Below are 57167 nucleotides of genomic sequence, written 5' to 3'. Positions count from 1 at the left end.
CCTCCCGACGCTTCGCGTCGGGAGACGGAAGCGAGTCGCTTCGCTCCCCGCCAGGGAGCCGCTGCGCGGCTCGCAGTGGGTCGAGTGCCGTTGCCGTCGATCGAGTCGCTTCGCTCCTCTGAATTCCGAATCTTGGTTCTCACCAATCGAATTCATCGCAACGCCTGAACCCGTACCCGACACCCGAACGAGGCTGGGGAGGAGGGGAAGGAACACGAAAAGCGCCCCGTCTCGCGTCCACTGCCTCGTCATCATCATGCTCCCAATCATACACTCACACCCACCAAACCGCAAAACAACCCGAAACACCGAAAACTACACCACCACAACAATATTCAAAGCTACCGAAACCACAGCTGTGCACAAACCACGAAATTTGCTCTACACCAACCAAATACCGAAACATATTTACACACAACAACATTCAAAACTCAAGTCTAAAATCATGTCGATCGAACGCCCCCACAAAACACGCCCGGAACGGCGAGCGGGAACGTTCTCTTGGTAGGGCGAGACAGTCGAGAATCCGCTAGGTTCTTAGTCATGGGGCGGGTAGACGGGATATGGGGCGCCGAGCCCGGCGCGTTCCGCTCGACGGACCCGCTCCCGACAACCTCCGGGCAGGTGTTGAGGGCGATGCTAGGCGCTCAACGTCAAGCAGTGCTGGCGGGCGCACTGTGCGGGATCGGGTGGATGGGCTCGCTGGCGGCGGCCCCGGTCGTGCTCGGGGCCGTGATCAATCAAGCCCTCTCCGGTGGCGCGGCATCACTCGCTGCCTGGCTCGGCGTCCTCGCCGTGGTCGGTGGGGCACAAGTCGCCACAGAGTCGGCACGGCACTGGATGTCCACCCGGCTCCTGGCTGGCACAAAACTGGCGGTAGTCGAGTTGGTGACCCACCGCGTGTTGGACCCGCGTGGCTCGACCCGGGCCACGGCTCCAGGCGAGCTGGTTTCTCGGGCGACTGCGGACGCCACACGTCTCGGCGGCATCGCGGACTTATGCTGTCGGGGTGCCGGCGCGGTAGTGACCTTCGCGGTAGTCGCGGTAGGAATGCTGATTTTCCAACCGCTGCTCGGGCTGGTAATACTCGCCGGTCTGGTGCCCATGCTGGCTTTGTTGGGACCAATGTGGCGGCCACTGGAGCGTCGCGCCCGGGCCGAGCAGGCTCGGATCGCCGACGCCAGCGCGGTCGCAGCGGACTTCGTCGCCGGGCTTCGCATCCTCAAGGGCCTGCGCGCGGAACCCGTCGCGGTAGCGACTTTCCAGGGCCGGACCGAGGCGGTCCGGCAATCCGCACTGCGGGTGGCGCGCCTCGACGGAGGTTTTGAAGTCGTAGAGGTCTTGATCCCCGGGCTATTCCTCGCCCTGGTCACAGCGGTCGGCGGACACCTCGCGCTGGACGGTGAACTCACCATCGGCGAGCTCGTGGCCTATCTCGGGCTCGCGCAATTCCTGCGCATCCCGCTGGGCACCTTCGCCGAGCTCGGCTCGGTCTGGTCACAGGGTTTGGCTGCTGCCGGGCGAATAGCCGGACAGCTCGCAGAGCCAGTCGCTGTCGAGGACGGCCCCGATGTCACTCCATGCGGGATGGACCTCAAGCTGGTGGACGTCCACCTCGACGGAGTGCTACGCGGTCTAAACCTCGAACTTCGATCCGGCGAGACCGTGGGGTTTGTCGCAGCCGATCCCCGAGTACCGGCTGCGATGAGTACGCTGCTGGCTCGTGTCCGCGACCCTGATGCCGGAATAGTCCTCCTTGGCGGTGTCGAACTGCGCGCCATGGCGCTGACCGACCTGTTCGCCACGATGCTGGTGGCAGAGTACGACCCCTTTCTGTTCGCAGCGACCCTGGCACAAAACGTCGCTGTCGATCGAATGTTCGGTCCTGTCCACCTCGAGGCTGCTCGCACCGCCGCGGTCGCGGAGATCACCGAGCGGCTCCCCGACGGATGGGACACGGATCTCGAGGAACGGGGCCGCACCCTATCCGGCGGGCAGCGACAACGCGTCGGGCTCGCGCGGGTTCTCGCCGCGGACACGCCGATCCTGGTGCTCCTCGACCCGACCTCCGCGGTCGACGCGCACACCGAAGCCATGATCGTTTCCGCCGCACTCCCCCGAGGAATGAACCGGACGACCTTGCTGATCACCACCAGTCCCGCACTACTCGTGGCCACCAACCGGGTGGTGTATATCGAAGACGGGCGGGTGGCGGGTTCCGGCCGGCACCCTGATCTACTCGCCGCGTCCCCCGGTTACCGCGATGCTGTCGATCTAGGTGGCACACCGACATGACAGACTCCACTCTGCCCACAGCTGACCTGAGACAGACTCGGCGTGAGGCAATGCGCCTGCTGCTGTCCCGGCGCGGGGCGGTAGTCGGGGTCGTGATGCTCTTCGCCCTCGGCACCGCGGTCACTCTGATCGGACCCCGCCTAATCGGACTGGTAGCCGACGAGGTCGCCGAGGGAGGCGATCGCGCGATGATCAACGCCGCCGTCGGTGGGTTCGTCGCTGTTACCCTGGTCGGCGCGATCCTGGCCTACCTAGGCGCAATCCGCGCCGCAGCAGTCGGGGAGGACGTGCTTGCCGACCTGCGCCGAGACCTCTTCACTGCTGCACTGGCGATCCCACAGGCCACCATCGAGCGCGCCGGCACGGGCGATCTGCTCGCCCGCGTAACCGGCGACATAGCCACGCTCACCATTGCAGTACGGCGGGCCGTTCCCGCGATGACCCTCGCGATGGTCGAGGTCGGGCTGACCGCGGTCGCAATGCTGGTGCTCTCCCCGATTCTCTCCGCTGCCGCACTCATCGGGGTTCCGATCGCGGTCGCGGTCAGTCGCCGGTATCTGCGCCAATCCGGTCCGACTTACCGCACCCTCCAAGAACGGTCTGCAGAGGTGACCACCGAGCTGCACGAGGCCTTCTCCGGTACCGCAGCGCTTCGCGCACACCGCCTCGGACTGTCTCGGGCCGCGCGGATCCGCGACGCCAGTGCTGGACGGTTCCGTGCTTCCATGGCCGGCGCAGCCCTGCGCAACTGGCTGCGCGGTGGCATCAACCTCGCCCAAATCCTGTCCCTCGCCGCGGTCCTCGCCATCGGCGCCGCATTGGTCTCCGCAGACCAAACCAACATCGGCACCGTCACTGCCGCCGCGTTCTACGTCCAACGCCTCGCCGGGCCCACCGACGTCATCATGGAGACCATCGATTCGCTGCAGACCGCGCAGGCCGCACTCGCCCGGATCGTGGGGGTCACCGGCCTCGCTCCCGCCGCTCCGGTGACAGAAACAACCGACATCTCCTCCCCTACCTCACCGGCGATCCAAATTCGCGACGTGCGGTTCGGCTACCGCCCCGGCCAAGATGTGCTCCACGGCGTCAGCCTCGACGTCCCCGCCGGGCAGCGCCTTGCCCTCGTTGGTCCCTCCGGAGCCGGCAAGTCAACTCTCGCCGCGCTCATCGCGGGCATCCACCCTGCGCGCAGCGGCCGCCTCGACGTCTCCGGTCCGGTCGCACTGCTCACCCAGGAAGGTCACACCTTCCTGGGCACGCTCGCCTCAAACTTGCGTCTGGTACGCCCCGGCGCTACCGACACTGAACTGCGTGCTGTGCTCGCCGTTGTCGGCGCCACTGACTGGGTCGATGCGCTCCCCCTCGGCCTGGATACCCGCGTCGGTGCGGACGGTCACCGCCTCGCCACCGCCCAGCACCAGCAGCTCGGACTCGCGCGCCTTGTCCTCGCCGATCCTGCTGTAGTCGTCCTCGACGAAGCCACCGCCGACTTCGGCTCGGGTGCCGTCCGCACCGTCGAACGCGCTCTCGACGCTGCTTTGACCGGCCGCACTGTCGTCACCATTGCGCACCGGTTACATGCCGCCCGCACGGCCGATCGCATCGCCGTGCTCCGCGACGGGCGTCTGACCGAACTCGGCACCCATGAAGAACTCCTCGCCGCAGCAGGCGACTACGCCGCCCTTTGGGCTCATTGGGACCTCCATCGCACCGCGGTTCCAAGGGCGTGAGGTCGGAGCCCGGACTGCGCGCTCAGCCGTCGGGGCTCCGTTCGCGGGCAGAGAATCTGTCGTCGACAGATCAGCGACGATCCAAGATTCGCGATCGGACGGAACTCTGCACTCGCAACGTGTTAGAGGAAATCGTTCATTCCCAGTCCACCTCGTGCCTTGAAATCTCTATTCAAGGTAAATAGCGGTCGACCGACTGACACGAAAAATCACGGTACTGCGGCAATACCTCATGCACCGAATTGTCGGTTGAATAAGCTCGCTCGCGCAGAGCAGAAGTGGCATCCGATAATAACGTGTTTCGATTCTCCAATAGGCCAGCTCGTTCCCACCACCAGTCAGTGCCACTCGCGTCAATCACACATGGACCGGAAGCGCTATACATCTCAGAAACAGCACCAAGGACACGATATAATTCCCAGAGATCAAGAACTGCTTCACTCGTGTCATTCCACGGGCGGCCACACTTCGTTCGGAGAAGCTCCTGCAGAAGGATATGCAGGTCAGACCGGTCGATTGTCACACTGTTACATTGAACTCGCAGTTTGCTTGCCAATGAGCAGATCTGATCTGATACATCCTCTCTGGGGCCAGCCCGTAGAGCGGCCGTTAGCGCCGCTGATCCGAGAAGCCTCCCGCCTTCCCTTACGACATCCGCCGGCTCATCCGCAGTATGAACATAGTTTTCGAGAGGGTGCGCACTCGAAAGGAAGGATCGGAGCTCCCATCCCTGTCTGTCAACTTTCATACCACGCCCCTTCAGGTCAGTCATTACGACTGAGCACGGTAAGGAAGCTAGTGGCGATTGCATTTCGAAGAGGACCAGAATAGAATCGCATGCCCCGAAGAGTAGGTCGATTAGCTGCAACCGTTCACCTGACGCAATATTTAGCACGTATCTCCAGAGTTCACGTGCCGAATCTGGGGTAATCCCGACAGGCGTGAACATGAACGGCATTAGTCCAGCCGCGGAAAAATAATCGAGCGCACTCCGCACTTTGTCATGCGCGATGGCATCAGGGCGAAATAGGCAGAGCCCGACATTACGTATTTCGTTTCCTAGTTCTTCATCAGATCCACGCCTCGACAATGCGAGACTGTAGAGCGATTCTCGGAAGCCCGGTTCATACGCGAAGAGCGTAGCCTTCACATCTTGACCCGTTAGATTTTCACGTGCAAATTCCTGGGAGCGCTCCCAGTTGAAGAAGTTTCTCGCTTTGCCCTGAATCATGTCACCCGATTCTCACTCGATAGCATGCAGGATAGTTACGGCAGAACTAAGTCACTGTGCATCACGAACCGAGACTGCGAGGTTCGGAATATTACCTCGCCCTCCTGACCGGTCTCATTCACGTACTGAGCTCATCAAAATGGAGATGTAGGCGTCCAACCGATCTTCCACACCACGTGCGGTGAGGTCCGTCCTTCCTGCTTCGCGCCATGGTTGTGCCCACAACTGCACTTCCTCTGAGCACGCCAGTGCGTCCCGCACTCGCCAGTACCGTCGATCTCTTGCTGTCGAAGCCAGCGCCCCGCCGGCCTCCTCGTACGCCGCTGCGAAACGCAGGCCCCATTCTGGACCGTGCAGCAGCGCAAGATTGGTCGCACAATGCGCTACATCGAGGTCCGCCGGACCCCAGGAAGTCCCGGCCCAGTCGACAACGCCGGTTATTCGAGAAACTGCCGATCCTGAAGACGGCACGTCGAACAGTACGTTTCCAGGCTGAAAGTCCCGGTGCAGTATTCGACCTTCATAGGGCGGCGCTGGCGCTCGGATCACATCGATTGCCGCAGCCCAGGCCTCTGCGTGAGCCCTCTCGGGAATAACGACTGTTTCGGCAGTCGTCAACGACTGATATTCCCGGGGCCGGTGGGTTGTTCTCAGCGCATGGACCGCCACGAGAGCACGAGCAAGCAGGACGATTCGCGTCGCCAATCCTTCATCGACAAGAACCGTACTGCCCGGCAGATGGGTCATCAGGAGCGATGGATACTCACATTGCATTGCAGTTGGATCAACCGCGATCAGACCAGGAGCTGGCACACCGGTTCCCACTAGCAGTTTCAGCGCGCCAGTCTCCCTGTCCAGCCAGTCTTCTGCGTGCCGCAATGGGAACGGGTCGACATAACTCCTAAGTACCAGGAAGCGCGTAGCTCCTCCACGTGTGGCGATGGTCAGCTTCCGCATTTCTGCCGTGATACCGCCGTGTAGCGCCTCCTCCCCAATGATCCGTTCGCCGGTCTCCAGATGCCGACTGACCCAACTCATGGTCATCGGTCGCACAGTCATCGCCTCATCTCATTTGGTCACTGGAATGCCGAAAAATGCGGTTCCTCTACAGGACAGGCACGTTCGAGCTAAACCACTCGATTGTTCGGCGCAACCCTTCACCGAGGTCGATGGTCGGGAACCATCCGAGCTCCCGCTCGGCCAACGAGATATCTGGGCATCGCCGCTTCGGGTCTTCCTCAGCTCCGTCCACGTAGCGCAATAACGACCGACTGCCGGTGATCTCAATAATGCGCAGTGCCAATTCCCGCACACTGATCTCATATGGGTTTCCGATATTAATTGGGCCCCGGCAATCGCTTGACGCCATTGCAAGAACACCACGTACAAGGTCGTCCACATAACATAGAGACCGTGTCTGTTCACCGGTTCCCATCACCGTCAACGACTCCCCAGCCAATGCCTGGCGAATGAAATTTGGTACCGCTCGGCCATCGTACGAACGCAGACGTGGACCGTATGTATTGAAGATACGCACAATACCCACGTCAACGCCCTCCGTTTTACCGAACGCCACCGTTGATGCCTCAGCAAATCGTTTGGCTTCGTCGTACATCGACCGAGGACCGACGGGATTGACATTGCCCCAGTAGTCCTCCCGTTGGGGGTGCTGAAGCGGATCTCCGTAGATTTCCGATGTCGAAGCCATCACGAACCGTGCTTTACGGGTACGTGCCAACTGCAACGCGTTGAACGTGCCTGCACTTCCGACGCGCAATGTCTCTAAGGGCAGCGCCGCATATTGCGGCGGCGAAGCGGGCGAAGCGAAGTGGAGGACGAGGTCCACCGGACCATCGATGGTCAGCTTGTCGCTAATATCCTGCCTGACCAGGCTAAACAGTGGGTGGTCCTGCATATGCGCCACGGCCTCCGGTGAACCGGTACAAAAGTTGTCTACACAGATCACCTCCGTATTCGCATTGACGAGAGCCTCACATAAGTGGGAACCGATGAATCCTGCGCCGCCCGTCACAACAGCACGGCCGAACGGTCTACTCAGACCGCTGGATTTCAGGTCCATTACAACACCAACCTTTGGTCCGCTGACCTCGGCTTGCTCACCTTCTGCGACGCGAATTCGAACAATGATTCCAGCGCTCGTAGGTCAGATGCGCCATGTCGCTCCGGCGCCGGGCCCAAGATGGGCCGGACGCGAACAAAGAACGCATCAAATATCACTCGCACGCAAAGGCGGGCGATATCGCCCAGTGGTTTCCGATTGATCAACACGACCGCCGACTACCTTTCTTGATTCTCCAGTCAGCTCGTGTTCTATGTCAATGACATCCGAGAATACGAACGAGTTAGGCGTTGATCGCCGAGATAAAGCACATCGACGTCAGTCTCAGCGAGAAATTGCCGTGCATCGTCCGGCGTGTCGACCATGGTCTGGCCAGCAATGTTCATCGATGTGTTGAGAAGCATCGGCACCTCACCGCGCTCCTCTAGGGCTGACAGCACGGTGTGAAGGAAAGGGTGCTGCCCCGGAGTAATCGTCTGAACCCGGCTTGTCCCGTCAGCGTGCACAATGGCTGGGGCACGCTCCGCTGTCTCGGCCTTGGCGAGGTATGCGTAAGTCATATACGGGGACAGCTGTTTGCCATCAAAAAAACGATTCAGATCTTCGGCCCGGATTATCGGGGCGATCGGCCTGTACGCTTCACGACGCTTGATGTGCTCACTCACCCGTAGCCGGATCTCTTCATTGCGCGGGATAGCCAGGATAGACCTGTTGCCTAACGCCCTGGGGCCCGATTCCGATCGACCGGTGTAAAGCGCGACCACGCGGCCAGCGCTCAGGTCGTCGACCATTGTGGTGGCTGATTTCTTGGTCGCGCAAAGGCCATAATCACGGCCCAAATATGGACTTGACGTGACTGTATCGGGATAACGGTCCCATACGGCGCCCAACGACTGGCCCGCGTCGGATGGCATGGGAGGAATGAACACTTCGCTATAGATGCCGCTGTTCGCCAACCGGCCGTTCGCAACCACGTTCATCGCGCAACCACCCACCAGAGCCAGACGAGGCGACAACGGCCGGAAACGGGCAGCGACCTCCAACAACTCTTCCTCCCATTCCTTCTGCACGGTGGCAGCGAAATGGCGTCGCTTTTCGTCGGGGTTCGAGGAATAGACATCGCTGATGCCATACCGTCGCCGGAGATGATCCACACCTTCAAGGTTTGCGCGGTTGAAATCGTCGACGTCTGTGCGTATGCGTGCAGCGAGTTCAGGGTCATGTCGACCGTATGCCGACAACCCCAGCATCTTTCCGGAGTCGGAAGAATTGGCAATCATATAGTCGGGCTGAACCGTGATCTGAGTGGCTGTCCCGTACACCCTCCCAGTCAAGAAGGTGCGCTCAAGAACAGCGACGCGGTCAACTCTGCCCTGGTCATAGAGGTACATGGAGGTGGCTCCGTCTTCAGACCAACCGTCGGCGCACAGCACCAGGCATTGGTCGAACCCAGAGGGAAGAGCCGTCCCGATGTGGTTGAGGTGGTGTCCGGTGATCGTCGGAATGAACTCCCGCCGGCCGAGGCTGATTGGATATGCGAGGTCGTACTTCGCGCTCCATTTTGCTACCAGTACCTCGTCGACAGCCTCCTCGTCGGCATCGAGATAGTGCAGGGCCGTCTCAACCACTTCGTCCATCTGCTCGGCGCTGGCGGCGAGGTGTTTGATCCCGAGGACACGCTCGGCTTCGAGGTGGAGCAACACCCTGTCGCGGGAAGCGATGGTCACGTTTGAATCGTGATCACCGAAGAAGATCGATAAGACAAGTCGATCATGCTGACTGTTCATTCGAAAATCCTTAACTGTGGGCTAATGGATTCGGAAATGCGTACCCTTGGACGACTAATTCCTGAACGAGATATAGCGGTAAGTGATATTCATCCATAGAAGGGCAAGCCATAATTTCAACCGTATCGGAATTTTCCGTGTCGATACAGAACTCTTGACGCCCACGATGCGGATCGTCGATTCTCAGATTCTGCCCGGAAAAGCTCACCCATGGAGCGAGGATGTAAGATTCCCCTTCCTCGAAAATTAGCGGCTCATCCATACCGTACGCTTCAAAAAAAGCTTGTGCCGCGGTGTCGCCATAATCTGAATATATCTTTCGAGCACCGCCGAACATAGCCCTTCGTTCATCGAGATGCCGCAGCACCGGCGACTTTGTCAGCGACACAGCTGGCCCGTCGAGCGTATCGATTAATTGGTACGTTCGTGCCGCCACGGCGCTGTCCGAGAACTCGGCGCGCGCCCGGTTGAGGGAGGTGTTCTCCGCAACCACTGTCACCGAACTTTCGATTGACCTCAGGATGGCGTCTGCGAGCGAATAGGGCTCCACAACTGGCCCTTTGGTCGATTTTCGGACAGGGACAAGCGTCAATTGGCCGGGGAACCACTCTCGCCAGTCGCGGGGGCCACCCCACTCTGTTGACACCACCTGGTGGCCATTGGCCAATGACGCGAGTGCGGATGATCCAAAGTTCTCATCGGAAAGCAGCGTCGGATGAACGAATATGTACGGCTCCATATGCACGTTATAGAATAGCCAATCGCGCGGCTTCATTCCGTGCCATGTAACCGCATCAGCCACACCCAACGACTCGGCCAGTTCTCGAAGATAAGAACTATAGTTATCATATGCGAGGCCCATCATTGGGCTACCAGGACTGCTTTCGCCGCCAAATATATCTAGCGTTATCCCCGGAACAGGGTTACGCCCATTACGTAATATCCACAGAGCAAATAGCAGGGTATGCAAATTTTTCTGCTCAGCGATTCGACCGACGTAGGCTAACCGTACAACTTTGAGTCGATTATCGCGATTCTCGCCGTTTAACTTGTATTGACTCACCAGCGGAAATGGAATGACCTTGATTTGAGCCTCAGGGAAGCAAAGACGGGTAGCGTTCGCTTCAGATTCGGAAGCTACCACGAAAACGTCTTGTTCGGTCAGTACGCTTGAAAGTTCTCCGAAAGCCTCAAACCCCTCGGTCGAATCTCCGTGTACGTAGATGATCATCGGCACGTCGACTTGCATCCGAGACCGCAGGAGCAACGCAATCTCGACAATCTGAGGCGTCACGGCAGCCAGGACCACGAACTTCAACGTGGAAGTGGAAGTTTCTACATACTGCTTGATCTCCGGTAGCAGTGGAAGGCACAACACACGGACGTTCTCCGGCTTGCAGCGACCGATGCTGGTCCAGACGCGTTCAATTGCCGGAAATATTTCTTGCATGCTCCACCACCAGTCTTTTTCCCTGGTAGTCAGCACTAAAACGTCATCTTTATCCGACATTTCACTGCTCCATCATTCAGTGTCGTTACCGCTCGGCTCAGGCTTACCCGACGAGAGCGACTTAAAGTCCACGTAAGTTACTGCGGCACAAGGGCGATCGTCGTGGGCATTGTGAGAGACGGCAGCAGCTTTGCAACGTACCCGGTCGGCCCACAGGGGGTGCAAGGCGACGGCGTGCACGGAGCCTGGCTAGTGTGTTGCTACGTCGTTGTCGTCAGCCCGCAGACACCCGCGCGAGACCTCTGGCGCCAGTTGATGTCTCATGACGATGCTCCTGTTGCCCAAAGCAACGCGGCCGCCGCCGCGGACGCCTTGTGATAAACCTGCCGCTGCACGAGCGAGGTCACGCTGATACCGTCCAGGACGTCGGACGTTACTTCTTGGCCACGAACCGCAGGCAGATCGTGCATGAACACCGCTTCACGGGGCCCGCTGAACCGCTTGATCAAATCCTTTGTGACAGCGAATTGCTCAAATCGAGACAACCATTCCGGATCCTGACGTGCCGCGGTCATCGAATGCCACCGCGCCGTGTAGACCACGTCGACAGCGTCAGGCGATGCAGGCAATTCGTCGTGCTGGCGAACGGCGTTTCGGCCGCACAGAGCATTCAGCGAGTCGACCTCTTCCGAGGAGAAGCCGGAACCAACGGGGCTGTATACGTCGAAGCTATGGAACGGAAGCTTGCAGACAAGAAAAGCCAACGCCCTAGCTGTGTTGTTCACCTCGCCTAGATAGGCCAGGCGCAACCCCTCAATGTCACCGAAATGCTCTCTCATTGCGCAAAGGTCCGCGATTGCCTGGGTGGGATGCTCTTCCAAAGTCAGAGCATCAATCGTCGCCGGTACGTGCACCGCCAGTTCAGCTAGGTGGCTTTGCGGGCCATTGGTGCGGACGACGACGACGTCGAGGTAGTTAGCCAGCACCGCTCCTGTGTCACTCCAAGTTTCACCGGTCGAAATCTGCACATCGGCATGGCCGAGGTGCAATACGTCGCAGCCCAGACCCCGCGCCGCTGCCCAAAACGAGATCCGGGTTCTGGTCGACGGCGCGGTAAACAACAGACCTACCTTCGTGCCGGCCAACCGCCCCGCGAACGCCTCCGGCTCCAGGCCGTACCGAGATGCGATATTGCCAATATCCGTGATGTCGTTCGTGCTGAGGGCCGCTAGGCTCAACAGCGGTCGTCGGTTTGAAACATCAGAAGTCACTGAAAATCACCCGTTCCTCTGGTTAGTCTAAATAGCATTCGAGTCCGCCCTCGCGCACCGTATCCAATGTGACGCAGTGGAATCCGCCGCCGAGGACGCGTGAGTGCCGCAGCTGGCGCGGCAAGACCGTGATACCTCTGGACTCCAGCAACCGGATCAGATTCGGTTGGTTTCGATCGACGATGGCCAATTCCGGGTTGACCACCAAGAGGTTCATCCCCACCCAGGGCGTGCTGAGGGTACGAGGCAGCAGTGGGGCAACTGGTTCGTCAATCGGCGGGCACCAGATCACGTCCCACCCCCGTAGCACCTCAGGGATGGCGTCTGGCTTGACACGCTCCGGATTAAGCAACACCAGACCAGGCCGCAGAAAGCAGATCGTGCTGTCGATGTGCGTGCCTTGGTAGAGACCGCGCAATGGGTGCACTCGGATATCACCCAGCAACTTCAACGTCGACTGCAACCAGCGTAGCCCCATCTCGTTTCCGCTCCGAGATACCTGATAGAAGACGTCCCGCCCGAGGCGTAAGACGTTCGCGGCCTCGAACGCCGGCTCGACTTCGCCCAGCGTTGGGCTGCCTGTTTCATCGGTGAGGAATAACTCGTCCTGCAGCTGCGGCCGCGGAGCACTCAGCCATCCCGCACCTCGCACTAAGTAGTCCTGAAATAGCTCCCGCAGATTCGACAACTCGAAGTACCGGCCACGCGACGGACTCGGCGTTTCGATGATCGTCGAACCAATGACCAGAGCCAAGTCGCGGGGGCAATACGAGTGACGACCCCGAGTACGCCAGCCAGGGCCGCCGAACTCCTGCTCGTGGTCGGACGCGGGCGGCTGATGAACAGTTACGCCCAACTCGCGCAGTGTAGTCACGAGATCGGCGAGGTCTTCGTTCGTTTCCTCAATGACTTGGGCTGGGAACCGCCCGCCTACCCGCTTTCGTTCGGATGGCGACAGCTCGGGATAGTCATTGAGCCAGGCAGAAGAATCGGTCTGCGCTGGAACTCCCGCGTGTGTGGCGTCGCCAACAACGACCTCCCGCAAGGGAGTGAACTCGTCCCAGGAGTTCACTGCATTTGGCAGACTATTTTGGGGCACATTTCGTTCTAGCTCAAGGCTTGATGTTGACTGCGTGCCGGGCAATACTGTCATATTGGTCCCCTGTGAGTTCTGGATGATTCTGCAGTGCCTACTCCGGCACTCGGGTTCCCCAACGGCGGAACGTCAGGGCAGATCCACAGACCATAGTTCGCATTAACCAACGGTCTGTTCCGTCAAAGCGCGCGGCGAATGGCGTGCGAGCGTGAACAACGCGCTTATTGTCAAATATCAGTAGATCCCCCCTCTCCATTACATGACGTAGGGCGACATTGTCCAGAGCTGCGCCTAGCGCGCGAAGAGCTTCTGCAGCTTCCGAATCGGATTCGTCGGCGGGTTCAATATGGTGCGTGTCGTAAGCAATTTCCGGAGCTGAATCCGGCCCTGAGAGGATTGCAATACGTCGCATAGAAATCTCACCTGAAAGTTCGTGTGCCGGGTCTGGTCGCACTTTGAATCGCCGCTCACGCAAAACCGCCATTAACTCACGTGAAATCTCAACGTCCTTTGCCTGCGCATACATCGATGCGCCTGATGGATCACCCCGGAGGCAAAGCAGACCTGCGTAATCGCATCGATCATCACGAAAGCTGTCCTCACAGTGCCAATCGAGCATCCCGGTGCTGCTCTGGCTGGTCTGGGTGAACTCCATAGTTCGCACAGGGACCATGCTTTGGACAATTCGGCCGTTGTAGAGGGTCGAGTAGTTGAATGGTTCCCCGAGCATCACCGTCACACTGGCGAGTAGTAGTGCCGCACTCTGTGCTGTGTCCGCCAGCGGCGCCCACGGCGCCTTTACTGTGTCCGGAAAGATCGCGCTGTCGGGTAGGAGTCCACGCAAAATCAGTACGTCTCCAGCCGGCGCATAGCGCCTGTACTCGATGACGCGGCGACGCACTTCGGCCGGTAGAAGGTGAGTAGCTTCTACCGCCAGATCGACGAACTGATCAGGCTTTAAAGTCTCGAGATCTCGGTTTCTGACCAGTCGCTCGATCGCTTCCCACAGATCTTCAGCTTCATGTGGACTTAGCCTTATCTCCGCTGTAGGGGCACTAACCGAACGGTTCATTCTGATCTCCTCGTCCTGGTATTCTCGACGTCTATCCGTATTTTTCCGCTGGGCCGCCCAGTGCGGGGAACAAGCATTCTCCCGAACCGGAGTCAGTCAACCTCTCACATTTCGAGTAATCGAAATCAGAAGAGTCGAGTCAATTCGAGCAATCAGATCACGTAATGGACGTTGTCGCTGCACTCCCCACCGACCTCGAACTGTCCTCACTGCGGCGATCACAGAACTATCAGGGTGGTATTAATTTCTCTAACATACAACGCAAAATACTGTTCAAATTCGGTCGTAACTTCACTTTATGCGGCATTAGAGCACAATGCGGAGAGGGGCGAGGGTGGCGCTTGTATTTCCGTCGCGGTCCGTCCGCGCCAAGCCGACAAATATTGTCACATGCTCACTCTGAAGCAGTTTCAGCACGGCAGGGTCGGACAGCACGATCTCAGTCACGTATCCACTATCCGAACTGCGTTGAGCACTGCGAGCGGCGTTCAGGCCGCGGACGCTAACGGGCCCTTCGTCGAGGAAGTTCACGTCGTAGGTCCACTCCGCGACCGCCGCACCGCCGAGGTCCACCCGAAATCTGTCTGTCGACGGCTGCTGAGGTGGGACGTCGATCCGGACCGCGAAGGTATCAGAGGTCCAACTGACAGACAGAGAAAACGCCACCTCTCGGCCGGCTGTCGACAGCACCTTGGGAAGAGCGCCCACCTGTATTGCGGAAGCATCCGAACGCCGGACCTCGGATACCCCCACCTGATCCGCAATCTCGTCGATCGTCGGGTGCCGAGCCCACCGGTAGGTGCCTTCCTGTGGAATCACCGACCAGAAGAAGTCCCAGACTCCACGAGGAAATTCGTCCAGACCATCATCGGCATCGCGGGTCAGAGTCGAGCGAGTGGGAAGGCCTCCCGAACCTCCGTGGATCCGCAGCATTGCGTTGATCCATCGCACGGCATCGTGAGCATTGAGTTCGTCCACGAGGTCAAGGAACAGCGTTCGATCAAATTCTGGACGCGCCGCAATTCTTGACATCTCCGCGAGATCGCCGAGCCGAAATGGGAGCGCCGCCCGCGTGAAATTGGACCACAGGCGTGTGTAGTCCTTAAACATGTTTGCGCAGCAAATCAACGCGCTCATTGTCAGATTAGGAACCGTGATCCGGCCAAGTTCGCTCGGCTTCGCTTCGATCGAGTTTTCCTTGCACAGGTCGTAACGAAGCGGAGTCATGTTTATCTCACCAATAGAGACCCCCGACCCTGTTACCCCTTCTGAATAATTCCAGATCGGGAAATATCTGTGAACGTCGAACTCGACCTCACCTTTCCCTGCCGACAGCCACTCATGCGGACTCTTATGTGCAGCCTTGACGTAGCCGTCATGCAATAAAGACTTGCCCACAAGATCGCCATCCGCGGGAAGGATATCGAAATCTTCCGCGTATCTCTGTGTGCTCAGATCGCATGTGGCGGCGTAAATGGCCGGACCCTTCAGAACAATCACCGTCTTCGCGCTATCTGGGAGCAGACGCTCCAGATCAAGTAAGGCAGACACCTGTATAGCCAGAAGATCCCTCCAAGCCGCTTCGACCTTGCGCAGTTCATCAACTAGTTCGGAACTATCAAAGACGGTCATGCCACGCCCGAGCTTACTCAGCATTCTCCCGACCAATCGATGCGCGCGAATAGACGCAACTAATACCTCGACGTCGACGTCGAGTGCATCCGGGGGCGATTCCCTGAAATCCGCCGCCCAAAGCAACAGTTGGGCGGTCGCGTCGGTAGGGAGTTCGGGAAATTTGTTCGACATTGAAAAAAATTTAGCGTGCACCGCCCGTAGATTCCAGACCGAACCGCCCAATTTGATGGACGTTCACGTTTTGTTCAGAATTCGCATTGGTTATATATCGAGAATTCATGACGAATATACGCATAAGACGTGAAATCGATGTATCCGTCTCTACTCCAGAGATACCCGAAACATGATTCATCGTGAAACCCCGAGGATGTACGGCATCAAGGTGACCAAGAAAATTCCCGCATGGAAGCTACGGTGTATCCGAAGGACGAGCCAAATCCAGTGATCCGCCGGTGGCCGAGCAGATCAACGTCCACCTGACAAAGTCGGGGCGTTTCCAATCCGCCTCGCATACACGAAATGTGCCGCACTATCCCGCTAAAGGAGCTACCTTCATGACCGTCCCAGTTAGATTTGCGGAACACGACACCAATCGAGATCTTTTCCGTGAACGGACGCTCCCCGGTCCCGCGTCCTCGAAGCTGCTGATTATGCAAGACCAGCAAGAATCAAATGCTCGTACTTACCCGCGGCACTTGCCCTTTGGAATCGCGAGCGCCAGCGGATCACTTGTCACGGACGTAGATGGAAATCAATACGTTGACCTGCTCTCGGGCGCCGGCGTTCTCGCACTGGGCCATGGCCATCCCGAACTGGTCGCCGCGGCTCGACACCAGTTGGGTGTACTTACTCACGGTCTCGACATGCCGACGCCCAGCAAAGCTGAATTCACAGGAAAACTGCTCTCCCGAATCCCTGGCTATTCAAGCGACATAGCGAATTGGAAACTCCACTTTTGCGGTCCAACGGGCGTGAATGCTGTTGACGCAGCAGTCAAACTGGCACGCATCGTCACGGGACGCCACAACATTGTCAGCTTTCAGGGCGGATTTCACGGCACAACCCATCTCGGGATGGGCCTGACCGGTCTCCTCTCACAGCGCGCCGGTATCGCTGGAATCGGCGACGGTGTCACTTTCCTGCCGTACAGCGACGATCGAAACTACCCGGGACAAGGAGAGGACGGCGTCGCACGCCACATCGAACTGATCGAAACAATGCTCGCCGATCCCAACGGTGGCATCGCGCCGCCCGCCGCCATCATCGTCGAAATCGTGCAAGGCGAAGGTGGGGTCGTCATCGGCGCACCCGCTTTCATCACGGCGTTGGCGGACATCGCCAAACGTATCGGTGCGCTGTTGATCGTCGACGAGATACAAACTGGCTGCGGCCGCACAGGAAAATTTTTCGCGTACGAACACCATGGCATAACCCCCGACATCATCTGCCTATCGAAGGCTCTTTCCGGACTCGGGACACCTGCCGCGCTCATCGCCTACCGCACCGAGCACGATCACTGGCAACCAGGCACACACACTGGGACATTCCGCGGGAATCAACTCGCCTTCGCCAGCGGAAACGTCTTCCTCGACATCATCGACCGTGACGAAATCCTCACTCACGTGCAAAGTATCGAGCAAGTCATCTCACAAACACTCGCGCCACTCCAGCAATTCAGACGTGTGCATGAGGTTCGAGGGGTGGGTGCAATGTGGGGCGTCGAATTCGTTGATACAACTGGCCTCCGCAATAGCGGAGGTGCCCTCGCACTTGCAGTGCAAAAGGCATGTGTTGAGCGCGGGATCATCACCGAGGTCGGTGGAAGGAACGACAGTGTGCTCCGACTCTTGCCGCCGCTGAACATCGAACTCGACCTGCTTTCGGAGGCGTGCACCATCATCGCGCAGGCGATTGAACGCCTAACTGCATGATGCGAGAGGCGGGTGACGCAGCGTCGACGATTCGGAGGGCTGTCACCTTCGCCCCACGGTTTCCGCCCGCGAGCCTGCCGAATCGGATTCTCCAGCGTGCCCGCCACGAACGACGAGGTGCTGACTGATCAACAAAATGCTTGGGCACAAAGAGGGATGCGTTCAACTCCCTGCCCCGAACGGTGAGAATTCTCATCACTGATTCCCTTCGGATGAAGCAGTTTCCAGGTCTCAGGCTCACGGGAACGTGTGCCACAGGCGGCGACAAGTCCGGAACTGCGACGACGACGGCTGTGCGATTGCGTTTCGTGTTGCCTGGTGGCGAACATTTCGTCGCAATGCCGCGCGCGCCTCGATTTCGCGCGGGTCCTTCGTCGATCGCTAGGCGCTTCCGGCGTTGTCGCGTGCTCGCGCCTATACGATCGACTTCCGAACAGCCCAGGTATCGCCCAAACGGGCAGCAGGGAGTAGTAGTCGACGACGACCAACCGGCCACCGCTTGGCCGTTTTGATGGATTTCAGGATGCACTGGCGGCGCCCAGTTCTTCTGCTGCTTCGCTGACGGTTACGAGCGCCGGCAGCTCCGCGGCTTCGGTGTGCCTGTCAAAGTCCGCCGCAGGCAGCACACGGAGCGACACCAGCGACGGCGGGTACTGGCCGAGGATCGCCAATGCGGTGGTGTTGGCCTGGCGGACGGAGTCTGCGGGCATAGCAACTGCGCCTCGACGACTCCGGCGTCAGTTCCGCAACATGCTACGGAGCCAGCGGACAGACCGGACAAGCCTGGTGTCCGCGAGTGACTGCGCCTCCTCTACAACTGTCACTGCAGCGCGATTGCGCTCTTCCAACCAGTCGAGGCGCATACGTCGGCGGCGGTCGTCGTATGCGATAAGTTCTTCGCGTAACTCGGCCCGAAGCTCGGCGACTGTCGCCGTGGCTCCGAGCAATTCGAAAAACGAGGAGCCCGCAAACGTGCGCATCACACCGTGTCTCGTCCAGTAGATCCCGACTCGTTCGATGCGGTGCGCGTCGTCGAAGTCGAGCAGGGTGTAGAAGTCGAGCAGGGTGTAGCCGGCGAGCTGATAGACATCGGATTTGTTCACGGCCGTCGCGGCATGCGTCGATTTGAAGTCGAGAAGCAGCCCATCGACCAGAAGGTCAGCGTCGGCTCCCCCGATAAGATCGGACCCGGCGAAGCTCATACCGGTGCTCACCCGTATTGCGTTGTCACGCAACGCGCCCAGACCGCCGCCACAGCGCCGGGATCCCTTGAATTCACTAGATTTTGCCATCCCTTCGTCCCCACTCGGGAGCGGGCACTGGCAGCCATCTGTTCCTGTGTCTTGAGTGGCAGCAGACTCTTTCGGGCTGGGAAGCCGTGCAGCACTTTGTATTCACGCGCTGTCATATCGTGATTCCGGTAGATGTGCATCCCTAGCCCGGAAACTCGAGTCCCGCATTCATGGCACAACAAGCCTTCAGCAGTCTCCTCGATGACCCCGTAGTGGCCGAATCCGTCAGGATCTCCGACCTGCATGGGCTCTTCAGGTAATTGCCCTACGAAAGGGATTTCAGGCTCTCGCTTCACCCTTTCTTGGTCGCCTGTTCAGACGCGATTGGAGGGAAGAAATACCCGATTCGTAGATGCCGGCGGACTCGCACCGCCCGATCCGTGAGCCGCGCCGTCCGGCACGTGTAAATCAACACGTACCGTACGGTGATCCTGCTCGTCAGCAGCCTGCGATCATCACAGCGTGAGAGACACACGTGCAGATTCCAGTACCGACTCGGCGACGGAGATCAATCCAGATGTCGAGATCAAGTACCTGAGACAAGATCGACTCGGCCGCGGGGACTACTCCCGCCGAATCGCGAAGCGAATCTGTCACGCAGGTGACGGCCCCAGCGTGGTCTTCGGACTTGCCGGCCCCTGGGGAAGCGGCAAGTCCTCGGTCTTGAACATGATCACTGAGGTCCTGGAGGAGGAGCGCTCAGACTACTGGTCCGTCGTTTCGTTCACGCCGTGGTCGGCTGGAGATCCGTTGGCGCTGACAGAAGAGTTCTACAACGCGATCGCCGCCGCTATGCCCGAGGGCCAGGACGGAGAGACGGCTAAACGACTTCTGGCTGCTGCGGCTCCGGCTGGGGCGGCGGTACTCAAGGTCCTCGGAACATCGCTCGTCGAGAAGTACGTAGGCAAAGGCTTCGTTAAGGACGCGCTTGGCGTGGTGTCGGACACCGTCGCCGACCAGGCTGGCGACTTCGCCTCGGATGTGGAGCCGGATCCGTTCTCCCGGCGGTTCACCAAGATCTCCGAGGCGATCGGGAAAACGGGTAAGAACTTTCTCGTCATTGTCGACGACGTCGACCGACTGCACTCCGACGAACTGCTATCAGTGATGAAGGCAGTTCGGCTTCTGGGTAGGTTCGATCGTGTCCACTACTTGCTGTCCTACGACGAAGAGACAGTGATCGATGTCCTCGTAGAGACAGACCTCGCCCGAAACAAGCGGCGGCGCGCCAGCAAGTACCTCGAGAAGATCGTCCAGTACCCCTTCGTGCTTCCACCGATCCAACTGCAACACCTCGCGACCGAGTTCCGAAGTCAACTACGAGGAGTCGCAACGACCCACGATGCGGCGTTTTTGTCGAACACCGACGGCGAGTTCGATGGCCAAGGTGAAGATATCTCTGACCGCGTCTTCGCTCTCCTTCCGACAGACCGCCTCACGCTGCGCAGCATCTACCGACTGTGCAATCAGGTCGACATCATGCTCTCACTCGTCGGCGGCACCGAGTTGGACCTGTTCGACGCCACCCTGATGACCTTCATTCGGCTCGAATATCCGCCCTTGTACACCATGCTTCCCCGCTGGCGTAAGGAACTCGTCGGCAGTTCGCCGACTTGGGACCAGAAACCGAAACTCACCGCAACACAGCGGCAGGAACAAGTCGCCGAACTCGTCGACCTCGCCCCCGAAAGCCTCGAAGCCGAACTGCTCTACGCCGTGCTCGTCAGCCTGTTTCCCCACACGCTCCCGCGCCCCACGGGGTTCTATGTCCGGACCCGCGACACGCGCTGCCAGGTTCGTGACACAACATATTTCGAACGGTATTTCGCGTTCGGACTACCGGTCCGCGATATCCGAGATGCCGACGTCCAAGGCGAACTGGCGCAACTGGTGCACACCGGTGCGTGGCCGGACACGTCCATCATGCGCGAGTGCCTACCCGACGAGCAACGCCGGCGCCTTCTCCGTGGCAAAGTCACACAGAACCTTGGCATCATCATCGCGGCCCCATCACCACAAAGTGCACAGGCCGCCCATCTGCTCACCCGCGAATTCCCCACAGACGAGCGGGACCTGGCCTTCAGCGGGTGGTCCAGCGTGATCTACGCACTTCTCGGACATGCGATTTCACAAACGGAGGCGGAAGCGGCGGAGAAGATCGTCACCGATTACCACGGTGAATTCGGCCTCCCCACCACCATCGACGTACTCTCCCACCCAATCGAACTTGCCTCGATCGACACCGCCAAGGTCGTCGCAGCCACCAAAAAAATCAGGGAAGAAGTTCTCGAACGATCCATGCTGGATCTGACGACCGACATACCACCTGACAAACGACGAACGCATACCGTCGCCAGTTTCATGCACTACCTCGACGACGACCTCTGGGCACAGCTCAGCCAGAGAGCGCAGGAGCAACTGGCATCCGACGCGGACGTGACCCTACCCAGCCTCGGCGCAAGATTCGTAAGCATGAGCGGGCGCACAATCGATGAAAGCGGCGCGCTTGAGATCTTGCACCACGAGTTCTTGCAGATCGAATTGCAAAACTTATTCCGCGCGAGCAATGGAGCCTAGAACAGCTCCCCGAGCTCGAACAGGACACTGTCGATACGAACGACACATCACTGGCCAACCGCACCACCTACGCCGCCCTCGCCCTGAACCAGATCTTGAAAGCGGACACACCGAATAGCCAGTAGATCTGTTGCAGCCCGTCACCTTCTGAACGGTCTATCTTCTCAGCTGCTCGTCGGCGAAGTTCCGTCTGTCTCGTTCCCCGACGTCGAGGTGAAGGGGTTCGCGAGATTCGCTGGTATCGCGGCGATCGGGGTCGACATCGGGGTCAGCAGGTAGTCCGCAGAGTGGGCGTTCTGCATCGCCCGCGATGTCGCTGCCGTCGATCCAGCCTGTCGGGTCGACTTGGTTCCTGCCGCCACCATCCGTGTTTGATTTCCCTGCACCTGAGAACAAGTCACGGGCGCGTGCCTCTGCCCCGTTCCACAGCGAGAGGCCGGGATTACCACCGACACAGCCTCCGGCGATCGCCCCGATCGACACAGGCGTCCCCGAACCCTCCACGAGGGTCGTGGGCCAGAAGTCCTCGGTGGCCGCATGTGTGGCGGGGAGAGGGATCTCGGAGGATGGGCACCGGCGGTGGTCGCCCCCGATTTCCACCCAGATCAGCCGCGGAGCCTTTCGGCGTCGCCACCGTCGTTCGGCCGGGTCGTTGAATCCGCGGATCCAGTGCCTGCCTTCAGCATCGGCGATCGGCGTTCCCTCTGTAGTAGCGCGCAGTTGCTCGGCACTGCCATAGACCCGCCCCCGGTTGAGTACTGCGTCGAAGTCGCTTTCGTAGCTTGTCATCGATCCCCCTGATGGTCCTCTGGTTTCGACGACCGTAGCGCCGCAAGCCGACAAGTATGCACAAGAGCGGGCGGTGGAGAAGGCGATGTGTTCGATGTCGGAAGCACCGGAACCGCGGTCGCTACCGTGCAAGCCAACCCCAAGGAGAAGCATGATCACCTCACACACCACCACCATCATCATCAACCTCGCCATCACACTGATCGTGTCGAACGTGGCACGAGAAGTGTTGCTCTGCCTTGCCGAACTCACAGATCACGCGGACGATCGGTCGAATTTTTCGAGCGAGTGGGCGATCAAGAAATGGTATGCCAGCAGCGCAATATTGAACTCGATGCTTCTCGGTTTCTTCGCCGGCGCGATAGTCGCGCCAATCTCGATTGGTTGGCCGGCCGGCATCGCGGCGATTTTCGTGTGGGCGGTGTTGATGCGACCGCGCCTGCGAACCGTCAGATGGGTCAAACGCCGGTGGAGCACGTACCGCATCGCGCGATGAGAGTAAGCGGGCACTGAAACCGCTCAGCCTGGTTTCAGCGCCCGCCGCTCATCGCGCAAGGCCCAGAGCAAGACAAACCGGAGGCACTCGAGACGTCGACAAGCCGATGCGTCATCGAGCCCAATGCGTCATCCGTCAGATCCTGCTTGCCCGCAACGACTACGAGCCGTGCCCGACCACCGAGAATTCAACGCCGTGCCGAGCCCTCATAGCCTCGACGAGCACGTCGATCGAGGCCAGCAACTCCGCTGGCGGCGTGGTCAGGTCGAGGGCGTGGCAGTAGATGGTGATGTCGGCGCCGACAACCTCGACCGCATGGGAAGCGGTGTCGCCCTTCGCGTAGATCAAGTGACCTTCGCGGAGGCCGAGGGCGGTGCAATAGGCGGTCAGTTGGTACATGTCCGCGTTCGGCCCCCTCTTGCCGGCCGCGGTTGATTTGTACTTGGCGTCGATCACTGCCACAGGTTTGTCGTCGCTGTTACACCAGGTCAGGTCAGGTTCGATCGCGGGCGGTGCGGCCGTGATCGAGATACCGCGTCGGGCCGGATCCCGGACGCACTCCCCTGCCGCCGCGGCGGGCGATCGCAGCAGCGGCGGTGGTCATCAGGAAATCCTCGAACACTTTCCACATGTCGAGGACGAAACCTCGCACGACGACAGCCCCGATGCGGTGCTCGATGGACCGATGCTCGGTGATCAACTCCGACAACTGCAATGCCCAGTGGTAGCGCTCGTTCAATCTCGTTCGCGCCGGGGACGGTTCGGCACCAGCGGTGGGCGGTGTGACGTCGGCGAGGGCGCGGCGGAGCCTGGCCAACCTCGTCTGCAGACGGGGCGGGACTACCGCGGAATCGAGCAGAATCAGGGCGGCGGCGAGCAGCAGCTGGTTTTCGGCGATGTCTTCATCGTATTCGTCGTAGCGGATCTCCACAGGCAAGGCGAGCGAAGAATCGTCGGGTGATCTGATCGCCCGCCCGTAGCCGTCCGCGCAGGACCGGGCCCGAGTCTTCGACTTCGCGGTAGCCGGAGAGCAGTCCACGGGCGGTCGCGTGCTCGGCGGCGACGACGAACGCTTCGGCCAACGCCGCAACCAGGTCGGTATCCGTGTCGGCGAGTGCGGTGTGCTGCGACCACCACGCGGGGTCACGGACGTAGCCACCATCGAAGATCACGCGGCTGATCGGTGTTTTCGGTTCCACCCTCACAGTGAGAGCATCGACGGTCACGGCACCGATCTTCTTCGGTGGTGGCCAGTGCGAACGCGCCGGGAGTGGTCGTGGGTGTGACCGTGACCAGTCCTGTGGCCGCGAACGCTGCAGCGCCCTCCGGCGTCAACGCCACCTGCGGGCGGCACACCAGGCAGCCGGCGCAGCCGTAACCGCACGGTGGCCGCTCGAAGAGGGTCACCGTGACTGGATCATTCACCGGTGGTCAGGCTCTTCTCCAGAGCAGCAAGGCCGTATCGGGCTTCGAGATCCACGGCGGGAGTCACCGAAGTGGAATTCCTCGAACAACGGGATGATCGCGGTGCCGAAACACCTGCGCCAATCCCCCATCACTGTGGACGGCCGGGCGCATGAAATACGAGGGCCCGAACAGGTACGTCCGGATCGTCGATCGCAACGTTCAATGCAGCGTGCAGGTCCGCGACACGCTGCGGACACGTGCGGGCGGTAAGCCAACGTCTCAGGAGAAGATTTCGTGGGCTCCTGCGCCGGGTGCAGCGGAATGAATCCGAAGCGGCGGCGCATGGCGGTGTCCACGAGAGCGATCGAACGGTCCGCGGATCACTTGGAGGTCTCTCGCATACAAAAAACTCAGACGTGATCGCTGGCGAACTCCGTGGCCACATCTCCGCCCAGGTACGACAATGGGTAGCCGAATACGAATCCGCCCCAAGCGCATAGTCGAAGTCAGATCCGATCGACCACACAAACGAACCGTCGCTTATCTGTCTCGGGATGCCCCCAAAATGATGTACCTTCTGGTCCGCCCTCGCCAGCGACGGCATTCTCGTCACGACGGGCCACTTGCTGCCTGGTGCTCGGTTTCCCCGCTCAAGGACTGTACAAATGGCGTCAAGTTCGTAGCTGTCAAGATGTCAACGTGTTCGCCGATAGCCGACTGACGCACTGCGTTGACGGCACTCGAAACGTCGGCGGCAAAGAGCACGATAGCCAAGGATCCTTTCGCCCGAGAGACGCATACATAGAACAGTCGACGCGTGCGCTCGATGACAGAATCTTTTCCTTGAGCTTGATTCTCGACGTCCTTGTCGGACATCTCCTTGAGTCCGAGAAACTTGTCGTACGAATACTGCGAAAAAGTCCCCTCGTCGTCATCGAGCACAACCAGCACTCGATCGAATTCTGCACCCTTCGTTCCGTGTTGAGTGGAGTACGGAGACTCCTTTCTCACGTAAGTGTAATAACCCTCAAGCTCTGAAAATGCGCACTGCGCCATATCGTCCAGGACTTTGAGGGTCGTCTCGTCTAGAACGACATCCTGGTGATCCCCGTTAGGATCTAAGTACGCTGCCATACGCGGATCGAGTTCTATGAGATGGCGATCAGCCGCAAATTTCAAGAGGTGCCCGAGCGGCGCTTGGCGATCGACGCCGGCGAGTTCTCTAAGCTCTTCGACTGCCGAGCGACCAGAAGCCAGTGCCGTTCGGAGTTGCCGTGATGCACGTCCAGTCTCAACTAGAGGGCTGTGCTCCTTGAGGACAGCAAGGACCGCAGCCGAACTGGGTTTATCGGCTAAGCAGAGCGGAAGGATTACGTCACGTAACTGCGTTAATGGCCAGGCTTTGCCCTCTTTAAAAGCGTCCTCGAGACTGCTCGCGTTATTGTCGCTGAAGGCGGAGTACAGAGCATCAAAACCAAGTCGCCGAGCAGCCATGCGATGCACGATCATCAGAATTTTCGCGCCGCCTTCGTGCGCACTGCGTGTCCAGTTGCCCGAGGCGCTGCGTTTGTCGAGCCAGGACCGCACCCGCTCCAGATTCTGGCTTCTCAGGTCGTCGGACGGGAAGACGAAGCAGAATGCCTCTCCCTCGGGTTGCGCCCGTGCAAGGCCGGTCACTTGCTGGAGAGTGTCACCTTCAGCGCGCACCGCGTTGATACAGTTCAGCACTCGCCGAGAGGATCGGAAGTTCTCGGGCTTGTCGATATTTCGCCACCCAGGTTCCAGGGAAACAGAACCCACACCCTCCTGGTAGATCTGCTGCATGGGGTCGCCGAAGAATCCCAAGCACATCTTCCCCTCTGCCAGCGACCACACGTGCTTCAAACATTCCACGACATCCGGGAATGTATCTTGACTTTCATCGACGAAGACAAACGGGAACTGGCGTGCCACGAGTCGAGCCAGAAGATCTCGTGTGAGGATCATGTGCGGAACCATCTTCAGAATATCCGCATGCCCCAAAATTCCGCGAGCATAATCACCGCCCATGCCGTACGTCCACCGCGTCACAGTCGTGACGGCCGTCTGTTGGCGTCGACGCTTCGCTAAGTCCAAAGCATCTTTCTCTCTCGTAGCCGACCGCGTGCGAGATGTGTACTTCTCTTGCTTGGAAAGCAGATCGTTAATCTTTTCGTCGACGCGGGACGCTACCCATACGCCGATATCCTTTTGGAATGGCTGGGCCAGTGACCAGAGAAAACTATGAATTGTCGAGACTGACGCGAGAGAACCATTTCCGATCTCCATATCAATCTCACGAGCCGCAACCTCTGTGTAGGTGATGCATGCAACGCGTTGAGTCTTCGCGAGCAGGGAAGGCCCGCGAGTGCTCGTGACATGCGCCAGAGCCTTGACCAGGGAAGTTGTCTTTCCTGAACCGGCACCGGCAACCATCGTGAAGCCGATCAGTCGGTCCTGATCGAGGATGTCCTTGAGTTCACGGTCAGCGTCGGTGTCTGGTGAGGCGATTCTCGATGTCATTCTGCCGCTGCCTCCTGCGCCAGGTCAGGCTGTTTCTCCATGGGGGCAACAAGTTCGAGCTTCTCGCGGAGCCACTCGAGTCCCTCCACGATGTAACTAGGCGCGATCCACGTCGGATCGAGGGTGGCGATGACGTTGAGCGCGAAGCTCGTCTTGTCGAAGTTCTTGACCCGAGTGAACAGTTTGTCGTGCAACTTTTCGATCGAAAGATCCGTTGCTTTCGGGATCTTCAGTCCCAGGTGCTTGCCGTCGGCGCTTTGAGTCCAGTCGAGATTCTGTAGAGCGAACGCTTCTTCGAGTGTCCGGCCGGCCCGTTCCTCGGTGGCGCCCTGCCACGTAACCTTTTCCCTATTTTGATATGCGATGCGAACAAGTCCAGCCGATCCGTCGGCGCTGGCCGGACTCTTTTGGTCAATGCCGACGGCCAGTAGGTCCTCGATTCCGTCGATCTTCGGGATCCACTGTCTCAATGTCTGGTTTGAGGTCACCGCGCCGAGGGTGTGAACCGGGCACGAAGATTTTGCCGCTGCCTTTCCGTCATCCTCGTGACCTTCATCCGCCTCTTCGTCCTCATCAGGCTCTTGGGTGGTCGGTGTCAGAGCGACGCTGTCCAAGTCAGTTATGACGAGAGTCGGAATGCCGAGAAAACTGACGAGGTTCTCGAATCGGTATGCGAAGGCTCCGCCCACTTCGAGGATGGTGAGGTGGCACGAACGCAGGTCCGGCACAAAACGCTCGATGACCAGGGGAAGCAGAAGCCGTTCGACGTTACCTTCTACCAACACAGCAGCGTCGGCGAAGAACAAGTCGCAGTGTGTGAGTTTGATGTACTGCTGCAGGAACTCGCGGGTTGCCACTGGTTCATCGAGGTAGAAGGTCGACAGATTCTTGACATCGCTCAGGTGCAGACCATTCGGAGATGCCGATCGGCAGAAGTACCGGATGGGCTTGAAGTTGCTCTCGTAGATGATGTGAGGGGAGTGCGTCGTGACGATCAGTTGGGTCTGGAACTCTGATTCTGGCTTCGGCAAGATCTCCAGGATCTTTCGAATGAATACCTGCTGCAGCTGGGCGTGTAGATGCGCCTCGGGCTCTTCGATGATTACTAGATGAATCGGGGGGCGGTCCTCGGCTGCGTCTGACCATGCCTGGTGAAAGTCGAGCACCTCGACCACCATGTAGATGAGATTCTTGAAGCCGAGGCCGTTGTACTGATCGGGCAGTGTCTGCTCGACGGCCGTCCCGCTTCCGGACTGCGCGGGTAGTGCGTAGTGGACCTTAGCGCTCGTGCTGAGAATTCCGTGCGCGTTGAACGAGGCTTTGACCACCAGGTTCGGGTTGGCGACACCTGGGTAGCCGACTTCTCCGAGCCGGTCTAGCGTAGGTCCGAATACTTCTGCGAAGTGTGCGTTCAGCCGCTCCTCGGAGTCAGCGATCACGCCCAAGGCATCTAAATCGCTTTCAAGCTTTTGCAGGTTCCGCTCGTAGAACCGACTCAGCCGCTTCGAAAGATCTTCACTTCTTCCCCGCGAGTCAGAATCTGACAGATGTCGCTGAGCGTTGAGGAAATCGACCCTGACGATCGACTCGATTATCTTCGAAGCGCCGCTACTCTGCGTGCCAAGGAAAAACGGTTGGTAGCCGTCTTTGGGAACGAGGTCTTCGGTGCACTCGCTGGCATCGAGCACGAAGTACTTGATTTCGTACTCGTGTTGAAGACGCTTGGTTAGGTACTCGACCATGTTCCGCGGCCATGCCTTGTAGGAACCTTGCTCGTCTCCTGTTGTCGATTCAGCATTGGCGCGTGCCTCGGTATAGTTTGCGACGAGCTTTTCGCCGTCCCGCGGCGCATAAACCATTCGAACGCCTACGGGTTCACCGGCCCAGTCCAGGCTCGGCAGGAGATCAAGCACTCGATGCAGGTTGTCGTCGTCCACCTCGAACCAGAGATCGAAAGTGATTTGAGGGAGATCGTTCTCAGGGTCTCCCGATTTCGGATCGAATGCGTCGAACGTCTCCCAGCAATCGGCAGTAAAGTCGTATATCTGAAATGGCGCTCGCGGTTGCTGTCCGAGAAACATTTGGAAGAGGTGGGTCGCGGACGTCTTGCCACAATTATTTGCGCCGACAAAGATCGTACGATCGGTTTCCAGGTCTACCTGCGCGTTTTTGAGGCGCCTGAAGTTCTCAACCCGGAAACATTTGATGTGCATTGTGGTCTCCAGATGGTTGAGTTGCTGCGGTCTCAATAATGCGCCTGCTCATACTGACTGGCGTCATCCTATGGGCAACAGTTCACGAACCGTGAAGCGATCCCCGAAAAGTTTCCGCCAGACCAGATACGCATTGCGCATCCCTCTCGATCACCCGCGAAGAGAGAGCAGCACCGTTGAACCCGGAACGAGGCGATTCCATACCCTTCAGGGTCTACGACGGTCGAAACCTTTTCTGACCGGTCGTTTACAGCAACTACCGTCCGCCAAAAGCGCAACATCAGGTGAATTTCCGACTACTCTGAGGAACCGCGCAACCTGAATTTCGACTTGCCTGAGATTCCAAGGACGCATACTCGTCGGCTTCCTTCCGGAGTTCGCGACCCGACCGGAAGCAGAGTAGGACGCCTAATGCTCAATTACACGGCCATCGACTTCGAGACCGCGAATTCGTACCGCGGCTCACCATGCTCGATCGGTCTTGTCCGCGTCCGCGACGGAATTCCCGTCGACGAATGCCACTGGTTGATACGACCGCCCGAGCAGGTCGACCATTTCGACCACTTCAACATCGCACTGCACGGCATCACCCCAGAAATGGTGGCCACCGCGCCCCGATGGAAAGACATACTGCCTGCCATCGTCGGCTTCATCGGCAACGACATCGTGGTCGCGCACAACGCCGGATTCGACATCGGCGTCATCCGCTACGCCTGCGCCGTCGACAACATCGAATGGCCGGAAATGCGGTTTCTGTGCACGATGGTCCTTGCGCGGCGAGCCCTGTCGCTACCCACCTACCGACTGCCGTACGTCCTCGAGGCACTCGGCGGCGTAATCGTGGACCACCACGACGCGCTCGCCGACGCCCGCGCCGTTGTCGATGTCGTTCGCGGACTCGCAGTTGCTCAGGGCGTTTCGGACCTCGACGCGCTCGCCGCCTCGGTCGGAGTCGGCATCGGCCGAATGGCTGGCGGCATTTACAAAGGCAGCGTCGCAACCGTTACCAGCAAAGGCGGCGGTTCTTCCCCTCTCGTTCAGCCTGACCTCAATCCGAACGCCGATCCCGACGGATACCTCTATGGCCGCGTGGTGGTGTTCACCGGAGCGCTGATGTCGATGACACGGCAGATCGCGTGGGAGGAATGTGCGCGCGTCGGTGCAGCGGCCAACGAGTCGACGACGAAGCGGACCAACGTACTCGTCGTCGGCGATATCAACCCTGCCGTCCTACAACCGGGCTCGAAGATCACCGGTAAAGCTCGGCGAGCGTTCGAACTGCAGGAAAAGGGCCAAGACATCGAGGTGATGACGGAGGACGATTTCCTTCGCTGCCTGGGTGGGAAACCCCTCGACGAACCCGGGGTTCTTATCTCGGCCGAGGGCGTCGACGGTTCTGTTGCGCCGGCGCCTGTACCCAGTCGCCTCCGGATGGTTCCGATGGCGCTGCGGCCGGAACCGCAACCTCCGCAACAACCAAAGCCGCCGAAGGCGCCCCGGGCGTTGCGGCGAAATCCTGTTCCGTCGACACAGCCATGCTCCGTCGACGGCTGCACCACCACCGCGGCATTCAAAACCCGTACGAAACCGACATGGTGCGAGCAGCACATCATCGAGCAACAACGCCGTGGCGGACTCTTCCCGTTGGAATCGTTCACTCACCCCGACGACTGGCAACTGACCGAATGCCTGACCTGCACTATTCATGCGCACTACAGGTTCGAGTACACCCTCGACAAAAACACCTACGCCGAACCGACGTGCCGTGCCTGTTTCTGGCGAGGGTGGGCGGCGCAGTCCCGGGAGATGCACGGTGTGTGGGCAAAGGTGGAACCGGTTCCGTACGAGCGGGCCAAAACCGTTGCCGAAGAATCAGGGTACGAGTACCTCGGACCGCTCACGGCGCCGTCGCTGCCGGACGACCCGCACCACGTACGGTGCCGTCGATGCGGACGGATCAGCGCTGAACGCCTCAGCGACATTGCGTCCGGCTGCTCGACCTGCAAACCTCGCAGCTAACACTTTCGTCAGCGCCGCACACTATGACAGTGACAGTGACGGCCCTCACCTACAGTGAGACTGCCGATGTCCAATCCCTTCTCGTAGGAGTTGTCCGTGACCACCGCACCACACACCTATCTTCTTCCACTTGCGGTGATCGACGAACCCTCCGGGAAAGTATGCATCTGGCACATCGACGTCGGACCCGACATCGGATTACCCCGACTGTCCGGCGCCTGGGTCCTCGAACGCGACGACACCGATACCATCGTCAACCTGATCCGGGGCCGGCACGCCGTGCTGTGCAACGGCACCGACATCCTCACTCGCGAAAACATCACCACCGCAGGAACAGTCGATATCGACGCTACCGTCGACGCCGTCATTGCCGAACGCGACGGCTTGCAGGCCCGCTTCAACTCTCACGCCGCCGCGCGCAAGACATTGGTGCCGCCGACGTGGCCGGAAATCACACATCCGAAAGTCATCGCCGCGACGGTCCCCCGCACCGAGACCATCATCGAGCAGACCGGAGATGCGTTCCCTCTGGCCCGGGGATTGAACGTCCTCGCCCAAGCCTGGACACAGATCGAAAAGCAGCGCCTGACAAGGCCTTTCCTCATCGAACCCGACGGACCCCATCCGCGACCACTGCCGATGGTTCTGCACTGACCGCTGCCACACCGCCCACACGTGCAGCGATCGACATCGAACCCGCGAAACCGGGCACACGGGAAGGGCCGATGAAATCAGCGTGACCGTCATCCGTGATCGGCCCTGGAGCGGACACGTTCGTAGCGTTGCCAATAAGCAGAGAGAATCGCAGTCGCTTCCGATTTCAGCGACGAAGCGCCGCCGCTGAAATCGGAAGCCCCGCCGCCGCCAAACGATCACACACATCCGCCGGCGTCCCCGGAGGATTACGCCACCCCGCCGCTGTCGCACTGACCGCCTGATGAACCCGCGCCCCGTCGAGATTGAACAAATCCATCACGAACTCGTCCGGATGCTTCGCCTCGACACCGAACTGCGCCAGCTCCGAATCGGGGAAGTCCCGCAGATTCGCGGTCACGATCACCTGAGCTCCCGCTCGAATCGCCGCGGCAAGAACATGTCGATCATCGACATCGGGCAGTGTCAGTGCGGGGATCAGTTTCTCGTAACCAGTGATCAAGCAGTCTGGAACCGCGGCGTTCATCAATTCCCGCAGCTTGTCCAGCTTCGCGGTCGGGATGTCCGGTCGGTCCTGCCCCAAGTTCCCGAAAGCTTCGTCGAGGATGCGGTCCGTCCACCGGGCGTGAACAAGACCGGTCTGCGCGAGCCGAATCAACACATCTCGTAAAACATTCGGGTACAACACATTTGCGTCGTACAGCACGGTGAAGGTCACGTCAGTACAGTCCGAGATCTTCCGTGAGAGCTGCCAATTCGTCGGCGGCGCTGCGCGCTCCGCCGAGCTGAGAGCGTTGGTAGGCAATCAGCGACGATGCGAGGATCCGGCGATGACGGCCCACCAACCGAAACTCGATGCGCCCTTCGTCGAGCAGCTTGATGACATGGGGACGCGAGACATTGAGCATCTGCGCAGCCTGCTGCGTGGTCAACTCCGCATGCGCCGGGACGACCGTGACACCTTGCCCTGCAGCCATGTTCGCCAACACCTCTCGAATCAACTCGAACGCCGCGCGAGGAAGATGCACCGACTCTGCAGTCCCGGCGACCTTCACGTCGAGGGTTTCCCCCACGTCGGACTCGACACCGCGCAGCACCTGCAGTGCCTGACGTGCCTGTTCCTGCTCGATGACACTGGGCTGTTCGCCGGCGGACATGGAATTACCTCCTACAGACACAAGGAACTTGCAAACGAAATATACGCAACTATCGAAATAAACGCAACAGGTGGGGGTCAGGCGATCACTCGATGGGTCCTTACCCATGATCGAATCCACCACGAGCAGTCCGAAGCGACTAGAGCACGGCGATCCAGGAGGTTAGGTATTCATCGTGTGCAACGATCCCGAGAATCCACCCGGTCGGGGCCACAGCAGTTCCGTGAAATCCGCAGGGCAACCCGAGTGCACCGCGAGCGCTTTGTTCAGTTCGACCACAGTCGCGGGTGAGAGCCCCCGCAGGACTGCTCGCGGCGATCTTGTCGTCGAAGAGCTGGATGAGGTCATCCACCAGGATCGAACCGACAAGCGGATCAGCGGCCCCCGAGGGAAACGGCCGTCGGAACACCGGGCTTCGGCGTTGTGGTCACCCGTGCAGCGAGGACCGTGTTCAGGGTGCGATTGCGGACATTGTTGGACACCACCACCCACGGCTTCTCACCATGCCCCATGTCGAACCAGTAGATCTGCCCGCGAAGCGCGGCCGTCATTCGCCGTAAGCCTGATCGCCACGCTCGGCGTAGCGATTGCGGCGCGTGCGCTGCTCACCCTGGGATATGTGAAACGAGAACGCGATCCCAGCGACCGGCGACGCAACACCGTCACGCTCACACCATCCGGCCTGATCACCCTCGGCCGCTTCGAGGCCGCAATCGAAGCAGCCCAGGACGCCGTCCTGGCAGCATTCTCGCCAGCAGACCGGGCCACACTCATCGAACTGTTGGAACGCCTCGTCCGCACCGCGGGCCAAAAGCCGCTACCTGACAGCGAATAGCGCTGGGCCCAAACCAGTTACACGCGATGGACCCACGTTCGATCTGTTGACGGTGCCAGAGACTTTCAGCAAGTTCGGCGGCTGTGATCGATTTCTGCGCACCAATTCGCGCAGTTCCTTGTGCGACCATCGGTCTTGTGAACATTCTGCTGATCTCGGGAAGCACCAGAGCGCACTCGACCAACGCCGCCGCACTCGCAACCATCGCCGAATCCGCGCCGCCAGCTGCGACCACAACCACCTACAAGGGGTTGTCGCGACTGCCTGCTTTCAACCCCGACGACGACCGGGATCCACTTCACGAGGAAGTACTCGCATTGCGACGGTGCATTCGAGATGCCGACGCCGTGCTGTTCTGTACACCCGAATACGCGGGAACTTTGCCCGGGAGCTTCAAGAACCTGCTGGACTGGACAGTCGGCGGAACCGAAATGACTGACAAACCCGTGGCATGGATCAACGTCGCCGCTCCCGGCCGCGGACGAGGCGCCGTGGACACTCTGGAAACCGTCCTGGGTTACGTCGGAGCACGAGTGATCAGGCCGGCATGCCTCGAAATTTCGGTCGGACGAGCGGCCGTCGACAGCGACGGCGCAATTCGGAACGAAGAAGTCTCGGCGTCATTGGCACAAATCTGGGCTCTACTGGGCTGAACGTAGTCCAGTCCTCGATGTCACATCCTCCGTCGCCCGATTCGTCGGGAACCTGCGGTGATCAGTTCGAGTCGGTCATATCGGCTGTCGAATTTCACCCATTGTTAGTAGTTAGTAACTACTAACAACTACTCTCGGCGGGGTGAGTACACGTGAAGTCAAGCGAATGACCGCCCAGCAGCGACGCGAACAGCTGCTCGCTCTCGCAGCCGAGGAGTTCGCCGCAGCTGGCCTGCACGGCGCGTCGATGGAATCACTCGCCCACCGCGCGGGAATCTCGCAGGCCTACATCTTTCGGCTGTTCGGCACCAAGAAAGCACTGTTCCTCCAAGTCGTCCAGCGTGCGTTCACACACCTCATCGACGGAACGGACCGCACAGCCGCAGACACCACAGGACCCGCATCGGTTGCCGTGATGGGCGAGTACTACAACAACAGCACCCTGTCCAACCGCACCGAATTGCTGGTACAACTGCAAGCCTTCGCCGCATGCGGCGACCGCGAGGTTCGCGATGCGGTGCGCAATCACATGGCCGGAATGTGGACGGCGACAGCCGATCACACGGGTATGCCTCCGGTGGCAGTGAAAAGCTTCATCGCCTACGGCATGTTGCTCAACGTCGCCGCGGCTCTGGACATCGACGACATCGACACCGAGTGGGCGCGCGGCATCCGCACCCGCATCCATGCCGGACTGTTCGATCATCTGACCGAGGAGAACAACCAATGAACGCCTCCACAACTCCCGAGACACACCCCAGCGGAACCGCCAAGCACGACGACACCAACATGGTGGCGGCACTGGTCTTCATCGCATTGGTGGTCGCAGCAATCGGAAGCTTGGGAGCGCCCCTCATCACGTCCGTAGCCGAGGACTACGACGTTTCACTGTCCACCGCTCAATGGACGTTGACCATCACACTGCTGACCGGCGCCGTCGCCACCCCGCTTCTCGGCCGCCTCGGCGCCGCCCACCGGCGACGAAAAGTCGTCCTGTCCACTCTGACCGTCGTGGCGCTGGGCAGCGTGGCGACCGTCGTGCCCGCACCCTTCGTCGTGCTCCTGCTCGGTCGGGCAGCACAGGGGATCGGATTGGGCCTGACTGCACTGATGATGGCCACCGCCCGCCAACACCTCCGGGACCGCGCAGAGGGCACGATCGCAATGCTGTCCGTGGCCTCCACCGTCGGCATCGGCGTGGGATACCCCATCGCGAGCTTGTTGGTCCAAGTGTGGGGCGTCCGCGCGGCATACCTACTCGGTGTCGTGGTCGCAGTCGCCGCGCTGATCACCGCCGTCGTTGCACTCCCCGCTGACAGTACGGCCGCACCGGCCAAGGAGTCCGTGGACTGGTGGGGAGCATTCCTTCTCTCCGTCGGACTTGTTGCGGTGCTAGTGGTTACGAGCGAGTCGAGCTGGTCGTCGAGCAGGCCGATGGTAGTCGTATCGGTCCTCCTCGGCGGGGCAGCGGTGTTGGCCGCGTGGGTCGCCGTCGAGCGGAAAGTGGCGCATCCGCTGGTGGACCTGACCGCGCTGCGGCACCCGGCGGTCGCCGGCGCCAACCTGATCATGTTCGTCTCCGGTATCGCCATGTACTTGCTCTTCACCCTGATCACCCGCTTCGTTCAGACTCCCCCGGAGGTCGGCTACGGTTACGGGCTCAACGAGGTCGAGGCGGGCTTGGTGCTGGTCCCGTTCTCCGCGCTGGGTTTCGTCGCAGGACGTGTAGTGCCCAAGGCGCGCCGCAAGGTCAGCCCATTCGGCCTACTCATCGCCAACGGCGCCGTGATCGCCCTCGCATGCATCCTGTTCGCCACCGTCCGCGACATGGGCGTGGCGTGGCCGATCACGATCATGGGGTTGCTGGGGTTCGGCGTCGGAGGCTTCTCCGCCGTGATGCCCCAAGTGATCCTGGCAGTCACACCCTCCGAAGAGACCGCGGCCGCGATGAGCGTCAACCAGGTTGTGCGTTCGGTCGGCTTCTCCATCGGTAGTGCCGCCAGTGGTGTGATCCTGGCCGCGCACACCATGACCGGTTCCTTTTCCCCCACCAACTCGGGCTACTCGACCGCAGCGTGGACCACATGCGCTCTGGCACTACTCACCATCGTGCTCGCAGCTGCAATCAACTCCTCCCGAAACAACCGGCAACCGTCGCCGTAAAGGTGAAACGGAGAAGGAACACAGTCACCGCCAGGCGATAGCAACATTGATCGACATACGTCAGAAATTCCTCGTGAACCTTCGTCAAGCAGTCTGCTGCACCGACTCAGTGACGACCTGGCAGGTTGACTGGCGGATGTGCAGCATTCGAAACATGGAGCATTTCCTCCGACGGCGGACACTCAATCATGCGCCAACGCGGTCAAGACCGAACTCCAGTCGACAAAGCCAACAGGGTGCTCAGGCGGCTACTGCTGGGATGCGGCGTGGGCAATGTTGCTGTGTGGTGGATCCACCTCGCCCGACGCAGCAGTCGTGAAGTCCAGGTGTCGCTGACAAACCCAGGCCCCTTCGGGGAACGGACCTGGCTCGATATGGGAGGCTTCCTCGCCTACTGCTCGCTGGCATCCCTCTTCGCAATCCTGATCCGGTACATCCTCGCTCATAGATGATTCCGTCGTTTACTTATCCCGAGACAACACACCACCGGGTCTGTAGCCCGAAATCGAAAAACCCGCCAGACGGAAGTGCCTACTGTTCGCCATACTTCGTGCATGCGCAAAGGGAGACGGTTGTGGCCGACGAACGCCGTCGCAGCGTTCGTCATGCTTGTGATCGCCGGAACACTCGTCGTGGTGTCCCTCTACGGCGGTCTCTACTACGCGCGTCACCGGACACCCGGTGACGGATTCCCGATCAGTCTCACCTACCATCACCGGCACTACAACCGCAACGGCGACCCCGTCGCCGACATGCCACGATCTGCGAGTGGATACGACTACTCGAAAGTCGACCACCTCGACGACGAGAACATCGACCTGTACACCGCAATTCGGCCGGGACAGCCCGTCACCACCAGCCAACCCGTCACCGTCCTCGCGCAAGGAACGAACGGGATGTTCGTCCCGTACATGCTCCAAGGCGGTCCCTGAGAACTCGACGAAACGAACCGACGGTCTACCCCACGGCGCTAACCCAGCACCCGCATCATGCGGCCGATTGCCGCGGGTTCAGGATCCGGGTGAAGTCCTCGATCGGCGTTTCGGCGACACATCCGTGACAGATGGATCAGTTGATTTCGAGCGCTACCCCATTCCCTGACTGACAATGAGCCAAGGGTCACCGTCAGACTCGCGGGCGAGCATGTACCCCCACGAAGTAGAACCATTGTGCATCGACACGACAGTCCGCTGCTCCAAATCGAAATGAGTCACGACCTGAACGCCCTGCTGGTACCCCGACATCCCGTTACCCTCAGGAACCTGCGGCACCGGACCCCCGACCTCGACATTCGTGATACTGACGATATTGGTGAACCAACTACCCGCACTGCTCTCCATGCGCTGCTCGAACTCAGGACTCAGCAAACGCTTCGCCGCCTCCACATCATGCGCATTCAACGCATCCAAAAACGCATGTACAACGCTGGTGGGCGACGCATCCCGAGGAACCGAACTCGGCACTGTTTCGGGCGCCACTGCGTTGCAGGCACTTATCGAGACTGCGGCGGCGAACGCAACAACCACACCAACAACCGACCTCACGGCCCACTCCCTTCCGATTACCGCCATCTTCTCAGCACGATGTCGTCGGCGGCCACTCGTCAGCACGCACAGCGAACACCACCGTGACCGTCCACTCACCCTTGACCCACACATCCTCCCGGAAATGGGCCTCCCGCCGCATTCCCACACGACGTGCCAGCCGAGCAGAAGCATCGTTTCGCGCATCCATCTGCACCCTCACCCGATGCAGCGACGACACTGCGAACACCAAATCAACCAACACGGTCACCGCTTCCCTCGCGAACCCCCTCCCCGCAACCTCCGGGAAAACACCCACCCCAGTTCCGCAGAATGCTCGCACCCCTCGATCAACCACGCCCCCACATTGCCCACCACCCGACCCTCGAACTCGACGACAAGCGCCAGATCACCATCGCCCAGGCTTCGGCACAAAACCCTCCGCGCCACCACCTTCCGCGCATGCTCGACCGTCCACGGATCGTCAAACAGAAAACGACACACCTCGGGGCGGCTGTAATACAACAGCAAATCGTCCACATCACCCGCACGCTAGCCACGGAGTGGCATGACCCCCGTGAAGTGACCCGCATGATGTGTGCCCCAGTAGTGCACCAGCGTGATGAGAGCTGGGGGTACGGTTGGATGTCTGCCCAGAGCTTCTCATACTCGATCGGGCTGATGTTGCCGAGATAGCTGTGGCGCCGTTCAGCATTGTGGAAATTGTCGATGTGATCGGCCATGGCTGCAGTCAGTTCCAGCGTGGTCGATCACTTCTTCGTGTTCAATAATTCCGTCTGCAACCGCCCCCGGAATGCCTCCATGACAGCATTATCGAAGCAATCACCGACCGTCCCGAAAGACTCGAGCAACCCCCACCTCCGCAGATTCTCACCGAACCCCCACGACGTGAACTGGGGACCATGATCGGCATGCAAGATCGTTGCCTCCCAACGGATCCGTTCCTGCGCGGCCATGTTCACCGCATTGTTGACCAGTGCGGTATCGGCAGTCGTGGAGAAGGAACGACCTACGATCATCTTGCTGAAACAGTCCAAAATCGCACAGCAGTAAACCTTTCCGTCACGAGCGGGATGCTCCGTAATATCCGTGAACCACAATTCGTTCGGCCGACTTGCCGTGAAACCGCGATTGACCCGGTCAGAGAGGGTTTCGACGCCCAGCAGGTTCGGTTTCCGCTTGCCCGGACGAGGCAACCCAGCGATACCGAGTTCGGTCATGATCGCCGACACCAGCTTGTGATTGACATTCATTTCGTACGTATCGAGCAGCTCGGCCCGGATACGTCGTTTCCCGTAGGTTCCGCGCGATCGTTGGTAGATTTTTTCGATCGTGTCGGCCACGATGATGCGCCGTACTCGCCGATTGGAGACCGGCCGGCGACGGTGCGCATGAAATGTCGATCTGCTCAAACCCGTTATACGACATGCCGATCTCCCGGAATGTCCTCGTGTGATCAGTCCTTCGACGATCGCGATCTTCCTTTTGGGGGCACCACCGACTGATCGTCGAACAAGGCGCACGCATCGCGAGTCAATGCGAGTTCAGCTTCGAGTGCAGCGATGCGGGCGCGGGCCAATGCGAGCTCGTCGGACTCGGTGCTCGGTACACCGTCCCGCACCCCCGCATCGATCAGGGCTTGGTCTTTCCACCGAAACAACGTCGCCGCCGATATGCCGGTTTCCGTAGCGACATCGGCGACTGTGTCACCACTTCGCAGACGGTGCGAGATCTGTCGCCGGACTGAGTTTGGATACGACTTGGGCACTGTGACCTCCTATGGATCACTCTGCCTCACCTCTCATATAGATGGCTCACTTTGAGGGGCACGGATCACTTCTGGACGAGAACAGCGACGGTCGATTTGAAATAGGCATCGACTTCCTCATCGCCGGAATCGCCAACGCCGCAACCTAATTCACTCCTCACTTACCCGCCGCCTTCACGGGAACAGCGGTGCCGATCCCACATTTCCGGGTCGAGCGGCGATGACGGACACTGGCCGTAGTCGACGTTCAGTGACGAGTTCTGGGTGGTTCGAGGTGTTCGTGGGCTGCGTTGAACACGAGGTCCGTCAGATGTTGCAGGGCAGGCGATTGCATGCGCCAGCATTGCCAGAAAAGGTCGACCACCACAGTTTCTGTCGGAATCAACCGAATGAGGCGCCCGGAATCAATATCCCCTTGGATCTGGGCGCGAGGAAGAACACCCCATCCGAGACCCAGGCGGACCGCGGTCAGGAACTCGTGATTGGACGGAATGAAATGCGTCGGCGGCTCGGACGTGATACCCAATCTGCGGAGCATCGTATGTTGTAGGTCGTCTTTGAGATCGAAACGCAGCATGGGCAAGGTACTCAGATCCGCGTCGGTGACTTCGTCACGTCCCGAGATCAGATGTGGTGCGCACGCGGTCCAGTACGTCATCCCCCCGAGTGGTTGGACCTTGCATCCAGGAACGGGTTGGCCAGTCGTTGCCACAGCCGCCATGACACTTCCTTCGGTGAGCAGTTGTGCTGTGTGATCTTGGTCTTCGACATGCAGGTTCATCAAAAATTTCCCTTCTGCCGCTATCGCCGCGAGGGCAGGTTGAAACCATGTCGAAATCGAGTCGGCGTTGATGGCCACGGACATCCGCGCACGACCCTCGGTGGTTCCTTCCGTCTCCGGCGAGATTTGCTTCAGGACATCGGTGTAGAGCAACGCGCTCTGACGAGCGAATCCGAGGAGGACTCGTCCTGCAGCCGTGGCTCGGACGGGTCGGGCACGAACGATCAGCACCTGCCCGACTTCGCGTTCGAGCCCACTCATCCGTTGACTGACCGCTGACGGGGTGATGTGCAACCGTGCTGCGGCCTTGTCGAAAGAACCCGTCTCGCAGATCGCGGTGAAAGCTTGCAGGCGTATCGACTCGATCATTAGTTTTCCTTAAGTTGACGCACTTGTATTAACTTTACTCATGCATGTGCCGCACTTAGAGTTGCGGGTGTGAATCAACATGCCGTCGTCCAATTCGCCTTGGTGGCATTGGTTTTCGGCGTCACACCCGGCCCCGATGTGGTCCTCTCCATTCGGCAGTCCCTGACGTCGGGGACTGCGTACGGCATCGCAGTCGCGTTGGGGGCGGCATCAGGGTCGCTGGCATGGGGGATCGCTGCCGCAGCGGGCCTGTCCGGAGTACTCGAGCGCCTCCCGACCGTTTTCGAAGCCATCAAGATCGCGGGAGCGATCTACCTCGTGTATCTGGGCGTGCAGAGCATCAGGAAATCGGGAAGCCTCGACCTCAGCGGGTCCACGCCGGATCTACGGCCGCGAGGCAAGTGGGAGGCATTCAAAACGGGGTTGTATGCCGACCTGCTCAATCCCAAGATGGGTGCGTTCTACCTCGCGTTGATTCCACAGTTCATCCCAGAGGGCGGCAATGTTCTGCACTGGTCGCTGGTATTCATGTCCATCGAGCTCGCTATCGCGATAGCAGCGTTGTCGGGTTACGCCTATCTCGCCGACCGTGCACGCACATTTCTCAGCAATCGAAAGACTCTGGCCTGGGTCGAACGCGCACTCGGTGCATTTCTCATCGGCCTCGGAGTTCGTGTCGCCCTCGAATAATCCCAACCAACAACCAAGAAGGAAGCGCAATCGTGAGTCAAAAGCTGTGGGGAGGGCGCTTTGCCTCCGATATCACGGAAAGCGTGCTCAGATACACCGAGACAGTGTCAGTCGATACTCGGATGCTCGAACACGACCTCTGGCAGAACATCGTTCATGTCTTGATGCTCGGCGAGCAAGGAATCAATGACCCCGACGTGACCCGGGCAATCATCGAAGGGTTGCTCGAACTGGCCGATGAATGTGCCAACGGTCGACTCGAACTCGATGTGCAGTTCGAAGATGTACATCTCAATACCGAGCAGATGTTGATCTCGAGAATCGGTGCAGACGCCGGCGGGCGGATGCACACTGCCCGTTCGCGCAACGACCAAGTCCAGACCGATGCGCGCATGGTGAGTCGTGAGTGGTTGCTCGAAGCAGTGGCATCGCTTGCAGACTTCGCGTCCAGCTTGCTCGACTCACCTGACAGCGACCTCGATGCCGTCATCCCTGGCTACACCCACAGCCAAGGTGCACAGCCCATTTCGGTGGCTTTCTGGAAGTCCGCGCACGCCCAGGCGTTGCTGCGCGATGCGCAACGGCTCATGGCCGCGTGGAGCCGGGTCAATCTCAGTCCGTTGGGCTCGTGTGCACTGGCCGGCACATCGTTTCCGCTCGACAGAGAAATGACATCGGAACTACTCGGGTTCGACGGACCACTCGTGAACGCGCTCGATGCGACATCGACGCGGGATTGGACGGTGGAAATCGCCGCCGCCGTCGCCATTGCAGCAACGAACATCTCCCGGATGCAAGAGGAGATCGTTACCTGGAGCTCCAACGAATACGGACTCGTCGATGTGCACGACTCGTTCGCCACCGGCAGTTCGATCATGCCTCAGAAAAAGAATCCGGTCGTAGCCGAACTTGCGCGAGGTAAGACCGGCAGATCGGTCGGGGCGTTGATCCAGTTGTTGGTCATGGAAAAATCGGTCGGTTTGGGGTACAGCTGCGATCTGCAGGAAGACAAATTCGTCTATTGGGGTGCACTCGACTCCTACCTGGACACGCTGCGCGTATGTCATGAGCAGAACGACACCATGGTTTTCAATACCGGCCGTGGTCTGGAACTGTGCTGGACCAATTTCTCGACTGCTACCGAATTGGCCAACCTCCTCGTTTCCGAGCACGACATTCCATTCCGTACCGCCCACAAAATCACCGGGGAACTCGTCAGCGATCTCATCAAGGAGAAGTTGACCCTCCACGACTGCGAGATGGCTTCGAAACTACTCGAAATGCGCAATCAGATAGTGATAAGCGCGGAAGCGCTCGCTGACTTGTTCGACCCGGTCAACACCCTCACAAGTTACGAGTCGCCGGGGGCAACGTCACCGACTCGCGTCCGTGAACAGCGGGTGATCGGACTACGCCAGGTCGCAGACATCCGGTCGTGGGCCGAAGAAAAGGCGAATCTACTCATTGAAGCAAGGTCCGCCACCGCGAAGAAAGCCAAGGACCTCGTAGCGAGTGCAACCGGAAACACCCTCGCTACCACATCATCACAGGGGGAATCATGACCATTGTCCTTGCATACTCGGGTGGACTCGACACATCAGTCGCATTGCACTGGTTACGCGAAAAGTACGACACCGACGTTATCGCCTACTGCGCAAACCTCGGCCAAGTAGAGGACCTCGCCGACGTCGCCGACCGCGCGAAGCGGGCAGGGGCATCGGATGTGATCGTCGAAGACGTGCGGGCAAGATTCCTTCGAGAATTCGCACTGCCGGGATTGGCCGCTGGAGCCGTATACGAAGGAAAGTACTTTCTCGCAGCCCCGCTGTCGCGGCCGCTGATCGCGCAGCGACTCGTCGAGATCGCCGCGGACACCGGCGCGAGGATGGTCGCACACGGCGCCACGGGCAAGGGCAACGATCAGGTCCGATTCTATACATCGGTTCGAGCGCTCGATCCGACATTGACGGTCCTCTCACCGGTCATCGACTGGGAACTGACATCACGACGCAGCGAGATCGAGTACGCCGACAAACATGGCATCGACATAGGGGCCAGCAAGACATCCCCGTACAGCATCGACACGAACATCTGGGGGACAAGCATCGAATGCGGCGACCTGGACAACGTCGATCAAGCCCCACCACGCGATGCCTGGCAAATCACCACCGATCCGATCGAGGCCGCCAATTTCCCTGAGCAAGTGCGGATCGAATTCCGGCAAGGCATCCCCATTTCGCTGAACGGTCGCGAACTCGATCCGGTTGCGCTTGTCGAGGAACTCAATATCATCGCCGCCGGGCACGGCGTGGGCCGCACCGAGATACTCGAGAACCGTATTGTCGGTTTCAAGAGCCGCGGCGTATACGAAAGTCCCGCTGCGACAGTCCTTCACGCCGCGTACAGAGATCTCGAGTCGCTCGTCTTCGACAGAGAGACTCTGCATTTCAAACGTTCGATCGCTGACCGCTACGGCGAATTGGTCTACTACGGCTACTGGTTCAGCGATCTTCGGCGAGCTCTTGACGGTCTCTGCGAACAGTTGGCGCCGCGACTCACCGGAGAAGTTACAGTCGAGTTGTTCAAAGGCCGATGCCACTGCGTTGCACGACGGTCGGAGTTGTTTTCGCGGTACAACACCGCGCTTGCAGACTACGAGGAATCGGACACATTCGATCACGCTGCCGGAGCCGGATTCGCTTATGCGTGGGCACTGCCGTTGGTAGATCATTCGCGGCTGTCATCTCGGTCCGGCACCGTATCGGCAGCACGGTGAGGGGACCGCTCATGGATCCTCGATCCGTACTGCTGATCTCGGACAGCTCCGAATGGAGTGGGCACGCGCACGACTACCTCGAAAACCGGTTCGAATCGGTGCAATGGTATCCGTGGGACTACGGCAATCCTCATACTCGTTCGTTTCACGATTGGTCTGGTGCCGACTTGCTGTTCTCCTTCAAGTCGGATTTCCTGATCCCCGAGTCGATGCTGACGAAAGTCGGCGAGTATGCGATCAATTTTCATCCGTCAGTCCCACAATATCGAGGGATCGGCGGCTACCGCTACGGTCTCGACGACGGCTTGGAGGAGTTCGGGGCGACCTGCCATTTCATCAACAACTCCATCGACGCAGGTACGATCATCGACGTCTCACGTTTTCGAATTCACAACGATGAGACTGAGATAAGTCTCGCTTCACGGACCGCGGCAGTCGCACTCGCCCAGTTCTATTCACTGGTCGATGAAATACTCGCACACAAACGCCTCTCGCAATCGGACGAACGCTGGGGAACTGATCTCTACACCCGGAAGCGGTTGGCGGAGTACAAATCTCGCTCTTCTGTACAAGCCTCCGTCCACTAACCCCTCCTCACAACCCCCTGCCGAATCTCCCGAACCGCGACAAAGACCCACATTGTCGCTGTCTGTCCATGTCCATGCGGCGACCGTAGAAGTGCGGCCGGCATGGACGACGGATCAGCATGCGGCTGGAGGGTCTTCACCGCCGTACCTTGCCAGACGTGAGTGTGCAGCACCGCAACGATGCGAACTTGGCAGTGATCAAGGTGCGTCGATACCGGAATTTCTGCCCGAGCCGATCCGGTCATCCTCACTTCGAAGGTGGGCCGGGTCTGTTCTTCAACAATGGCCCCCAACTACATCGCGCCGTGGATCGCGCGATCTGTCGATGCTCTTGTCTCGATTGTCTGTCGAGGTCGGGAAGGCAACCCACCTTCGTCACGCCCACCATCGACCGTTGGCTTTGAAAGCCACATGAAATTAGGAAATGACATGACGACCCACACATCTTCCCCTCGAGCCGTGCGAACCGAACGGCGAACGGTTGGGTCCGATAACGGCGGGCGTACATACGTCGAGGACGGCATCGCAGTGCTCGAGTTCGACGGCGACGGGCACAACACCTTTCCGACTGAAAAGATGGAAAATCTTGCCGCTCAGGTCAGTAGCGTGGCCGAAGATCCAGAGATCCAAGCCCTTGTCCTGCACGCGGGCGACGGGCGCTCGTTCGGGGTCGGCGGCGACTTCAACGAAGTCAGCACATTCACAGGTGGCAGTGAGGTCAGTCGATGGATCGATGCTTGCGTCGACATGTACCGAAGTGTCCTTGCGTGTCCGAAGCCGACCGTGGCAGTGATCGATGGTTTCTGTATCGGAATAGGCCTGCAGTTGGCACTGTGCGCAGACTGGCGTGTGGCGACCCCAACGGCCGATCTGCGGATGCCTGAACTCAAACTCGGCATCTCGTGCATCCTGGGTGTCCCACTGCTTCGCTCGCGAGTCTCTCCGCACGTCGCCAATCGCATGATCATCGGCTGTGATGCCTGGGTGGGTGACGAAGCTTTGACAGACGGTTTGGTGGACGAGTTGATCAACCCTGGTACGTCGACACCACTTCAGGTTGGCATCGAACGTGCGACGAGTTTCGCGGCGTACCAGAGTGTCCCCTTCACCCGGACCAAAGCATTCAGCAACCACGATCTCTTGTTGGCAATGGAAGAAGCCCGTATTCAGGCAATTTCCGGACACCGTGCAGGCTTTGCGTCCGGTGACGCAGCCCAGCAAAAGATGCGCACCGTTATCGGGGCCGATCGGTGACCGAACCGGCCGCCAATTTCCTCATTCACGGTCACAACAACCGCGTCGATGTACGCGGAGACATCACCTCATTCGGGGTAGCCGGTATCGCGACAGGCCGCATGGCCTTCGCGGCGCCGCCTTACGGGGAGTGGCGACTATTCCTTCTCACCCGATCACCATCACAATGGATCCTCACCAACAACGTGTTGGCGGCTTTCGCCACTTGTCCTGAATTCCATGACGTTGCCGTCACGGTCGTTCCTCCCGGCGCCATCATCGCCGTACACGAGGGCGAATGGAAGCTCCTACCGAAATACCCTCCCGCCGATGTTCAGGAAGTACACCAACGCAACGCCCTGGAACATGCCATTGCCGATGTGGATACCGCATTGCGTTACGAGATACGTCAGATCGTCGCGCGGCGACGTCCACTGCGACTGCTCTTGTCCGGCGGAGTGGACTCGGGGCTGTTGGCCTCACATTTACAAGAAGAACACGCGGATGCCGTGGCCCTGACCCTCCGTACACCGTGGGGCAATGAAATTGAGGGCGCCACACGTACGGCCGACCATGTCGCCATACCTCTGGAGATCATCGACGTGACAGCGGAGGAACTAGAGGCGGCAATCCCCCGGTGCATGCGTCTACTCCAGACTTCCGACGCAGAAATCATCTCTATCCATCTGCTTATCACGATCTCTTTCGAATTGGCGGCAGCCCGCGGCGCGGACCTTGTCACGGGGCTGGGAAGCGACCTGCTCAATGCACGCAGCGATATCGGTATGGCGGGCACGAGTTCGGATATCGGCGATCGCGTTCGCACCACCAGCGCGTCGGGGCTGATGTCGACCGCCGAATTCGAGAGCGGACCGCGGATCTTCCATCCCTATTGGAGTCCCTACATGATCCACACGCAATTATCGGTGCCTGCCGCGCTGAAAAAATTCGAGGGAATCGACAAGTACTACCTGCGCCGGCTCGCAAGCTATCGCCTCCCTCACACCACGGCCTACGGCGAGAAGGTAGCAATCCAGGAGGGTTCTGGTCTCGTCGGTGGGCTGGAGCGGCATATCGGCCGCACTCTGCAAGATCATTGCGCCCGGACATGGGAACAATTGATGCACAACAGCACTCAAGATTCGCAGCCGGCGATATGACGAGTCGACCGCCCGCAGCCCTCCCCGGTCCTGCCTGCCCCGAAGATTTGGGGAAAGCGTTGGCGCTGCATGCTTCGGAACACGGATACGCGCTTGCCGAGGGATTCAATCTGACCCGCGAGGAGTTCGCGGAGACGGTGGCAGCGATCGGGGACCTGTCCAGTCACCGCTTCGGCACCGGCACCGCCGGGTTACTCGACCTTGATGCGAGTCCTCGACCCGACAAGATAGTGACAGGGCGAAGCTCGCTCCCCCTGCACACCGATGGAACCTTGGTCGATGCGTCACCGAAATACATCATCCTGTACTGCCATCGGATCGATCAGCCATCCGGGTCAGGATGCACGGAAATCTGTAAACAGTCCGACGTCATCGACAATGCGCCGCCCTCGATACGCGCGCTGTTGACGACGACGTGGGAGTACTACGTCACCGACGCCTCGCACTTCCCCGACGTAGCCAACCGGTGGATGTCGATTCCCACAACGACGCAAACCCGCGAGGGCGATGTTCGGCTGAACATCGCGATGCCGTTCACGGGAACAACGAACGGCGGCTGGCACGTACGTCTTCCCGGTCAAACCGTGGAGTCGAGTGCGCACTCATTCACAGCGTTGAACGAATACTTGAGGAGCCTCGACAGCTTCTACGTCCATCAGTGGCAACAAGGTGACATTCTCGTGTTGGACAACGAACGAGTACTGCACGGACGCACGGAAATCGCACCGGGTGGGCACCGGCATCTCCTGCGAGGACAAGTCAATGTCTGAATCGACCATGCCCGGATTCCTCAACGACCTCGTCCATCATGCCGATCCAGCGTCTGTCGCTCTCCTTCAGGGGAATCGGGCATTTACCTACGGTCAACTCGTGCACGCCGCGACTCGATGGCGCGATGTCCTCGACCCCCTCATCGACGAGGGCGAGGTCGTTGCCGTCGATTTCGTGGAATCAGCCTTCGAACACGCCGCAATACTGCTCGCGGTCATGGCGGCAGGCGGGATACATCTATCGACCAGACGGCCCGAGGCGACCTGGCGGCGACTCGCTGATATCGACGGTAGCTGGCACGCAATCACCCGCACGCCGATTCCCCCTGACATCGGCCCTTCATTGCGTTCCGTCGTCGACATCGATCATTCAGTTCTCGTTCACCGGCCGGACGAGCCGCCCAACCGACCACCATCACCACACCCTCGCGGACGAATCCTGGAAACCTCAGGATCGAGCGGAGAAGCCAAATGGGTGTACTGGACCGAAGCTGACCTTCTCGGCGATCGACGCACATGGACCGAAGAGGTAGGACTCGGAGACCACGACATCGTACTGAATATTCATCCCCTCGATTTTGCCCACGGCGTTGACGTTCACCTGCTGGCGACTTTGTGCGCCCGAGCTTCGATGGTGCATGTACCGGGAAAATTCGATCCAGTCCGCACCCTCGACCGTCTGACACACCACCACGCCACCTACATGAGTGCTCTTCCCGCCCATTACGAGGCGATTTCGTCCTCGCCTGCTGCTTCGACGGTACTGGGAGCGCATTTGACCACGGCCTTCACCGGCGGCGCCCTGCTTTCGGCGGGCGCAGCCCAGGGCCTGTTCAACCGGTGCGGGGTGACGCTCAAGCGTCTGTACGGCGCCACAGAGGCCGGGATCATGTGCGCGGATCTGAGCACGCATCTACAAACCCGGCCCGCGTTGACACCCATGGGGAGCGTCGACATGAAGATTCGCCCACTCCCCGGCATCAACTTCACCCGACATCAGATCGGCGAACCGTACTTCCGCCGAACACATTTGGCTACGGCCTATTGGGCGGACACCGAGCGAACGACATCAGCCTTTTCCGGCGGCTGGTACGCCAGTGGAGATGCCGTACGCGTCGCCGCCGACGGAACTCTCGCGGTATTGGGACGAAGTGACGACGTGTGGATCGACGACAACGACACCGTGCGTTCTGCCAGTGAATACGTCGACACGATCAGCCTGGTCGACGGAATCGACGAAGTTGTCGTATTCGCGCCGTCGGCCAACCCCCACCACCTCATCACTGTTTTCTGCCGACTCACCCCTCAGTCGACCTCGGCAGACCCTCGGGAGAAAGTCGATGCCCTAGTTGCAGAACTCGGTGAACCGACACACGTCTACTACATGTCAGACTGGCCGAAAACGGCGGTCGGAAAACCGAACCGCCAGGCCCTCCTGGCGTGGGCGCGCACGACCGAGTGGTGATCGAACGAAAAAGGTGACACAAACATGGGAGCAGACATGATCGAGCACAGGGCACCCCTCGGTTTCCGCTCGTGGACAACGAATCTGGGCTTGGCAACGGCTGACCGCAACGATTTCGCCATGGTCGTATCGACACGACCCTGCACGACATCGACAGTGTTCACGCGCTCACTCTTCGCTGGACCCTGCGTCGAAATCAGCCGCCCGATAGCAGCGGGCCGCACCGCACGCGGAAACGTCGTACTCGCGAAGAACGCCAACGTCGCCACAGGCGACGAGGGCCTCCGCAATGCACTCGAAGTACGAGAACGCGCTGCCCGCCTCGCCGGCATCTCCCCGGACGAGCTGATCATTGCCTCGACCGGAGTGATCGGTCTCCAGTACCCCATGGACACGATCCGAACCCGATTCGACGCCCTGCCCCCCACAGGTTCATCGTTCGACATCCACGCAACAGCGCAAGCAATCATGACAACAGACACCCGCGAGAAGATTTCATCGAGAAAAATTGGAAAAGCGACCATCCTCGGAATCGCCAAAGGCGTCGGCATGATCGAACCCGACATGGCGACCATGCTGTCCTTCATCTACACGGACGCAGAAGTACCCGAGCAGGAACTCGACGACATCTTTCGCGACGTGGTGCAACGGACCTACAACTCGGTATCCATCGATACCGATACCTCCACCAGCGACACAGCAGCCATCTTCGCCAACGGAGCGGCAGGGGCAGTCGATCTGATTGAGTTCCACCAAGCGCTCACCGAAGTATGCACCGACCTGGTGAAAATGATCGCCCGCGACGGGGAAGGCGCTTCCAAACTCATCGAAGTCACAGTCACCGGAGCGAACACAGAACCTCAAGCTCGGACGGTAGCCAAGACGATCGTCAACTCACCATTGGTGAAAACGATGGTGCACGGAGAAGACCCCAACTGGGGGCGCGTGGTCATGGCGATCGGAAAATGTCAGGACGAACGCACCATCGACCCCGCCAAAGTGCAAGTCAGCTTCGGCGATCACACCGTGTATCCCCCCACCAGTGCCGGCGTCGATCTCACATCGGTGCGCAAACACCTCGCAGGTGAAGAAGTCCACATCAATGTCGACCTCGGCATCGGACACGGAACATGGACCGTGTACGGATGCGATTTAACCGAGGGGTACATCCGCATCAACGCGGACTACACCACCTGATCGTCTCCTATCCCTCGGTTCGGCACCTCGCGACCCTGCGGATTCCCCTCGAAACTGTCCCAGCGGCCGGCGGAACCTTCAAGCTGGTAGAGCGCGCAGCATGTCTAGTGCTTCTTGGCGGCGACCATGGCGCGCCAGTCGAGGTAGATACCGTCGGCGGGGTCAGGGGTGATGACGGCGCCGACGTGGCCGTGGCCGATGGCCGACCTGCCGCCGAGCCACCCTCGCCGAGCGAACTCGGTGAGGACGTCCGCGGTGAATGCTTCGTCGAGCGCACTGCCGCGGTCAAGTTGGACCCAGGACTCGAACCTCGTTCCCGGGGAGAGCGTTTCGATGTCGTAACGCATCAACGGCGACGTAGTGTTCCCTGTCGACGGGAGGGGGTTGTCGCGGGCGGTACTCACGTCGTCGAGGTGGCTGTAGCTTTCGCGGGCTTCGACGTCAAAGCTGCTCGGCAACGGGCCCTCGTAGTCGAAGCGAAGCACCGGTGAGGCTTCGGTGACGATCGGCACCACATGACCCACGCGTAGGCAGCCGCTGATCGGGACGGCTCCGACCGCGCCGCCGAAGACACTGAGCAGGGGAACCAGCTCGCGTAGCTCGTTGAGTCGTCGTCCGGTGACGGGCTCGGCTTTGCTCTTCACGATCGAGCCGCCGTTGCGCAGGGTGTGTGCGACGGGCAGCGGAAGTTGGTTGTCGTAGCCGAGGACATCGCGCAGCATTTCTTCCCCGATGCGGCGCAGCACCCCGCGGAAAGAGTTCCCGGACACCACGGGCACGAGTTCGATTGATCCGTCTGGCTGGATGATCTTCGTGCGCCGAAACAGTGCAGTGCCGCCGATGGTTTCACCCTGGTGAGAAATCGGTGATCGGGCAACCATCTCGATTTCCCAGACGCGGCTGATGCTCACCGGCCATCCTCGTCGGTGGTGGGGGTGCGGGCTGAGCGGACAGCGTCGGTGATGATCTTCGTGCGCAAAGTCAGTGCGGCGGTTTGATCGCGCATCGCCTGCAGGACACCTTTCGGATGTTCGGTGGCGAGCAGGACCGCCAATTCGATTTCCTGCGCCCGAGTCCTGGGTGTGGATCCCAGGTGCCCGGACACCTTCGTCCACCACCGGTTCAGGTTCCCTCCGCTCGTGTAGGCGGCGTCTTGGATCCGTTCGGGAAGATACTGATTCCAGTAGTAGTCGCCGCTTCGAGTGGAGATCCAGTTGTTCTCCGATCGGTCGACGCCGTAGTGCAGCAACAAGATCAGACGATCGGCGATCGCGGCATCGGGGTCGAGGGGCCTGGGCAGGAACGGCGCTGCGGCAGCCACCGCTCCGTCGCCGCCGCCGGTGCAGTGGCGGTCATCGAGTTGTCTCCGCCCCGGTACCGCTGTGTTTGGTTCTCGCACCTACGTTTCGGCCGTTCACGAAGCGGTGCTCCTCCCCTGTTTCGCCCGGGTCGGTCTCGACCGGGCCTTACCCATTGTCGTTCATGTTTGTGTGTGGTCGGGTTCGCTGGCTCGGGCCGCGACGGTCCACCATGACGGGGCGCTGCGCCATGGGGCCAAAGTCTGCCAGTCGCCCAATATCTGAGCCCATAGCCTGTGTTCGATGGTGCGGAGCACTCGGTGCGGCGGCGCTGGCGCCCGGAGATCCCGCTCGGTGAACCCGACCTCTCGTAGTGTGCACATCACTTCCAGACGTTGTGCGTCGTCGGTGCGCCAGGTGATGTTCGCTCCGTCGACGTTGATCTGCCCCCAGTGGGCGTCGGGGAGGAGGTGTTTGCGCCACAGGGGCGCGGGGACGGTGACCGCGATCCCGGCCGGTAGCGGCCTGCGACAAGACCTTCCGCAGCTGTGCCGGTGAAGCTTCGAGCATGGTGGGCGGGTCTGCGGTGACGATGTGTGCGCAGCTGCGCAGCGGCAGGTGCCGGTATGCCCACACGCAGACTTCGCACAGGACGCGGCTGGGCAGGTTCGTCCAGGTTTCGTAGCCGGTGAACCTGCGCGAGACCACCTGCCCGGTCGGGGTCATCGTCTCCGTGCTGCCGGCGCAGCGCGCGCAACCATCCGGGGACCGGTGCGGCGAGTACGGGCGCTCGACCGCGCCCGTGTACGCGGCAGCGGCGACGGCGAGAGCGGTCATGAACATCCGATGTGTTGAAAGGGCCGGCGCAGTGGGCCGGTGTGGGCGGGGATTCGGTTCTATTGTGGTCTGGTGACCTCTCGCGGCGATGATCCCGGCCTCGACCTGACGCGCCTGCAGGCACTGCGGCCGACCACCGCTCGCACTGACGCGCAGGCGCTGGCCGAGATCGGGGAGCAGATCTCCGAGCACCTGCGCCGCCACGACGGGTACGTCGCGTTCTCCGGCGGCAAGGATTCCCTCGTCGTCCTCGACCTCGTGCGCCGGGTAGAACCGGATGTGCCGGTGGTGTTCTTCGACAGCGGTCTCGAATACCCCGAAACCTACGACTACATCCGCCACCTCGCACAGACATGGTCCCTGGATCTGCACCGGTTACCGGCAGATCCGCCGCTACTGGACGTACTCGTCTCATCCGGTCTGTGGGACCACCGCGCTCCCGACCCCACCGTGCTGCTCGATCTGCACGAGGTGCTGATCGGAAGCCTCGCCAAGAAGGCGCACGAGCTGTTCGGGTCGGGTGAGCTGTGGGGTGTGCGGGCGGACGAATCCGCCGGCAGACGCGCGATGTACACCCGTGGTGGCCGGCGCGGCGGGATTGTCGAACGCGCCGACGGGACGATCGCGTACGGGCCGATCTGGAACTGGAGTACCCGCGACGTCTGGTCGTTCGTTCGGCGAGAGGATCTACCGGTCAATCCCGTCTACGCGAAACTGGCATCCCTCGGGGTTCCCGAACAGCGCCAACGGGTTTCCCACGTCATCGACGGAAACCATCTCCAACACGGCCGTCTGACCTGGCTGCGGCGCGGCTGGCCGGACCTGTTCGAACAACTCGCCCACGCGCTCCCCCGCATCCGGCAGATGACCTAGAGGCTTGAATCAGTCAGGGTCCAGATCGTCTTGGCCTCTGACTCTGAACTTTGGCTTATTGGTGCGAATCTCGTTGATCAGGTAGTCGATGCTCTTGTCGATGAATTGTTGTGGAACTCCAGCTGAGGGGAAAAGGAGCCGTTTCTCCGCCTGAAACTTTCGGAGCTTTGACACGGTCCGCTCGATATCTTCTGGTGTGACGTCGTCAATCGCCCGCTGAAGCAGTTCGGCTGTCTCGGGGTCTATGTCTTCACTCACCTGGGCACCGACTTGTCGTCTCCGTCGGCGGCTTGTTGTTCGAAATCCTCGGCAGTCGCAACTCGTACATCGACATCAGGAGCGAACTCGCGGAGCACGACATCTGTGCACATCACCTCAGTGACACCGTCGACGGTTCGCCGCTCCCAGCGCAGCGGCCGGTCGTACCGATTTGACGCGATGTATTCGATGTCGCCGTCGGGGTACTGGGCGCGGACGACTGAGCACCCGTCCAGGAAGCATTCATGGACGTACTCAGCCGCGAACGCATAGAGGTCTATGCCCGACGATTCCGTCTGCACCACGACGTTGTACCGAATATCCATGGCGTGAAGACTACGCATTGGGGCACTGCCATCGTTCTGACCAGAGATTTTTGTAGGAGCCTTGACGGATGAGGTACACGAGGACGTAGACCCCGAGCAGTAGTCCTCCGAGCGTGGGGACAATCATCGCGTTCGCTCCATTCTTTGATTCGACCCCGCTGTAGCTGGTCTTCATCTCATCAACGGACTGGTCTGTGCGGCCAATCGTGTTGTGGTACAACCATGTCAGCGGAGTGTTTCGGTGCTTCGGCGCTGGGCTTCGTAGTGTGCGGCGTCGGCGGCGAATCGTTCGGCATCGGGGCGAGCGAGAGCGGTGGCTTGTCCGCAGTGTGCGCAGGCCATGTAGTCCTGACCGTGTCCGAACGGGAAGATCGGGAGGAAGAACAGGGTGAACCAGGTGCGGCGGCGGTGCAGGCGCTGCGCGGCGGTGAGCCGGCACAGGTGGCAGGTGAAGAACAGTGCCGCGATGAAGGTTGTTTTCGTGCGTGTTCCGAAAATTAGCATCCGCGTTCTCCTCTAGTGAGCATCGAAATTACTCCGTCGCAACAGTTTTCGGGGGCCAATCTGGGACTATTGCGCGTGGGTGTCTCCGGCGTCGGTGGTGTCGACGACGTTGATGTCGAGTGCATCGTCGGGACGGCGGCGGATGAGATCGACCGCGACGGAGGCGACGTCGTAGTTCACCAGCGCCCCGTTCTCGATGCGGCAGTGCAGCGAGAAGTACACGATCGAGTCCACCACACGGTGGGTCTGTGCTTGGACGCGGAAGTCACCGCCCAACACCAGCCCAGCGCGGTACAAGGACATCGGCCCGTCGGGAAGCCCCGGCAATGGGGGGATTTCGTCGATACCGCCGTCGGGGAGCATTCCGTCGACGCCATAGACGATCGGATGCCCATCCGATTCCTTGGACACCACTGCCAACGGCATCGACGCCACGTTGAACAAGATTCTGGGCGCACCACATAGAAGGGCATCGATGACAAGGGAATCACCTTCTGAGCCGAAGGAAACTCCAATGACACGAATCTCCTGCCCCGTGACCAGCCGAGGCGCGTGAACTTCCAGGTCGAGGGCAGGCATACTCGGCCAGGGCTTGCTTTCGACCAACATCAGTTCACTCCTAGGAAGCGTGCGCCTTTGTTCAACGCGTTCTGGTAGGCGTTGTCGCCCTGGATCTTCTTGATCAAAGACTGGGGTGCGCCTTCGAATTCTTGGGTGTTGAAGTTGTAGTAGTACTTCCCACCGCGATCATCCTGCAAGTGCATCTGTCCAGCCCGCACGCCTGGGGCAGGGTTTTCGATATCGATCCGATAGTACGGGCCGTTCGGTGGAATCTTGTCGGTCATGGTTCTGCTGCCGGGTAGTTGTGTTCCGCTCTGGCCTAGCATCTCCCCATTGGGTGCGGTTTGCGCGCTAGGACTCGGTTTCGGGGTACTGCCCGAATTACCGGAAGTTCCATTCCCGGAGCGGCGGGCCTCGAAGTTGGTTGCGATGTCGGGGGCGACCTCGACCATCCCAGCACCCGCGAAGGCGGCGCCGCCTGCGATCGCCGCGGCACCAACAGCGTTGAGCGCCAACCCGGCCGGTAGTCCGATACCGGTCGCATCGAGCAAGACGCCCCCGCCCTCCACCGTGCCGCCCAGACCGGCCAGTATCATTCCACCGACAATCGATGCGGCGGCGGCCGGATTGTCGAGCATCGCCTGCGCGAAGGCCCCGGCAGCGTGGCCGGTGACATCGAGGGCTTCGTCGCCGAAATCCCAGACGTTGTCCCATACCCGCCGCGCCAGACCCGGTTCGTCCTCCTGTTCACTTGTCTCGCGTTCTGCTTCGAGTATTTCGCGGTCGATGGCCGCCTGCTCGGCCGCGGCTGCGGCTTCCTGGTTCGCGTGCTCCTGCTCGGCGGCCATCGTGTCCAGAGCCTGCGTGGTGGGCACCGTGCTGACCTCCAACCCTGCACCGGCCGAATCACCAGGTTTGGTGTAGTTGTTGGTGGTGCCGTCACCTTGATCGACGGTCATCGGGACATCCGGCTTCATCGTCTCCGGGTTCGGCACGTACGCCGAGTGGCCGTCATCGGGGGTTCCCACCACCGCGATACCGCCGGGCTGTCCCGTGATCGCTTCCTGCCCGTTCGGCAGTTCGACCGCAGAGATCTGATGCCCGGTGGCCTCGTTGGTGCCGCCGTCGAGGCCGTCCGCGAAGATCGGATACAGCACATCCGGTCCGGGTTCGATGTGCTGAATCAGGGTGGTTCCGTCGTCGGCGACCTCGTACCATGTCGGCACCGGACGGCCCAGAGCGTCGTACGCCCACGGCGGAGCCTCATGCGAGACCACAGCGCCGTTCACGTCGAGGATGTCAGCGGAGCCGTCTGCGTTGACACGCATATGACCACCTGGGGGAACCTTCTTCGGGAAGTAGTACTCACGAGGTGATTCCGGCCCGTTGAGAAGATCGAACGTCTGCTCCGCACCACCAGGCCACACCACCGTCAATTCCTCGTAGCCGGGGCGGAAGATCCCACCCGATCCGAGACCGCTCATCGACGTCTGCGGTAGCGGAGTGACCTTCCCGCTCTCACGCGCACTGAACGGTCCGGGCCTCCCCCGCACTCCGATACCGGCGGCAGTGAAACCTGCCGCGCCGACCAACACAAGTTCGAGGTAGCGGTCACGTCCGTCGCCTTCACCGAGACCGGCGGGCGTCACCACCGGCGTTGATTCTTGCGGTGCGGGAACACTATTCGACGTCGTTGCGGGTACTGGTCCGGGACCACGATCGGTGGTGGTTCCCTCACCCGGGGTGGGTGTGGGTGAGGGAACCGCTGATGCCGATGCATTGGGGAATGCACC

Annotated in this window: 53 protein-coding genes and 2 pseudogenes; 22 read left to right on the top strand and 33 right to left on the bottom strand. The window is 60.1% G+C overall.

What is annotated here, in order from left to right; translation table 11 throughout:
* Positions 1 to 543: 543 nt before the first annotated feature.
* Positions 544 to 2295, top strand: coding sequence for an ABC transporter ATP-binding protein (locus AC2ETI_RS30680; RefSeq protein WP_483634864.1), 1752 nt, complete (start codon positions 544 to 546; stop codon positions 2293 to 2295).
* Positions 2292 to 4028 (top strand): ABC transporter ATP-binding protein, encoded by a 1737-nt coding sequence (locus tag AC2ETI_RS30675; RefSeq protein WP_483634863.1) that lies wholly within the window; start codon positions 2292 to 2294, stop codon positions 4026 to 4028. The genes AC2ETI_RS30680 and AC2ETI_RS30675 overlap by 4 nt, the downstream gene beginning before the upstream one ends.
* A 1345-nt stretch (positions 4029 to 5373) precedes the next feature.
* On the opposite strand, the gene AC2ETI_RS30670 is transcribed toward AC2ETI_RS30675, so the two are convergent.
* The 8 genes from AC2ETI_RS30670 to AC2ETI_RS30635 all read right to left on the bottom strand — a co-directional run bounded on the left by AC2ETI_RS30670 (position 5374) and on the right by AC2ETI_RS30635 (position 15821).
* The gene (locus tag AC2ETI_RS30670) at positions 5374 to 6216 is read right to left on the bottom strand and encodes an aminoglycoside phosphotransferase family protein (protein WP_483634866.1); all 843 of its coding nucleotides are present in this window, start codon (positions 6214 to 6216) and stop codon (positions 5374 to 5376) included.
* 148 nt (positions 6217 to 6364) lie between these two features.
* Positions 6365 to 7339: an NAD-dependent epimerase/dehydratase family protein gene (locus AC2ETI_RS30665; RefSeq protein WP_483634862.1), complete on the bottom strand. Its 975-nt coding sequence runs from the start codon at positions 7337 to 7339 to the stop codon at positions 6365 to 6367.
* Positions 7340 to 7590: 251 nt separating this feature from the next.
* On the bottom strand, positions 7591 to 9126 hold the full coding sequence (locus AC2ETI_RS30660) for a carbamoyltransferase C-terminal domain-containing protein (protein ID WP_483634861.1): 1536 nt from the start codon (positions 9124 to 9126) through the stop codon (positions 7591 to 7593).
* 10 nt (positions 9127 to 9136) lie between these two features.
* Entirely contained in the window at positions 9137 to 10636 is a 1500-nt protein-coding gene (locus AC2ETI_RS30655; protein ID WP_483634860.1) for a glycosyltransferase, read from the bottom strand.
* 260 nt (positions 10637 to 10896) lie between these two features.
* A complete protein-coding gene (locus AC2ETI_RS30650; RefSeq protein ID WP_483634859.1) occupies positions 10897 to 11847 on the bottom strand; it encodes an ornithine carbamoyltransferase in 951 nt (316 codons plus the stop codon).
* Positions 11848 to 11869: 22 nt separating this feature from the next.
* The gene (locus AC2ETI_RS30645; RefSeq protein ID WP_483634858.1) at positions 11870 to 13000 is read right to left on the bottom strand and encodes a scyllo-inosamine-4-phosphate amidinotransferase; all 1131 of its coding nucleotides are present in this window, start codon (positions 12998 to 13000) and stop codon (positions 11870 to 11872) included.
* Positions 13001 to 13037: 37 nt separating this feature from the next.
* A complete protein-coding gene (locus tag AC2ETI_RS30640) occupies positions 13038 to 14015 on the bottom strand; it encodes a TauD/TfdA family dioxygenase (protein WP_483634857.1) in 978 nt (325 codons plus the stop codon).
* 306 nt (positions 14016 to 14321) lie between these two features.
* Positions 14322 to 15821: a nucleotidyltransferase family protein gene (locus AC2ETI_RS30635; RefSeq protein ID WP_483634856.1), complete on the bottom strand. Its 1500-nt coding sequence runs from the start codon at positions 15819 to 15821 to the stop codon at positions 14322 to 14324.
* Between the two features lie 281 nt (positions 15822 to 16102).
* On the opposite strand from AC2ETI_RS30635, the gene AC2ETI_RS30630 reads away from it, so the two are divergent.
* The gene (locus AC2ETI_RS30630) at positions 16103 to 17581 is read left to right on the top strand and encodes an aspartate aminotransferase family protein (protein WP_483634855.1); all 1479 of its coding nucleotides are present in this window, start codon (positions 16103 to 16105) and stop codon (positions 17579 to 17581) included.
* 518 nt (positions 17582 to 18099) lie between these two features.
* On the opposite strand, the gene AC2ETI_RS30625 is transcribed toward AC2ETI_RS30630, so the two are convergent.
* Positions 18100 to 18291 (bottom strand): hypothetical protein, encoded by a 192-nt coding sequence (locus AC2ETI_RS30625; RefSeq protein WP_483634854.1) that lies wholly within the window; start codon positions 18289 to 18291, stop codon positions 18100 to 18102.
* Between the two features lie 27 nt (positions 18292 to 18318).
* The gene (locus AC2ETI_RS30620; RefSeq protein ID WP_483634853.1) at positions 18319 to 18873 is read right to left on the bottom strand and encodes a hypothetical protein; all 555 of its coding nucleotides are present in this window, start codon (positions 18871 to 18873) and stop codon (positions 18319 to 18321) included.
* Between the two features lie 462 nt (positions 18874 to 19335).
* Here AC2ETI_RS30620 and AC2ETI_RS30615 point away from each other — a divergent pair, with 462 nt between their 5' ends.
* On the top strand, positions 19336 to 21450 hold the full coding sequence (locus tag AC2ETI_RS30615) for a KAP family P-loop NTPase fold protein (protein WP_483634852.1): 2115 nt from the start codon (positions 19336 to 19338) through the stop codon (positions 21448 to 21450).
* Positions 21451 to 21606: 156 nt separating this feature from the next.
* Here AC2ETI_RS30615 and AC2ETI_RS30610 read toward each other — a convergent pair whose 3' ends face one another.
* Complete coding sequence (locus AC2ETI_RS30610) at positions 21607 to 22239, bottom strand: hypothetical protein (protein WP_483634851.1); 633 nt, start codon at positions 22237 to 22239, stop codon at positions 21607 to 21609.
* A 151-nt stretch (positions 22240 to 22390) separates the two neighbouring features.
* Between AC2ETI_RS30610 and AC2ETI_RS30605 the strand changes: the two genes are divergently transcribed.
* A complete protein-coding gene (locus tag AC2ETI_RS30605) occupies positions 22391 to 22735 on the top strand; it encodes a hypothetical protein (RefSeq protein ID WP_483634850.1) in 345 nt (114 codons plus the stop codon).
* Between the two features lie 159 nt (positions 22736 to 22894).
* Here the strand turns inward: AC2ETI_RS30605 and AC2ETI_RS30600 are convergent, their stop codons facing one another.
* The 6 genes from AC2ETI_RS30600 to AC2ETI_RS30575 form a co-directional block, all read right to left on the bottom strand.
* Positions 22895 to 23191: a 5-methylcytosine restriction system specificity protein McrC gene (locus tag AC2ETI_RS30600; RefSeq protein WP_483634849.1), complete on the bottom strand. Its 297-nt coding sequence runs from the start codon at positions 23189 to 23191 to the stop codon at positions 22895 to 22897.
* A gap of 37 nt (positions 23192 to 23228) precedes the next feature.
* Positions 23229 to 23666 (bottom strand): 5-methylcytosine restriction system specificity protein McrC, encoded by a 438-nt coding sequence (locus AC2ETI_RS30595; RefSeq protein WP_483634865.1) that lies wholly within the window; start codon positions 23664 to 23666, stop codon positions 23229 to 23231.
* Positions 23638 to 23934, bottom strand: a complete 297-nt coding sequence (locus tag AC2ETI_RS30590) for a 5-methylcytosine restriction system specificity protein McrC (RefSeq protein WP_483634848.1) — start codon at positions 23932 to 23934, stop codon at positions 23638 to 23640. The genes AC2ETI_RS30595 and AC2ETI_RS30590 overlap by 29 nt, the downstream gene beginning before the upstream one ends.
* Entirely contained in the window at positions 23879 to 24160 is a 282-nt protein-coding gene (locus tag AC2ETI_RS30585) for a hypothetical protein (RefSeq protein WP_483634847.1), read from the bottom strand. The genes AC2ETI_RS30590 and AC2ETI_RS30585 overlap by 56 nt, the downstream gene beginning before the upstream one ends.
* Before the next feature lie 591 nt (positions 24161 to 24751).
* Entirely contained in the window at positions 24752 to 26683 is a 1932-nt protein-coding gene (locus AC2ETI_RS30580) for a UvrD-helicase domain-containing protein (RefSeq protein WP_483634846.1), read from the bottom strand.
* On the bottom strand, positions 26680 to 28896 hold the full coding sequence (locus AC2ETI_RS30575) for an ATP-dependent nuclease (protein ID WP_483634845.1): 2217 nt from the start codon (positions 28894 to 28896) through the stop codon (positions 26680 to 26682). The genes AC2ETI_RS30580 and AC2ETI_RS30575 overlap by 4 nt, the downstream gene beginning before the upstream one ends.
* A 411-nt stretch (positions 28897 to 29307) precedes the next feature.
* Here AC2ETI_RS30575 and AC2ETI_RS30570 point away from each other — a divergent pair, with 411 nt between their 5' ends.
* Entirely contained in the window at positions 29308 to 30915 is a 1608-nt protein-coding gene (locus AC2ETI_RS30570; protein WP_483634844.1) for an exonuclease domain-containing protein, read from the top strand.
* A gap of 96 nt (positions 30916 to 31011) precedes the next feature.
* Complete coding sequence (locus tag AC2ETI_RS30565) at positions 31012 to 31569, top strand: hypothetical protein (RefSeq protein WP_483634843.1); 558 nt, start codon at positions 31012 to 31014, stop codon at positions 31567 to 31569.
* Between the two features lie 166 nt (positions 31570 to 31735).
* Here the strand turns inward: AC2ETI_RS30565 and AC2ETI_RS30560 are convergent, their stop codons facing one another.
* The 3 genes from AC2ETI_RS30560 to AC2ETI_RS30550 all read right to left on the bottom strand — a co-directional run bounded on the left by AC2ETI_RS30560 (position 31736) and on the right by AC2ETI_RS30550 (position 33277).
* Positions 31736 to 32287: a PIN domain-containing protein gene (locus AC2ETI_RS30560; protein WP_483634842.1), complete on the bottom strand. Its 552-nt coding sequence runs from the start codon at positions 32285 to 32287 to the stop codon at positions 31736 to 31738.
* Between the two features lies 1 nt (position 32288).
* Positions 32289 to 32726 carry a helix-turn-helix domain-containing protein gene (locus tag AC2ETI_RS30555; RefSeq protein ID WP_483634841.1) on the bottom strand — a complete coding sequence of 146 codons (438 nt, stop codon included), beginning with the start codon at positions 32724 to 32726 and terminating at the stop codon, positions 32289 to 32291.
* Positions 32727 to 33100: 374 nt separating this feature from the next.
* Complete coding sequence (locus AC2ETI_RS30550) at positions 33101 to 33277, bottom strand: type II toxin-antitoxin system PemK/MazF family toxin (RefSeq protein ID WP_483634840.1); 177 nt, start codon at positions 33275 to 33277, stop codon at positions 33101 to 33103.
* A gap of 68 nt (positions 33278 to 33345) precedes the next feature.
* Between AC2ETI_RS30550 and AC2ETI_RS30545 the strand changes: the two genes are divergently transcribed.
* From AC2ETI_RS30545 to AC2ETI_RS30530, 4 genes are all read left to right on the top strand, one after another.
* A complete protein-coding gene (locus tag AC2ETI_RS30545) occupies positions 33346 to 33561 on the top strand; it encodes a MarR family winged helix-turn-helix transcriptional regulator (RefSeq protein WP_483634839.1) in 216 nt (71 codons plus the stop codon).
* Positions 33562 to 33698: 137 nt separating this feature from the next.
* Complete coding sequence (locus AC2ETI_RS30540; protein ID WP_483634838.1) at positions 33699 to 34214, top strand: NADPH-dependent FMN reductase; 516 nt, start codon at positions 33699 to 33701, stop codon at positions 34212 to 34214.
* Between the two features lie 142 nt (positions 34215 to 34356).
* On the top strand, positions 34357 to 34944 hold the full coding sequence (locus tag AC2ETI_RS30535; protein ID WP_483634837.1) for a TetR/AcrR family transcriptional regulator: 588 nt from the start codon (positions 34357 to 34359) through the stop codon (positions 34942 to 34944).
* Positions 34941 to 36377 (top strand): MFS transporter, encoded by a 1437-nt coding sequence (locus tag AC2ETI_RS30530; RefSeq protein WP_483634836.1) that lies wholly within the window; start codon positions 34941 to 34943, stop codon positions 36375 to 36377. The genes AC2ETI_RS30535 and AC2ETI_RS30530 overlap by 4 nt, the downstream gene beginning before the upstream one ends.
* A gap of 248 nt (positions 36378 to 36625) precedes the next feature.
* Here the strand turns inward: AC2ETI_RS30530 and AC2ETI_RS30525 are convergent, their stop codons facing one another.
* Positions 36626 to 36823, bottom strand: coding sequence for a hypothetical protein (locus tag AC2ETI_RS30525; RefSeq protein ID WP_483634835.1), 198 nt, complete (start codon positions 36821 to 36823; stop codon positions 36626 to 36628).
* A 108-nt stretch (positions 36824 to 36931) separates the two neighbouring features.
* On the opposite strand from AC2ETI_RS30525, the gene AC2ETI_RS30520 reads away from it, so the two are divergent.
* Positions 36932 to 37309, top strand: a complete 378-nt coding sequence (locus AC2ETI_RS30520; protein WP_483634834.1) for a hypothetical protein — start codon at positions 36932 to 36934, stop codon at positions 37307 to 37309.
* A 153-nt stretch (positions 37310 to 37462) separates the two neighbouring features.
* Here AC2ETI_RS30520 and AC2ETI_RS30515 read toward each other — a convergent pair whose 3' ends face one another.
* The 5 genes and pseudogenes from AC2ETI_RS30515 to AC2ETI_RS30495 form a co-directional block, all read right to left on the bottom strand.
* Complete coding sequence (locus tag AC2ETI_RS30515; RefSeq protein WP_483634833.1) at positions 37463 to 37921, bottom strand: hypothetical protein; 459 nt, start codon at positions 37919 to 37921, stop codon at positions 37463 to 37465.
* 31 nt (positions 37922 to 37952) lie between these two features.
* Positions 37953 to 38440: pseudogene (locus AC2ETI_RS30510) on the bottom strand (GNAT family N-acetyltransferase).
* Positions 38441 to 38670: 230 nt separating this feature from the next.
* The gene (locus tag AC2ETI_RS30505) at positions 38671 to 39444 is read right to left on the bottom strand and encodes an IS3 family transposase (protein WP_483634832.1); all 774 of its coding nucleotides are present in this window, start codon (positions 39442 to 39444) and stop codon (positions 38671 to 38673) included.
* Positions 39378 to 39689: a transposase gene (locus AC2ETI_RS30500; RefSeq protein WP_483634831.1), complete on the bottom strand. Its 312-nt coding sequence runs from the start codon at positions 39687 to 39689 to the stop codon at positions 39378 to 39380. The genes AC2ETI_RS30505 and AC2ETI_RS30500 overlap by 67 nt, the downstream gene beginning before the upstream one ends.
* 247 nt (positions 39690 to 39936) lie before the next feature.
* Complete coding sequence (locus tag AC2ETI_RS30495; protein WP_483634830.1) at positions 39937 to 40839, bottom strand: LysR family transcriptional regulator ArgP; 903 nt, start codon at positions 40837 to 40839, stop codon at positions 39937 to 39939.
* Between the two features lie 69 nt (positions 40840 to 40908).
* On the opposite strand from AC2ETI_RS30495, the gene AC2ETI_RS30490 reads away from it, so the two are divergent.
* The 9 genes from AC2ETI_RS30490 (at position 40909) to argJ (ending at position 50717) form a co-directional block, all read left to right on the top strand.
* On the top strand, positions 40909 to 41529 hold the full coding sequence (locus AC2ETI_RS30490) for a LysE family translocator (RefSeq protein WP_483634829.1): 621 nt from the start codon (positions 40909 to 40911) through the stop codon (positions 41527 to 41529).
* Between the two features lie 32 nt (positions 41530 to 41561).
* Positions 41562 to 43091 (top strand): argininosuccinate lyase, encoded by a 1530-nt coding sequence (gene argH / locus AC2ETI_RS30485; RefSeq protein ID WP_483634828.1) that lies wholly within the window; start codon positions 41562 to 41564, stop codon positions 43089 to 43091.
* Complete coding sequence (locus AC2ETI_RS30480) at positions 43088 to 44305, top strand: argininosuccinate synthase (protein ID WP_483634827.1); 1218 nt, start codon at positions 43088 to 43090, stop codon at positions 44303 to 44305. The genes argH and AC2ETI_RS30480 overlap by 4 nt, the downstream gene beginning before the upstream one ends.
* An 11-nt stretch (positions 44306 to 44316) precedes the next feature.
* The gene (locus tag AC2ETI_RS30475) at positions 44317 to 44892 is read left to right on the top strand and encodes a formyltransferase family protein (RefSeq protein WP_483634826.1); all 576 of its coding nucleotides are present in this window, start codon (positions 44317 to 44319) and stop codon (positions 44890 to 44892) included.
* A 429-nt stretch (positions 44893 to 45321) separates the two neighbouring features.
* Complete coding sequence (locus AC2ETI_RS30470; RefSeq protein ID WP_483634825.1) at positions 45322 to 46146, top strand: enoyl-CoA hydratase/isomerase family protein; 825 nt, start codon at positions 45322 to 45324, stop codon at positions 46144 to 46146.
* On the top strand, positions 46143 to 47285 hold the full coding sequence (locus AC2ETI_RS30465; RefSeq protein WP_483634824.1) for an asparagine synthase C-terminal domain-containing protein: 1143 nt from the start codon (positions 46143 to 46145) through the stop codon (positions 47283 to 47285). Before AC2ETI_RS30470 ends, AC2ETI_RS30465 begins: the two co-directional genes overlap by 4 nt.
* Positions 47282 to 48055: a TauD/TfdA family dioxygenase gene (locus tag AC2ETI_RS30460; RefSeq protein ID WP_483634823.1), complete on the top strand. Its 774-nt coding sequence runs from the start codon at positions 47282 to 47284 to the stop codon at positions 48053 to 48055. The genes AC2ETI_RS30465 and AC2ETI_RS30460 overlap by 4 nt, the downstream gene beginning before the upstream one ends.
* Positions 48048 to 49520: a class I adenylate-forming enzyme family protein gene (locus AC2ETI_RS30455; protein ID WP_483634822.1), complete on the top strand. Its 1473-nt coding sequence runs from the start codon at positions 48048 to 48050 to the stop codon at positions 49518 to 49520. The genes AC2ETI_RS30460 and AC2ETI_RS30455 overlap by 8 nt, the downstream gene beginning before the upstream one ends.
* Before the next feature lie 24 nt (positions 49521 to 49544).
* Positions 49545 to 50717: a bifunctional glutamate N-acetyltransferase/amino-acid acetyltransferase ArgJ gene (gene argJ, locus AC2ETI_RS30450; protein ID WP_483634821.1), complete on the top strand. Its 1173-nt coding sequence runs from the start codon at positions 49545 to 49547 to the stop codon at positions 50715 to 50717.
* Between the two features lie 104 nt (positions 50718 to 50821).
* On the opposite strand, the gene AC2ETI_RS30445 is transcribed toward argJ, so the two are convergent.
* Positions 50822 to 51628 (bottom strand): RAMP superfamily CRISPR-associated protein, encoded by an 807-nt coding sequence (locus AC2ETI_RS30445; protein WP_483634820.1) that lies wholly within the window; start codon positions 51626 to 51628, stop codon positions 50822 to 50824.
* Positions 51625 to 52116 (bottom strand): hypothetical protein, encoded by a 492-nt coding sequence (locus tag AC2ETI_RS30440; RefSeq protein WP_483634819.1) that lies wholly within the window; start codon positions 52114 to 52116, stop codon positions 51625 to 51627. Before AC2ETI_RS30440 ends, AC2ETI_RS30445 begins: the two co-directional genes overlap by 4 nt.
* 808 nt (positions 52117 to 52924) lie before the next feature.
* Here AC2ETI_RS30440 and AC2ETI_RS30435 point away from each other — a divergent pair.
* Positions 52925 to 53725 carry a phosphoadenosine phosphosulfate reductase domain-containing protein gene (locus AC2ETI_RS30435; protein WP_483634818.1) on the top strand — a complete coding sequence of 267 codons (801 nt, stop codon included), beginning with the start codon at positions 52925 to 52927 and terminating at the stop codon, positions 53723 to 53725.
* A 9-nt stretch (positions 53726 to 53734) separates the two neighbouring features.
* Here AC2ETI_RS30435 and AC2ETI_RS30430 read toward each other — a convergent pair whose 3' ends face one another.
* From AC2ETI_RS30430 to AC2ETI_RS30410, 5 genes and pseudogenes are all read right to left on the bottom strand, one after another.
* Positions 53735 to 53983, bottom strand: coding sequence for a hypothetical protein (locus AC2ETI_RS30430; RefSeq protein ID WP_483634817.1), 249 nt, complete (start codon positions 53981 to 53983; stop codon positions 53735 to 53737).
* Positions 53980 to 54309: a hypothetical protein gene (locus AC2ETI_RS30425; RefSeq protein ID WP_483634816.1), complete on the bottom strand. Its 330-nt coding sequence runs from the start codon at positions 54307 to 54309 to the stop codon at positions 53980 to 53982. The genes AC2ETI_RS30430 and AC2ETI_RS30425 overlap by 4 nt, the downstream gene beginning before the upstream one ends.
* 225 nt (positions 54310 to 54534) lie before the next feature.
* Positions 54535 to 54813: a zinc-ribbon domain-containing protein gene (locus tag AC2ETI_RS30420; protein ID WP_483634815.1), complete on the bottom strand. Its 279-nt coding sequence runs from the start codon at positions 54811 to 54813 to the stop codon at positions 54535 to 54537.
* A gap of 66 nt (positions 54814 to 54879) precedes the next feature.
* On the bottom strand, positions 54880 to 55422 hold the full coding sequence (locus AC2ETI_RS30415; RefSeq protein ID WP_483634814.1) for a hypothetical protein: 543 nt from the start codon (positions 55420 to 55422) through the stop codon (positions 54880 to 54882).
* Positions 55422 to 57167, bottom strand: a pseudogene (locus AC2ETI_RS30410) (hypothetical protein); the annotation flags it as partial. The gene AC2ETI_RS30415 and the pseudogene AC2ETI_RS30410, both read right to left, overlap by 1 nt.

The organism is Rhodococcus sp. MurmanLake-1 (assembly GCF_056945715.1).
Note: the sequence above shows the minus strand (reverse complement) of the source record. Positions and strands in the feature narration are given on the sequence as shown.

What these genes read in the sequence shown, in the direction of transcription:
- AC2ETI_RS30640 (WP_483634857.1), bottom strand. Translation starts at nt 14,015, where the DNA reads ATGAACCGTTCGGTTAGTGCCCCTACAGCGGAGATAAGGCTAAGTCCA.
- AC2ETI_RS30620 (WP_483634853.1), bottom strand. Translation starts at nt 18,873, where the DNA reads ATGGCAAAATCTAGTGAATTCAAGGGATCCCGGCGCTGTGGCGGCGGT.
- AC2ETI_RS30635 (WP_483634856.1), bottom strand. Translation starts at nt 15,821, where the DNA reads ATGTCGAACAAATTTCCCGAACTCCCTACCGACGCGACCGCCCAACTG.
- AC2ETI_RS30520 (WP_483634834.1), top strand. Translation starts at nt 36,932, where the DNA reads ATGCGCAAAGGGAGACGGTTGTGGCCGACGAACGCCGTCGCAGCGTTC.
- AC2ETI_RS30525 (WP_483634835.1), bottom strand. Translation starts at nt 36,823, where the DNA reads ATGAGCGAGGATGTACCGGATCAGGATTGCGAAGAGGGATGCCAGCGA.
- AC2ETI_RS30495 (WP_483634830.1), bottom strand. Translation starts at nt 40,839, where the DNA reads ATGATCGAGTCGATACGCCTGCAAGCTTTCACCGCGATCTGCGAGACG.
- AC2ETI_RS30570 (WP_483634844.1), top strand. Translation starts at nt 29,308, where the DNA reads ATGCTCAATTACACGGCCATCGACTTCGAGACCGCGAATTCGTACCGC.
- argJ (WP_483634821.1), top strand. Translation starts at nt 49,545, where the DNA reads ATGGGAGCAGACATGATCGAGCACAGGGCACCCCTCGGTTTCCGCTCG.
- AC2ETI_RS30675 (WP_483634863.1), top strand. Translation starts at nt 2,292, where the DNA reads ATGACAGACTCCACTCTGCCCACAGCTGACCTGAGACAGACTCGGCGT.
- AC2ETI_RS30470 (WP_483634825.1), top strand. Translation starts at nt 45,322, where the DNA reads ATGACGACCCACACATCTTCCCCTCGAGCCGTGCGAACCGAACGGCGA.
- AC2ETI_RS30415 (WP_483634814.1), bottom strand. Translation starts at nt 55,422, where the DNA reads ATGTTGGTCGAAAGCAAGCCCTGGCCGAGTATGCCTGCCCTCGACCTG.
- AC2ETI_RS30580 (WP_483634846.1), bottom strand. Translation starts at nt 26,683, where the DNA reads ATGACATCGAGAATCGCCTCACCAGACACCGACGCTGACCGTGAACTC.
- AC2ETI_RS30660 (WP_483634861.1), bottom strand. Translation starts at nt 9,126, where the DNA reads ATGAACAGTCAGCATGATCGACTTGTCTTATCGATCTTCTTCGGTGAT.
- AC2ETI_RS30670 (WP_483634866.1), bottom strand. Translation starts at nt 6,216, where the DNA reads ATGCGGAAGCTGACCATCGCCACACGTGGAGGAGCTACGCGCTTCCTG.
- AC2ETI_RS30605 (WP_483634850.1), top strand. Translation starts at nt 22,391, where the DNA reads ATGATCACCTCACACACCACCACCATCATCATCAACCTCGCCATCACA.
- AC2ETI_RS30645 (WP_483634858.1), bottom strand. Translation starts at nt 13,000, where the DNA reads ATGACAGTATTGCCCGGCACGCAGTCAACATCAAGCCTTGAGCTAGAA.
- AC2ETI_RS30665 (WP_483634862.1), bottom strand. Translation starts at nt 7,339, where the DNA reads ATGGACCTGAAATCCAGCGGTCTGAGTAGACCGTTCGGCCGTGCTGTT.
- AC2ETI_RS30610 (WP_483634851.1), bottom strand. Translation starts at nt 22,239, where the DNA reads ATGACAAGCTACGAAAGCGACTTCGACGCAGTACTCAACCGGGGGCGG.
- AC2ETI_RS30555 (WP_483634841.1), bottom strand. Translation starts at nt 32,726, where the DNA reads ATGTCCGCCGGCGAACAGCCCAGTGTCATCGAGCAGGAACAGGCACGT.
- AC2ETI_RS30655 (WP_483634860.1), bottom strand. Translation starts at nt 10,636, where the DNA reads ATGTCGGATAAAGATGACGTTTTAGTGCTGACTACCAGGGAAAAAGAC.
- AC2ETI_RS30460 (WP_483634823.1), top strand. Translation starts at nt 47,282, where the DNA reads ATGACGAGTCGACCGCCCGCAGCCCTCCCCGGTCCTGCCTGCCCCGAA.
- AC2ETI_RS30480 (WP_483634827.1), top strand. Translation starts at nt 43,088, where the DNA reads ATGACCATTGTCCTTGCATACTCGGGTGGACTCGACACATCAGTCGCA.
- AC2ETI_RS30575 (WP_483634845.1), bottom strand. Translation starts at nt 28,896, where the DNA reads ATGCACATCAAATGTTTCCGGGTTGAGAACTTCAGGCGCCTCAAAAAC.
- AC2ETI_RS30425 (WP_483634816.1), bottom strand. Translation starts at nt 54,309, where the DNA reads ATGGATATTCGGTACAACGTCGTGGTGCAGACGGAATCGTCGGGCATA.
- AC2ETI_RS30550 (WP_483634840.1), bottom strand. Translation starts at nt 33,277, where the DNA reads ATGACGGCCGCGCTTCGCGGGCAGATCTACTGGTTCGACATGGGGCAT.
- AC2ETI_RS30530 (WP_483634836.1), top strand. Translation starts at nt 34,941, where the DNA reads ATGAACGCCTCCACAACTCCCGAGACACACCCCAGCGGAACCGCCAAG.
- AC2ETI_RS30680 (WP_483634864.1), top strand. Translation starts at nt 544, where the DNA reads ATGGGGCGGGTAGACGGGATATGGGGCGCCGAGCCCGGCGCGTTCCGC.
- AC2ETI_RS30420 (WP_483634815.1), bottom strand. Translation starts at nt 54,813, where the DNA reads ATGCTAATTTTCGGAACACGCACGAAAACAACCTTCATCGCGGCACTG.
- AC2ETI_RS30475 (WP_483634826.1), top strand. Translation starts at nt 44,317, where the DNA reads ATGGATCCTCGATCCGTACTGCTGATCTCGGACAGCTCCGAATGGAGT.
- AC2ETI_RS30455 (WP_483634822.1), top strand. Translation starts at nt 48,048, where the DNA reads ATGTCTGAATCGACCATGCCCGGATTCCTCAACGACCTCGTCCATCAT.
- AC2ETI_RS30625 (WP_483634854.1), bottom strand. Translation starts at nt 18,291, where the DNA reads ATGCCCGCAGACTCCGTCCGCCAGGCCAACACCACCGCATTGGCGATC.